Genomic DNA, 57,671 nt, shown 5'->3' on the forward strand with positions numbered 1-57,671 from the left:
TAAAGCTTTATCTACGGTTGTTTCCTTCACTGGTAACACATGTACCAACTGTCTAAAACGACACAGTACTTCCATCGCTTTCGTTGTTCCCATCTGCCTACGCAATAAATAAAATATAGTTGAAAAAGATAACGATGAAATATATAATTTCACTTGCTTTCTATCTCCTAAAGTAAAAAGAATAGCAGCGGAGGTATAAAAAGGTTCACGCTCAGACAATAGATCTATCGCAATGTTCGTATCCAAAAATATATCTTTCATTGATATTTTTTTTCAAGATAATCTGAATAATCCTTTTTATAATCAAAATCTGTAGAAACCTTTATGACTCCACTCAGTTCTTTCACCAATGGAGTCAACTCTATTTGTTTCCCAGTAATTTCATTTGTTGAGACGATAGAATCCAGATATTGTTCTACCATTTTAGAAAGACTAATATTCCGCGACCGCGCATATTCTTTGGCTTTCTCTATTATTGACTCATTGAGTCTTAATGTTAATCTTGTTTCCATAGTCGTTCACTTTTCTGCAAAGATAATCATTCTCAATAAATATCCTATAATAAAGCATTTATATTATCCTCGCACTAATACAAAAGGGAAGAACCTCACGGTCCTTCCCTTTCTTCACTTTGAATCAAATGTTCCCCTTTTATGAGAAACGCATAGCTCGATATAGGGTTTCTTTACCTGACGATAACTTTCGTTGTCGTTGCTTTACCGGCAGCAGCCATACGGACAATGTAGATGCCACTGTTGGCAGGTACCTGTACTGTACTGCTGATGGAGTTGTTATAGATAACTTGTCCGCCGAGGTTAATGATCGATATTTCTACCGGAGCAGCCGGTTCAATAATGATCTGTCCGTTGCGGCTGTAAACCAGACTTTCGGAAAGGATCTTCTCGATAGCTGTCGCAAAGTCCACATTCACCTGACACATGGCAGTGAAACCACCGTCCACAGTTGTTGCGATGATTGTAGCCTGTCCGTATTTCACTGCTTTCACAGTTCCGTCGGCATCCACCGTCGCAACCTCAGGATTCGTACTGGTCCACTTCACATCTTTCTTAGTTGCACCGGTCGGAGTAACAGTAGCCACTAACTTTTCAGAAGTCAGGCGCGGCAACATAAGCGTTGTCTTGTTAAGGGAGATACCGGTAACGGCAGTTCCTTCGCCCGCGGTGCCACCGCCTTCGCTGCCGGATTTGAAGGTGATTGTCATAGTGAAGTCTTTGCTTGGAGTTTTAACTGTCCAATACAATGACTTACCTTGTGAATCTTTATTATCACTGATACCACTCAAACCATCTCCCGCAATTTCATCGATCACACCACTCTTAGAAGTAATTGTCAACTGCATACCGGCCGGGATCAGATCTCCTTCCTTAACCTCGGCACCGTCTGATTTGGTAATCGATACGCTACCGCCATTCACGATTTTCACACCCATCTTATACATCTGGACATCCGACAAGCTGACATATACTTTCTGATTATTTAAACCAGAAGTATAATTGTTATCGTGCGGAGTAAAAGTTATCTCATACTCTTTTGCTGCATTTACCTGCTCATCTTCACTCCATGCAAACGAACCGGCAACGCGCATTCCATTCATTTCAACATAACCGCCATTCAAGCCAATAACAGAAAGAAGCGTGCCTTTCAGTACCGGACTGGCAGTCGGTAAAACGATTGTTGTATTCGCACCTCCAGCCTCGATTTTTGCCGGATTAATCTTTAAAGTTCCTACTTTTGTTGCAGCTAATGCCTTATGTCCTTCTGTTTCTGCACAAGCGGCATAAACATCATATGTGCCGACATTTATCGGTTCGACGATGGCACCTTCTTTCTTATAAGTAAACTGCCATTCATTTGTTCCAACAACATCTGACAAGCCGCTGAAATCAGATCTGACATCGATCATTTGGGATGTATATGATTTCTCTATCAGTTCTTGTTTCTCTGTTACAGCAACGTCGTCTTTCTCAACAAAAGCATTTTCAGCATTTATGGTTAAACCATCTACAACTGTGAATGAATGATTAGTATCCAATGTCACGCCGGAAATTTTGCTCCAATCTACAGAATACCCTTCATCCGCTTTCAACGTAAGCGTAATAGTCTGGCCTACATAGATAAGATCTGCACTTATATCGGCATTTCCATTTTTGAAACCGACTGTTCCATGAGTTCCACTTGCACTGATTGTTGCTTTTGTTGCACTCTCCTTAGCTTTTTCTGTCTCAAATACTTTAGTTTCAATTTTAGATAAATTATCATCCTTCGGAGTGAAAGTAGCATCAACAAAAGTAGGCCCACCGGCTTTCGTCTTCCTTGCAGATTTCATTCCTTTTTCAAAATCCCAACTTCCTGCTACTGTCGTACAATTTGTAAGATCAGACTGATCTTTTGCCGGAATATCCAAAATACCCGGTTTAGCCTGTTCTATCTTCAGTGTCCGGTTAGCCTCAAACTTCTGATATACGGCATCAGCCGGACGGGTAATTTTTACTGTATAAGTCTCAGCATTTAACGGGACATCGACCGTTTCACCTTTTGAGTTCGTATAAGAGAATTCGAAGCCTGCCAGTTTGTTGGCCGTTTCTACCACATACGGTTGTGCGTTACCGTTGTATGTTACAATCGTCTCTTCCGGATTCAGGATCGAGAGTGGCGACAGCGTTCTTACATCGGCAGAGATATTGACAAGACCTTCTATTGTAATGTCGCTATTGTTTTCCACAGGTTTGTTGTTAACCAGGATTGCTGCCAATCTATACTTATCCGCATCATTTACCGTAGCCGATATATTCAACGTTTTTCCATATTCATATTTCTGAGTAGAAACACCTGAGAATTTAACCCGACCGAGGTCGTCAACTGTCACCTGATACTCTTCGAGTTCAAATTCAGCAGAAATGCTTAGATCTTCATTATCTACAGTAACTAAATTATCTTTGATATCCTTACCATCAACTCGTAAGGATTTCAACCGATACCCTTTGTTCGGCACAGCGATCACATTCAGAACCGTTCCTTCATTATATGAAGCGTTAGGACTAACGGTATTTTCTCCGTTCTTTAAAACAATAGCACCATTACTGGCTGGAGCGACATTAACCATAAACTTGTTAGCCGGTTTATCCTGGAAAGTTGCCGTAATCTCATAACTGCCGCCAGATGCTCCTCCTACGGTAAAACTGGTTGCTTCCGTCGCTGGAGCATCGTTAGCCTTACTGGCAGGTGCTGTATATGTATATCCGACTTTCACCACTTCCTGGTCTTTGCCGTTTTTTACTCCCGGTTTAGCGTTAATCGTCAGGATGCTTCCGACTTCAACAGCTGTGCCTCCTGCAGTCAAACTTAATTGCTTCGTACCATTCCATACTTCAACGGCTCCACCATCAACGTTAGCCAATTTAACTGTACGTGTCGCCTTTTCAAATGTTGCAGAAATGACGGCATCACCTGTCGGCGTAAATGTTCCTTCTACAGTAATTTCTGCTCCATCCGAACCTCCTGAAATAGTAGGAGAAGCAGGGCTCGTCCATGCTTTAAATTTATAACCGGCATTCGGCGTAGCCTTTACTTTCATCTCTTTAAAAGTAGTGTATGAACTTTCATTCTTCGCAATATACCGATTGTCCACCGTCGCGCTATCAATAACGACAGTACCACCGGTTGTTTGCTTGACAGTGATTGTGGCAACTTTACGGACGTTGATACCAATATCGGCTGTAGTTGTATTATAGAATGCAGCTGAATCCGGGGTAAAGATCGCTTTATACGTATTACTACCTGATTCACCGGCTTTCACCAATGTGTTCGGATCCATCCATGCCCAAGTACCCTTGATAGCAGTCGAGCCGGATGTTACAGTGCCACCCGTAATGGAAGCCGAAGCCAAAGTTTGGCCTTCTATCAAACATCCGGGCAAGATTGTCCAGAGGCTGTTAATGTTTTTTTGTTGTTGACAGTCATGGTGATCACTTTGTCTACACCCTTCTTTGTTGCTGTTTCTGGAATTTTCACCGGGATGTAGAAAATACCGGCTTTCTTTCTGGCAGCATCATCAGCTTTAGATTCTGCATTACAAGCAGCATTTGTATAGTAGCTCAAAGGATTAACAGAGCTACCGTCGGCTGTCACAGTGATTGTTGCCGCATTATCACTTACAGTTTGCTCCGTACCAGAAATCTCCAATTTAACTTCCGGTTTCTCGACCCATTTAATCACGATATCGGTCTTTTCTGTCAAACCTCCCGATGGAGTGGTATATGTATAAGAGTTGACATCTTCATAAGGATCATTAAACTTCTCATTCATATTCGTAACCTTTGTTCCGTTCACCGTAAAGCTTTCCAGCATATACTGTCTGTTTGCTTTCAAGCGGAAAGAAGGTGTTGCTCCATAAGTCAGCTTCAATGAATTAGTGCCGGAGAGGATAAGACTGTCTTTATCTATTTCAATAGTCTTCTTTACGAATACCGAGTCGAGTCCTCCCCCATTATTTGTCACATTCAGCGTCACCGAGAATGTCGGGACGTCGGGCGCAGCTTTTGTATCTATATTTTGTGCGTATATCGTCGGGGCCACTGCAAGGAGGGCGAGGGATATAACGGATTTTATATTTTTCATATTTACTATCGTTTTAATTGTTACTTAACTATTACTTTCTGTCTGTTTACAGCGTAGATACCGGCAGGAACAGCGATCTGTGCGCCATCGTTTACGCGGGCATTGTAGTGAACACGTCCCAACATATCGACAACGATAACCTGCGTAGGTTCGGCCGTATGGATCGTGATCGTTCCATGTCCTGTTTCCACAAAGTAACCTTCCACCGGAACAATTTCATTGCCAGTCGGCGTATCACCAATGCGCAACGAACGCAGTGTGCTTGTCGTTGCCTCATCAGCCAGTACAAAGCTCTGGAATGCCTTAATTGTCGGATTAACCATACGATCAAACGTCTTTCCATCGTCACTCAGGACATAAGCTGTCTGTGTCAGCGTCATATCGGACAGGTTGGGATTAGAGATGATCTGGAAGTTAACACCATCTACCTTTGTTGTTACAACCGGAGCATTCGGTTCAGCCTTTGCAGACAAAGAGATCAAGCCGTTGTTATCTGCTTTGGAAGTAACAAGAATCGTACTGTCCTGATCTGCGGCAATGATACAAGATGCGGCAGGAGCAGCATTAGCATCCGTCACAGTAAAGGTCGGAGCCTTATCTGCAATTCCGGCAGTCCAAAGCCCGTCATTGGTAAAAGCAACAGTCTTGACATCTTCACCTTTCAGATTCTTCACCGCGTTAATTGCAAACGGAAACCCGAATGCCTTCCAAGTCTTTTCCACACCATAAGCCAACTGAACAGCTTTTGCAGTCACAGCCGCATTAGCAATCAGTTGTGCACCTTCTGCCATAAAGACTGTATCTAAAGGCATAGCCACATTAATTGTCAGGATTGCACCGGCGGCGATCTCAACGGAACGGTTGGCGTTGTTAGCATCGTTCCAGGTTACGTCGGTTGAAACTTTTATGCGGTTATTGCCGGCTGCGACGGTTGAGAATACAGGTAAACCATCACCAGATTGCTTCAGATAGAAAACGACTTTGTCCGATACCTTATCTGCAAATGCTTTGGCGGCTTTTTCACCTGTAACCAAGTAAGCGTCTTTGCAAACAATAGTAATGCTGTCAGGAACATTATATCCTGTTGGCATTGCATCTTGTGCATTTAAAGATGTCAATGCTTTAGCGGCAGTCAGTTCGGTTGTGATGACATCGCCTCGATAAGCCACGACTTTTTTTACAGAGCCATTTAAATAAACTAAAGCATTTGGCAATGTCTTACTTGCACTACGAAGCGTATCACCATTCTGAATCAAGATGCTTTTTGAACCGTCTGCATTCAAGAATTTAGTGTTTGAATCTATCGACACTTTGTTTCTGTTATAATCGATATATCCGTCAGCTTTTGAATCCAACACATTTTCATAAGAAACAAAAATAGGAGTCGTCGCTTCTGCCATATTCTGAAGGGTACAATTTTTTAATGAAACGGAGCAATCGGCACTTGGCTTCATACAAGGACGCTGAGTCCCCCCCGTTCCACCACCCATCTGAAACACGATAGGGGGTATAAATCCATAATCTTTCGTATTATCTGTAATCTTACTTGTGACAACACAATTATCCATTTCAACAACAGAACGTTCCGTAGCCTCAAAAACAATCACCCCAAAGCCATTAGAACTACCTTCTTTTCCAACGCCCGTAAAAGAAGAATTAGTTGCTTTCAAAGTCATTTCATCAGCACCTTTTTCACTATACCAAGCTCCCTGCATATAGAAAGCAGCCCATCCATAAATTTCTGAATCATTGATTACGAAATGTTGTTTGGGAGATTTAATCCATATGGCATAATGATAATTATCACCAACCGACAATTTAGATCCATTGATTGTATAAGTTGAATTATCAGCTCCCTGAGTTAAAATACATCTAATCGAATTCAAAGTATTTACATGATCATCAGATGCTATTTTAGAATCAGTCATTGAGAAGTTACAAAAACCACCATCATTAAACAAGCCGATCTGACTATTTTTAGTCAATGAAATATTCGTTTTTTGTAACTCGATAGTCGAAGTCGTAACTTCTTTTTTCAAAGTTATGGCAGCTCTTCTATCATTTGTTCCCGGAGCGACCGGAATAATATCAAGGCCTGTCAACGACAAATTTATTTTAGGCTTTGTGATATCGATCATCGAAGTTATGATCGCAGTTGTTGCACTGCTGGCCTCTGTCAAAGTCAGGTTCGTTAAGGCAATATCCGCTGTATCACTCGGAGCAATTGTCCAATGTCCCTCTACAACACACTTTGCCTTATCATTTCCAACAATCGCAAACGACTTATCCAGCGTTATATCTTTTGTCAGCGTCTGTTCGCCAGTAGCTGTCCAGACAATACCATCCACCGTTGCACCACCATATGTAAACAAGGAGTCCAGTTCGGAGACATCAGTCATATTAGCCAGTTTCTTACCGGCAAGTGCGGTTTCATTCAGTTCGTTTGTCCAAGTCAAAACTGCATTTGCAACCTTGAAACCGGAACTTAGTTTTGCCATCTGCCAAGTAGTTTCCCAATCTTGACTATTCGGAGTTTCAATGCTTACAAAAGAGAGACGCTGTTTAATGCTTCTTACTAATACAGGATAAACACTCTCTGTTTTATAAGTGTCCGGATTTTCCTTTGGATTATAAGCGATCTTTACAGATTCTTCCAATTGGCTATTACCTTTTAGCGTAAAATGAGGATTAGCATATCCTCCCCCCCGACTGCGATCTACCGTCATACGGACAGCATGTCCATTACCTTTCGTATGTAAATCTGTAGCAACGACTTTTGTTGCATTAACATTCAATCCTCCACCGGCATTGTTAAATAGATTCACGTTCGTGATATAAATAGTTGAGTCCCTATTTTCTGTTGTTCCTGTAATCAAGTCCAAAGCCGTTGCATTCACCCCGTCTATAGTCAGATTCTGAACAGTTGAACCGGCTGAGTTTCCGTCAAACTTCAGTAAATAATAAGACTCACCTTCTTTAGCATTGAAACTTCCTGTAATTGTATGACCGTTACCTTCTATCACTACCGGTTGCCTTACGTTAATGATACCATGAAATGCGCCAATAGAACTTTGAGCTATAACCAAATCATTAATATCCAAGTCTTTTTCGATAGAGATAGTCTTTACTAAGCCTTCTGAATGAGCAGTAGCATCGTTAACCATACCGGCCAAAAGATTCTGAAATTCAATTGCCGAATTTACCTTTACCGTTTTTGTTTCAGAATCATATTTGCTTGTCCAGGCTGTTTTCTTCCAAACATATTTACTATCTTCTATTTTATAAAAATAATGATAGCCTTTCCAGCCTTCAACTTTAAACCAATCTTCTTTTTCTTTATAATCAGCCCATACCTGGAGCGGATCATTCAACTGGCTTGTTTTATCCAATGTAAAAACCGGAGTAGTGTTATCTTTTTTATTTTCCAAATTGACACTACCCCATATATGGTTCCCAACGACCAATCCGGTTGCATTTACATTTGATGAATTGTTAACCAATCCAATGCCGCCGTTACCCAATAGCTTTACATTCTCCAATGTTACCAAAACCTCTGTACTGCTGCCTCGTTGATATACCGTTAAATCGTTATATCCTTTTCCATCAGCAGGCGTGGCATCTTTACGATCATTCTTTAATGTCAGATCCTTTAATTTTACAGTACCGGATGTTCCGTCAACAACCATAATGTTCTGTAATGCAGTACCGGAAATAGTGAAGCCTTTTCCGTCAAGCGTTAAAGATTTACTGATTGTAATAGCCGATCCGCTTTCTGCGTTTGCATCCGTAATATCACCGGTTAAAGTAATCGTTGTGCCAGCTTGGGCGTTTTCAATGGCTGCCTTTAATGTTGTCAGAGAATTGATCCCCTCCGCATGTAGCCAACCGACACTTGTCGTCAACCCTATACTGACGGCAAGCAAAAAGTGTAATTTTCGCTTCATAAGCTTAGTTTTTAATGTGAGTAATTAATTTGAAATAAGTTCTTAATAATTATTAGTTGGTATAATGGGATGTGTCAAAACTCCTATTTATAGCGTCTGTGTCCTGGCGGTCCCGGATCAAGTCCGGGATGACTGCACCAGTCATTTCATCCTAATCGCTGTAAATCAGTTTAGTATAAGATTGCGGGGCAAGCCCGCAATGACACGCTAAAGCGTTAAAACTTACTTTTGACACATCCCCCAAGTGTCGAAGCAGGAGCCGGCACTCATGTCGAAACAGAGGCCGACTCCTATATCGAAGCAGAGGTCGATAGGAAAAAGCTAAGGGTTAGTGCTTATAATTCCTTCGATCCCTCTACCTCTTTTTCAAATGTCAACAAAATCATCTTTTCTGTTACCATAATATTTTAAATTTAAGTTGCCCGTTGGTGAGGCGGGAACTACCAATACAATTTTTACCCTTATTTATGATATAAGGGTAAAGACAAAATTCCAGACAGTTTTTTGAGCTTACGCGAAAAGGGGAAATCCCCTAAACATACAGAATTGTTCTGTTTTTGAAGTGATATTTTAAAGGTAGGGAAACTTTTATTTTATATCGTTAATCAAGCTTCGTTAAAAGCAATACAGTTCCGGTCCATCCTATACCCTTATCTCGATATATCTTCTCCAGACAGGTTATAAAACAGATATTGACTGAATTTTTATCAATAGCCTTTGATTATTTTTCCAAATTGTGAGATTTTCCCTTGTTTTTCATCTTTTTTATTACAACCTTTGCAACGTAGTTCTTGAATTAAGGGGCGTGGCGAATATATAAATAGTTGTAACAGAGTGAACAAACAGCCATTTCTCCTTATATCATAAATAAGGGCACTTTCTCTTTCCTTATCAATTTTTCTACTTTATTAATTACTAAATCATTGGCATTTCCTATCTCGCGGGTGTCGAGCCGTGCCAGATAGTGGTGAGTCATTTTCTCCGATGTATGTCCCAGGGCCTGGCTGATCACATTTATGGCTATATGTTGGCGATAGGCTTCCGAAGCCCAAGTGTGGCGAAACACATAACTTGTCATCGAGACAGGTAAATGCAGCCGCTCGCCAATCTCTTTCAGCCGGCGGTTATGCACGGCAAGTATGGCTTTATACTGCTCGTGGCTGGTATTCTCCGACAACAGGGGAAACAGATAAGGGGAAGCCGGGTCAGCGTAGCGGTCGATCAAAAACTTCATGCCGGGACTGATCCGGATCTGAATCAGTGTTCCCGTTTTCTGGCGATGATAGGTCAGTATCCGACCGCCTTCGCGGATATTATCTTTTGTCAGATGTACCAGATCCACAAAAGGCATCCCGCAAGCCATAAAGCAAAACAAGGCAAGCCCCGCCGCCTGCGCCTGGTCCGGATGGTCTTTATAATTCAGACGGGCTATCTCCTCCATCACATTCACCGTCACTGCACGTTTCGCCGTCTCTTCACGTTTCAACCGTATCCCTTCAAACGGGTGTATCTTCGGCCTGTAGCGCATTTCCCGGCAAATCTTGTTATACATCGCCCGGAAGCAGCTGATATAACTGTTCACCGTATTTACGCACAGCCTTTCATTTCTCAGGGACGACATAAAATCTATCACCTGCGGGGGCCTCAAATCTTTATATGAGAACACTTCCTTCCCGCAAAAGCGGAAGAAGCGGTTCCGTACCGCCCGGTATAAGTCGGCGGTACTCTCCGCACCGGCTTCCCTTTTCTTCCTTTCCTGCTTTCGCATCGATTCATAAAAATCTTTCTTTTCCATAAGCTATTCACCTCTGTTTTAAAAAGGTAAATATACAACAGAAGATCGGAAAGAATAGTTATCCCCCTCCCCCTTAACCACCGGCTGATCATCGGGAATTCTGATTTTGACAGAATTGAACTATCCCGTTCCCGCGCTCCGACGCGGGATCGCAAAGGAATAGGTTTTATCCTAAACTGGTAAATGATGATTTATGGGTCTGTAGAGATGCATGCCTGTACATCTCTACTCGTGCCGCAGGCTATTTTGCGATCCCGCGTCGGAGCGCGGGAACGAGGTAGTTCACTTTTTCTTAAATACGAATTTCTATTTCTTAAATATGATCCCTTATAATTTTCAACTTTCACCTCTTAACTTTCAACTGTCCCGGGGGGCTTATTGTATAAAACGCATTTTTCAGGTAAAAAAAAGGCCTGAAAGCAAACAAATGTTAATCCGCTTTTTTGACCTCAAAAAAGGACTTTGTACTCTTTTCCGGGAGTCTTTAAGCAGGGAAGTCAACCTTTATTTCATTTTCGAGGTACTTTATCGCCATGAAGACGGTCGCCGTACCCTATGAAGACGGTCGCCATTCCAATGAAGACGGTCGCGAGGGCGATGAAGACGGTCGTCGTGGCGACAAGCTCCCGAAATTTTCCTTGCATATTTGAGACGCAGTCCGCCTTTGTTTTGCTACAGGCGATTCTCCGGGAGTTAAGGTTTATCACTTTGCCGGTGTTTCCGTCTTCCGGCAATCAAAAAGAATGCTTTTCGGAACGGGCTGCGCACCTCAATTCACCTATTGTCAGACAGGAAGGGATAAACATGGAAAAAAGTCAAACCAAAATCGATCAAGATTTCGGACGAAATAGAAAAACCGCCAAAAAGAGGGTTATTGTAAATTCCGTGTTAGAAACATTGCAATATCCTGTAATAAATACTATATTTGTCTACCAAGAATACGTGCGACACAATCTCCTTCAATAATCAGTAATATAGGTAATAATACCTGTAATTTATCTACAAAGCAAGAGAATGCTTCGGTGTACATTTGCAATGTAGAAAACAGGATATCATTTTAAAGAATATCCGGAATAAATAAATTAATAATGAGTAATTGAATAATGGAACAGATTAAAAACAGGGAATACGGAGGTGAACGCCCCCTATTCGCCACCCATGATCTTCAACTGGAAAATGTAATAATCCATACGGGGGAATCCGCATTAAAGGAATGTAGTAATATCATCGCTGTAAACTGCCGTTTTGAAGGGAAATATCCTTTTTGGCACAATGACGGATTTGTCATCAAGAACTGCCTCTTTACGGAAGGCGCACGCGCCGCACTCTGGTATTCCCGAAACCTGCAAATGACAAATACGATAGTGGAAGCTCCGAAAATGTTTCGCGAGATGGACGGGATAAAGTTGGAAAACGTACAAATCCCCAATGCACTGGAAACTTTTTGGCACTGCCGTAACGTCGAACTGAAGAATGTGCAGATCGACAAAGCGGATTATCTGTTTATGCACGGCGAAAATATCCGTATCAAGAACTATTCCCAGAACGGGAACTATTCCTTCCAGTATTGTAAGAACGTAGAAATCCGGAACGCGGTCATCAACTCGAAAGATGCATTTTGGAACACAGAGAATGTGACGGTGTATGACTCCGAACTGAACGGTGAATATCTGGGGTGGCATTCGCACAACCTGCGCCTGGTTAATTGCAAGATTTCCGGCACGCAATCACTCTGTTATGCACATAATCTGATTATGGAAAACTGCACAATGGCGGACGATGCCGACCTGTGTTTTGAATACAGCAGCGTGCAAGCAACCATAAACGGCCCCGTGCATAGTGTGAAAAATCCAAGTAGCGGCAGCATTACAGCCGAAAGTTATGGTGAAATCATCATCGACGAGAATATTAAAGCACCCGGAAACTGCGAATTGAAATTGTGGGATAATTAATACATTCGACAAATGAAATATAATTTTGACGAGATAATTCCCCGTCGCGGGACGAACTCTTATAAATGGGATATGGCAGAGGATCAAGATATCCTGCCAATGTGGGTGGCCGATATGGATTTCCGTACGGCTCCCGCTGTAATCGAAGCATTACGAAAACGGGTGGAACATGGTATTTTCGGGTACACGAAAGTTCCTCCCGCCTATTATGATGCAATCGGAAACTGGTTCAGACGGAGGCACGGCTGGAAAATAGAGAAAGAATGGATCATCTATACGACAGGTGTCGTCCCGGCCCTTTCGGCTGTTATCAAAGCACTGACAGTTCCCGGCGACCGGATATTAGTGCAGACACCGGTCTATAATTGCTTCTTCTCCTCCATCCGAAATAACGGATGCGAAATAATCACCAATCCGCTTATCTATGAGAATGAGACCTACAGGATCGATTTCGAGGACCTGGAGAGGAAAGCGGCTGATCCGAAAGTAAAACTGCTCCTGTTGTGCAACCCGCATAATCCGGCAGGAAGAGTCTGGACACGGCAGGAGTTGACGCACATCGGAGAAATCTGCCTCCGTCATCATGTGTGGGTCGTAGCAGATGAAATCCATTGCGAATTGGTCTTTCCCGGACATACATACACTCCTTTTGCTTCGATCTCGGAAGAATTCCTGATGCATTCCGTCACTTGCACTTCGCCGAGCAAAGCGTTCAACCTGGCTGGATTGCAGATTGCCAATATCTTTTCTGCCGATGCGGACGTACGTGCCAAGATAGACAAGGCGATCAACATCAACGAAGTTTGCGACGTAAATCCGTTCGGTGTCGAAGCGCTGATGGCCGCCTACAACGAAGGCGGAGAATGGCTGGAAGAGTTGAAACGCTACCTTCTCGACAATTATGATTACCTGAAAATGTATTTCAAAGCGCATCTTCCGCAATATCCCGTGACGGCGTTGGAAGGCACCTATTTAGTATGGGTCAATTGCTCGGTTCTGAAACAATCCTCCCAAGATATCGCACACGCATTGCTCGATAAAGAAAAGCTATGGGTGAACGAAGGCAGCCTATACGGCGAAGCGGGCGAGAATTTCATCCGCATCAATATCGCCTGCCCCCGTAAAACCCTGGCCGACGGATTGGAAAGGCTGAAACTTGCATTAACAATATGAAGGTTCACACATGGAGCGGCTGGCAGTCCGGGCAGAAATAAACCGTGCCTCCTAAATAAGCCTCTTTGGATATGATTCCGCCGCAACATGGGCAGGGGGACGTATATGTATTCTTGGACAGGACAGACCGGTAGCGGCCTCTGTTCCCCAAGAAGTCAGTCTCCGTATCGCGTCCTCCCCCGTCGGTCATCGCCTGCAAGGTGTTTTTGAGGGAATGGAAAAGTGCTGCTTTATCCGTATCGGACAGGGAATGGATCTTACGCTTCGGATGCAGTTTCGCATTAAAGAGAATATCTTGCAAGACGCCATTTCCAAGTCCGGGAATCCGCTGTTCCGTCGCCAAGAATGCTTTTACGGATATGTTCTTCTGCTCGGCAGCCAGCTTCCCTTCGAAAAAGGATTCGTCAAACTGTTCACTCAAGGGAGAAACGCTTTCAAGGCTCAGCGTATGGTATTTATTGTCTAACGTATGGCGGAAAACAGAAATACTTCCGTACATACTTGTCGTAAAGCTCACGTATGACTCATCATCGAACGTAATCATCAATTGGTACTTCGACGGTACCGGATCGCCCGGACGCCCGTAGCGCATATTGATCCCGTCTGAAATACAGAGAAAGACATCTTCGTCCATACAAACGTCGACAAAAATACCCTTTCCTACGGCAGATATAACTGTCCTTCCAACTAAAGAATCACGGAGTTCCTCCGGAGTTCCACTGAAAAAAGTAAACTTGTGCAAATGGGTGGCACCATACACATTTGTTATACAGCGCCCGGCAAGAGTCTGTTCCACTTGGCGGCCAATCGTAATAGCTTCGGGTAATTCAATCATATTAATAATATATTTGCGATTACTACATACAGTCAGACAAATATAATGAAACAAAATCAAGCATATTTTATTATCCCAGGAAAAAATTCTATTTTTGTCTACGTTTAGTAATTTATACACCAATGAAGGTCAAACTTAGTATTATACTATCGCTTTTAATCACCCTGCTTTGCGCCAACCAGTTACAAGCTCAGGAGAAGGCTTTCCCGAAAAAAGGGGAAGGCATCGCTCTTTTCCTGAAACGCCACAACCGCACCGGCGCAGACTATCAGAAGCAATTCATCGAGCTAAATAAAAGCAAATTAGGAAAAGGCAATACCCTGCGGATGGGAGTCAAATATACGCTTCCGCCTTTACAAGGTAAGGAAGCCGCCGTCGCTGCAGCCAAACGGGCAAACTACGAACCGTTGTTCGGCAAGGAGCTTGCTTCCTACAAGGTAACCTCGTCCGAACTGAAAGGCGCCTGCTTCTATTTAGTCAGCGGGCATGGAGGGCCCGACCCCGGCGCAATCGGACGGATCGGTTCCGTCGAGCTGCACGAAGACGAATATGCCTACGACATTGTCCTGCGCCTGGCGCGCAATCTGATGATGAAAGGCGCCAAAGTGCACATCATCATACAGGATGCCAAAGACGGAATCAGGAACGACAAATACCTGAGCAACAGCAAACGGGAAACCTGTATGGGAAGCCCGATCCCCTTCAACCAGGTACGCCGCCTGCAACAGCGGTGCGATAAGATAAACGCACTGTTCAAACAGGATAAATATGCTTACAAGCGGGCAATCTTCGTACACGTGGACAGCCGTAACAAAGGACATCAGACGGACGTGTTCTTCTATCACCAGGATAAAAACTCCGAAAGCAAGAACCTGGCAAAGACCATGCGGTCGACTTTCACGCATAAATACAACAAGCACCAGCCGGGACGCGGGTTTACCGGGACAGTGGACGGTCGCAACCTGTATGTCTTGCGCCACACGACACCGGCTTCCGTCTTTGTCGAATTGGGTAACATCCAGAACAGTTTCGACCAGCAACGGATCATCCTGAGCGACAATCGCCAGGCATTAGCAAACTGGTTATGCGAAGGCTTTGTTACCGATTATAACCGTTATAAGAAAAAAACACGGTAAAAAGTAACACCCGTTCGTTAAAAAGACTACATTTGCAATTGAAACTAAATAAGAACATCGTTTTAAACATACCATGAGTAATCCTTATATATCCCCGTTCGCTAAACCCGTATATGTAATGCTGAAGCCCGTCGGATCGGTTTGTAACCTGGCGTGTGAATACTGCTATTACCTCGAGAAAGGAAAACTTTACCCCGAGGTGAAAAATCATATCATGAGCGAACAGCTGCTGGAGAAATTCATCAAGGACTATTTAGAATGCCAGACGATGCCGCAGGTTCTTTTTACCTGGCATGGCGGCGAAACGTTGATGCGCCCTATCGGTTTCTACAAGAAAGCGCTGGAGCTGCAACGCAAATACGGGCGCGGACGCCAAATAGACAACTGCATCCAGACAAACGGGACACTGTTGAACGACGACTGGTGCCGTTTCTTCAAAGAGAATAATTTCCTTGTTGGCGTTTCGATAGACGGCCCGCAGGAATTTCACGACGAATACCGCAGGAATAAGCAGGGGCTTCCCTCCTTCTACAAGGTGATGAAGGGAATCGAACTGCTGAAAAAGCATGGTGTGGAATATAACGCGATGGCGGTCGTAAACGATTATAATGTGGATTACCCACTGGACTTCTACAACTTTTTCAAGGAAATAGACTGCCATTACATCCAGTTCGCCCCTATCGTGGAGCGTCTCGGGTTCCATCAGGACGGGACGTTACTGACTTCACCGGAGCAGCAAGACGCCAACATCAAACTGGCGCCCTTTACGGTAGACGCCGGGAAATGGGGTGATTTCCTTTGCGCGATCTTCGATGAATGGCTGAAAGAAGATGTCGGCAACTATTACATCCAGCTTTTCGACTCTACATTAGCAAACTGGGTGGGCGAACAGCCGGGCGTTTGTACGCTGGCACGCACCTGTGGACATGCCGGAGTGATGGAGTTCAACGGCGATGTATATGCCTGCGACCATTTTGTATTTCCCGAATATAAGTTAGGTAATATCTATACCCAGACGCTTACCGAAATGATGTACAGCCAGCACCAACTGAAGTTTGGTGCGGATAAATACGAAAAGCTCCCTACGCAGTGTAAGGAGTGCGAATACTTGTTCGCCTGTAACGGCGAATGCCCCAAGAACCGTTTCCTTCACACGGCAAACGGCGAACCCGGACTGAACTATCTTTGTAAAGGATATAAGAAATTCTTCAAACATGCGGCTCCTTATATGGACTTCATGAAAAAAGAACTGTTGGCACAACGCCCGCCTGCCAACGTGATGCAATGGGCAAAAGACAATAAACTATAATCGAATATATGAAATACAACAGACGTGATTTTATTAAAACAGGAGGTATGGTTATGCTCGGATCATTAGCGGTTCCCTCTTTCTTGGGAAGTTGTGCCGGTAATGAAGCAGACAAGGCTACCGGTATCTCATTCGCTCAGAACCATTTTGGTGTAAGTGAAAGCGACATGAAAAAAGTGCTGGCAGCAGCACTCGAAAAAGGCGGTGATTATGCCGACTTGTTCTTTGAACATTCTTACCGGAATAACATCGGATTGCAGGACGGGGCGGTAAACCGCGCTTCTTCCAATATCGACTTCGGTATGGGTGTACGTGTATTGGCCGGCGATCAGACCGGTTATGCCTATGTAGAAAACGTAACGCTCGACGAGATGCTGAAAGCAGCCCGGACGGCTGCCCGCATCGCAACAGGTTCGGCCGGCAAAGCTCCGGTAAACCTGACAGAGGAACCGATCATTAATAATTATTACGGCATACAGACTCCTTGGGATGAGATTGCCGTAAACACAAAGACTCCTTACCTGCAGAAGCTGAACGACCAGATTTTTGCACTCGACAAACGGGTGCATAAAGTAATGGCTTCATTAGGTGACACGACTTCACATATCCTGTTCTGCAACTCGGAGGGACAGACGTACTATGATTACCGTCCGATGGTAACATTGAGTGCGGTCTGCATCATGGAAGACAATGGCAAAATAGAAAACTCGTATGCTTCCCGCGCTTTCCGTATGGGAGCCGAGTTCCTGACGGACGATATCATCAGCGAAGTGGCAAAAGAAGCGGTGGAAAAGACTTCTATCCTCTTCCAGGCGATCAAGCCTAAAGGGGGTGAAATGCCTGTCGTAATGGGTGCCGGCGGTTCCGGTATCCTGCTCCACGAAGCAATCGGCCATGCTTTCGAGGCTGACTTCAACCGCAAGAATACTTCTATCTTCTCCGACCAGCTGAACAAGAAGGTCTGCAACGAGCATATCAACGTAGTGGACGACGGAACGATCCCCTTCAACCGTGGTTCTGTCAATATCGACGACGAAGGTATTCCCGGCCAGAAGACATATATCGTCAAAGAAGGTATCCTGACCAGCTATATGCACGACCGTATCAGTGCCAAACATTACGGTATCCCGTCAACGGGTAACGGCCGCCGCAAATCATTCCGCCAGATGCCGATCCCGCGTATGCGTGCTACTTATATGGAAGCTGGAAACGTAACGGAAGAAGAGATGATCTCGACAGTGAAGAAAGGTATTTATGCTTCCAGCTTCACCAACGGACAGGTACAGATCGGTGCGGGCGACTTCACGTTCTTCGTGAAAGACGGCTACCTGATCGAGAACGGCAAGCTGACACAGCCGATCAAGGATATCAACATCATCGGTAACGGTCCGCGTGCGCTGGCCGACATAACGATGGTCGGAAACAATTATAAGATGGATAACGGCACCTGGACATGCGGTAAGGACGGACAGTCCTGCCCGGTTACCTGCGGTATGCCGTCTGCTTTGGTTAGTAAACTCACAGTGGGAGGAGAAAGCTGATTTCATAATTCTTAATTCATAATTAGAATAGCATGATAACGAACGAAAATAAAAAACTGGCTCAATGGGCGATGGAGTTTGCCCTGAAAAACGGTTGCCAGGCCTCACGCGTGAGTATCTATAACGGCTCAAGCAGTTCTTTCGAAATACGCGACATGAAAATGGATCGTTTGCAGCAGGCATCGGAAAACAGTCTGGTGATCCACCTGTATGTGGACGGACGTTTCGGTTCTTTCTCCACAAACCGGCTGGATAAAAAGGAACTGGAAGGTTTTATCCGCAATGGCATCGATTCGACCCGGTTCTTAGCGGAAGACAAAGCCCGCACATTGCCCGATGCTTCTCTTTATTATAAAGGCGGTGGCGCAGACCTGCAACTGATGGATCCGAAATTCGATTCGATACAGCCGGACGACAAAGTGGCACTCGCCATGAATGTCTGCAACGAAATGATGGGCAAAGACAACCGCATCATCTCCGCCAACTCATCCTACAGCGACGAGAAAGACTTCAAATATATGGTTGCCAGCAATGGCTTCGAAGGAGAAGCCTCCGGTTCTTCTTTCAGCCTGGTAGCCAGCGTAAGCATCAAGGGCGAAGGCGATGCCCGCCCGGAATCGTACTGGTTCGATTCTTCCCTTTATTACGACGCATTGATAAAAGAGGGATTGGGAGTAAAAGCCCTGGAACGGGTCCTACGTAAATTGGGACAGAAAAAAGTGGCTTCCGGCAAGTATCAGATGGTGGTAGACAATATGAACTCCGCCCGCCTGATCTCTCCGGTAATCGACGCTTTATACGGTTCTTCCATTCAGCAGAAAAACTCTTTCCTTCTGGATAAGATCGATCAGAAAGTATTGGGCGACAAGTTAACGATTATCGATGAGCCGCATATGGTAGGTGCATCCGGCGCCCGTTACTTCGACGGCGAAGGTGTAGCGACTAAACGTATGCCGGTATTTGAAAACGGTGTCCTGAAAACATACTATATCGATACCTATTCTGCCAATAAAATGGGCATGAAACAGACAATCGCCTCTCCTTCCATTCTGACGATGCAGATGGGCAATAAAGATACGGAAGGTTTGATCGCCTCTGTCGATAAAGGTATCTTAGTAACCGGCTTCAATGGCGGTAACAGCAATAGTACGACCGGTGACTTCTCTTATGGCGTGGAAGGCTTCCTGATCGAAAAAGGGAAACTGACACAACCGATCTCTGAAATGAATGCGACCGGCAACATGATTTCCCTGTGGAGCAACCTTGCCGAAATCGGAAACGACCCGCGTACCTATTCCAGTTGGCGCGTTCCTTCGTTAATATTCGACGGGGTGGATTTCAGCGGACTATAATGAATGAAAACGAAGAGGATGTGTCAAAAGTCCTAATTATAGCGTCTGTGTCTTGGCGGGCTTGACCCGCCATCCCATCCTAATCCATTGTAAATCAATTTAGGATAAGATTGCGGGGCAAGCCCGCAATGACACGCTAAAGCGTTAGAACTTACTTTTGACACATCCTCCTTTCGTTTTTATACCAACAGATAAACCGATATAAAGTGACAGACGCTTCCCCCGAGCACAAAGAGATGCCAGGCCGGATGCATATATTTGTATTTATCCAAGAAAAAGCACAGACTGCCGGCTGTATAGAAAAGACCGCCGCCGATCAGCCAATACAACACATCCATCGAATCCGTTTCACGAAGAACATGAAGCAAAGGCTTAAAGGCGATAACGACCACCCAGCCCATTGCCAGATAGCAAACCGTTTTCAGATGGTCTTTCTTTCTCATCCTGCGAAAACTGAGCCAGACACCAACCGCAGCGGCAATCCATACAATTGCGAACAGTGTCCATCCCCAATAACCTTCCTGCCGGAGAGCAACCAGGGTAAACGGCGTATATGTTCCTGCAATATGCAAATAGATGGCACTATGATCGAACCGGCGCAATAGTCTTTTCTGCCGCGCATTCGTCGAAGCATGGTAGAAAGTTGAAGTCACGTATGAAAGCGTCATGCAAACAGAGTAAACGGCAAAACTGCCGACCGCCCAGGGATTACTGCTACGGATAGCCGCAGTCATTAAAACAATGATTGCGGCTATGCCAAAGAGCATCCCGGCACCGTGTGTCAACACATTGGCGACTTCCTCGCCGTGAGTTTGTCTTTGTCGGGCAACCATCCGGTTAGAGCTGTTCAGCTTTGAAACCAGCTTCTTTTACGGTTGCGATCACGGTTGCAGGCGCAATATCCGTTTTTACTTCCAAGACCTTGTTTGGATCGGCCAGATTGATCGACCAGTCGTCCGAAGACATTATCGTATTAAGCTTTGCACCTATTGCAGATACACATCCACCACATTTGGCATTTGTTTTAAATTTCATTGTTGCCATAATCACGCTAATTTTAAATTATTATTTCATGAATTTTAATCGTAAACTATTCAATACTACCGATACGGAACTGAATGCCATCGCCGCACTCGCCAACATCGGATTTAACAACAGTCCGTTTACCGGGAACAGGACGCCTGCCGCCAACGGAATGCCTATTACATTATATATAAAAGCCCAGAACAGGTTCTGATAGATCAGCCGGACCGTCTGCTTCGACAGGCGGATAGCCTCGGGAAGCAACAACAGATCGGACGTAATGAGCGTAACCATTGCCACATCCATGGCAATATCCGTCCCTTTCCCCATCGCTATGCTGACATCCGCACGGGCAAGCGCCTGCGAGTCGTTAATACCGTCGCCGACCATTGCCACCTTCTTTCCCTGCTGCTGGAGGGAAACGATATACGCTTCCTTATCGTTGGGCATCACTTCTGCCTTGTAATAATCGATTCCTAATGTAGCCGCTACCCGCTCAGCCGTCCGTACACCGTCGCCCGTCAAAAGATGGACTTCTATCCCCTGCTTTTTAAGCTCCTTAACAGCGGCAGCTGATGTGGGCTTGATGCGATCCGAGATAGCCAGGATAGCCAACAGTGTGGCATCCTGCCCGTAAAAGACAACGCTTTGCCCCTCTTCCTGCCACTTTTCGATCTGCTTCCGTACCTTTTCGGGAACATTTGCCTGGAATATCTCTAACAATCCCTGACTACCGACCCAATACGTGACACCCTCCACCCGGATGCGGACACCTCGACCTGTCAGGCTTTCAAAGTTATCCGTATCGCATACCTTTGCACCGGAATCATCTAACCAGCGGATAATGGCGGAAGCCAAAGGATGTTCGGATTTCTGTTCCGCCGTATATAAGATATCCAGATAACGGGTGTTATCCTCTGAAATCCAGTAGGAATCCGTAACAACAGGAATGCCTTCCGTCAATGTCCCGGTCTTATCCATCACAACCGTATCGATCTTACATAAATTCTCCAGTGCAAAAGCATCCTTTATCAGGATATGACGTTCCGCCCCTTTTCCCATTCCGACCATCAAGCTGTCGGAGTAGCTAACCCCAAGGCACACGGGCAGGCGATTACCAAGACCGATACAGCCGATAGCAGTGCATACGAAAAGTATCCTTCACCACCGATAACCAGCCAACAGACAAATGTAATCAGCGATAACAAAACGACGACAGGTACAAATATACCGCTTATTTTATCAACAATACGCTGGACCGGTGCTTTACTCCCCTGTGCAGCCTGTACCATCTGTACGATCTGCGCCAGGACAGTTGTGTTACCGACGCCTGTTGCTTCCATTGTAAAGGCACCTTTTTGGTTGATTGTTCCCGCCAGGACACGGTCGCCTGCCGCTTTCTCCACCGAGATCGGTTCACCGCTCAACATACTTTCATCCACGGATGAATTTCCCTGCAACAGAGTCCCGTCCACCGGAATCTTTTCCCCTGGACGTACACTCACGACATTTCCCACCTGAAGCGTAGAGATCGGCACTTCTTCCTCTTTCCCATCCGTAACCAGCCGGGCAGTCTTAGGCTGCAACCCCATCAACCCTTTTATAGCCGAAGAAGTACTGTTCTTGGCCCGCTCTTCCATCAATTTTCCCAACAATACAAAGGCTATGATCACTCCGGATGCTTCATAATAGACATGAGGCTCCAAACCTTTATCCAGCCAAAAACCGGGACACAATGTATTGAAAAGACTGAACAGGAAAGCGATCGAAGTACTGAGCGCCACCAATGTATCCATATTGGCCTTTCCCTTTAACGCATGCCGCACGCCGCTCACATAGAACGAACGGCCGAAAAAGACCATGATAGCCAATGCCAACGCCATCATAATCCAGTTTCCGAACGGCATATGCATGAATACCATCCTAACAGGGCTAAAGGAATGGATAACACCCATGCCCCTATCGTATTCCGTTTCAAGACCCTGTAATGCTCGCGGGCCATCTCTTCCTGCATGGCCACGGGGTCTTCCGCCTCGACGATCAAATCATATCCGGCAGCCTGTACGGCGGCTTGCATGGCTTGCAAAGTAATAACAGCAGGATGGTAGGTAACCGTCAACGTATTAGCTGCAAAATTCACGGCCGCCTTCTCTACGCCCGGTAAAGCCTGCACCGTGCTCTCCACATTACCTGCACAAACGGCACAACTCATTTCAAGGACGGGCAATATCTTAGTTTCTATTTCTCTCATATCGCATTTAGATGTCAAAATTGTTTCCAATAGTATAACAAAGATACGGTTTATTCGGTTATCCCGGAATTAAAAAAAGATTCTGTGAATTTAATAGAATTATTTGCAGAAAGGGGCTATTATTTAACATTCGAATATGCGACCTTTGTCCAATAATCAAACGAATGAACGAATTAAAATTTAAGACGTATGATACTTGATTCATTGAACAACACAGAAAAAATCGAATGCCTGCATCCTCTATTCAAAAAAGCATTCGATTATGTAAAATCCACCGACTTCTCTAAAATGGAAGATGGGAAATATGAACTGGATGGTTCCCGTTTATACGTAAGCATCGCCAGTATCTTCGGCAAAGAGAAACAAGATGCCGCTATCGAAACGCATAAAAAATACATTGACATCCAGATGCCTTTGTTAGGCGTTGAAAAAATCGGTTGGAAACCCGGATGCGAGTTACAGGAAGAATCTGCTCCATACAATGAACAGAAAGACATTACATTTTATGTCGACCGCCCGACTGCCTACACAAAAATCTACCCGGGACAGTTTGCCATCTATTTCCCGGAAGACGGCCATGCACCCGGTATCGGCCAGGGGAACATCCGTAAAGTAATCGTGAAGGTACAAGTAGAAGAATAAAAACATATATGCTTCGTTTTTAAGACGCCCCTGTTTTGAAAACGAAGCATATATGTTTTATGTCGAAAACAGAGTCACCAAGCCTAACACCAGACTGAAAAAGCCATAAATTCCTCCAAAACAGTACAGAATACACATTTTCCGCAAATTTGCGACTTAATATTCTTTGATTTTCAAAAGTTTTATCTAATTTTGCAAAGACTTGTTCGCGTAGACACTATTATTCCAATGAAATTATAAACGACTAACCCTATCCTAAAACTTTTAGGTTAGGGATTTTTATTTATGAATATCTGTGTCCAGACATGAAAAGTCAGTCAATTTGTAACAGAGTTGCAGGGAAATGTTAAATAGCCAAAGATGAAGTCGATTCTAATTGTTGATGATAAACCGGAGATAGCAAAGATCATTATGATCTACTTATCCAGTTCGTATCAGGTAGTGTACATGGAGAATCCGGTAAAGGCCATATCGTGGATGAACGAAGGTAATATCCCGGACGGTATTATATCTGATCTGAACATGCCGGAAATGAGTGGTGAAGAATTTGTCTGTTATTTGAAAGGGAATGACCTTTTCAATCATATTCCTATTCTGGTCCTATCAAGCGAAGAAGGCAGTGCGACAAGAATACGTTTATTAGAACACGGAGCTGAAGATTTCATCGTAAAACCATTCAATCCTGAAGAATTAAGAATAAGGGTAAAAAGAATTGTAAAATAATAGATATGGAATATATCTTTTTGGGAAATCACTCTTCATTACCGCAACGGTTGGAGAGAGCCTTAAATCAAAGTGTATTGGAATGCCTGACCTTGGCAAATATTTGTCAGGTAATGGAGCATCTTAACTCTTCCAGTATTTGTGTATTCTTGGAAAAAAATGATGTTCATGCAGATCAGGATACAATTCGGAAATTACGCCAACTTTATTCAAATGCATATATTATTTTGTTCGGCCGTTCATTGAGCAAAGAAGACAAAATTGCATATATAAAGGCCGGAGTCAACTGTGTCATAACGGAAGAGATTACCAAGGAAGACTTACTCCGTTTACTTGCCATAGCCGAAGATTTCTCGAATAAAAAAGCCATAAACGAAAAACCGAATGAAGTTATTGGCGGATTATCATTTTTCCGCCTCCCCCTTTGGAAACGGGCTTTCGATATTGTTGCATCATTAGGAGCGATAATATGCCTGTCTCCTGTTTTCATCCTAACCGCTATTGCGATAGAACTGGAAAGCAAGGGGTCGATCGTTTACAAATCAAAACGTGTCGGCAGTAATTACAAAATATTCGATTTTTATAAATTCCGCTCCATGTATCCTGATGCAGATAAAAGGCTGGCTGAATACAGGACGCAAAACCAATATGTCATGGAAGCCGAAGAGCTTAACTCTTCGGCTCCTGCAGCACTGCAGGTAGCTACGGTAAATGGCCAAATGCCAAGCGCTGTTTTGTTTTCTGATAACTTTAGCACAAATGAGCAAGATTATCTGAAAAATAAATCGACAGAACGGGCCAATACTTTCTTTAAAATGGAAAACGATCCGCGCATTACCCGCGTAGGTCAATTTATCCGCAAATACAGTATCGACGAACTCCCGCAACTATTCAACATACTAAAAGGCGATATGTCTGTTGTTGGTAACCGTCCTCTGCCCATCTACGAAGCGGAGCAACTTACTTCTGACAGTTACATAGAACGTTTTATGGCCCCTTCAGGGTTAACTGGCCTTTGGCAGGTGGAAAAGCGGGGAAGCTCCGGCAAATTGTCACCTGAAGAGCGCAAACAACTGGATATTAAATATGCCCGTACATTTTCTTTCGCGCTGGATATGAAAATCATCTTACGCACTTTTACTGCTTTTATCTAGGAGGAGAATGTTTAAACCCGAAGGAGAAACACCATGAAAACAACATTTATATTATTATTGATATTCAGCTCCATACATTGCATAGCACAAAAAAAGAAAAGCTATACAGACAATGCTACTGTCGTGGAAGTCAGTGCCAATTCCGAGTCCGATTCCATACAGGCAATGTTGGATGATTACGAGCGCATTCAATTGCCTCCCCTATCCGTATTCCTTCAATCCGTCTACGAGCATCCATCTGTAAAGATCTATGAAGCAAGGCGGGACGAAGCAAATGCAGAACGGGAAATCACGCATCGCGAATGGCTCAATTATTTGAGATTGCAAGGAACATATCAATACGGACGAAATAACCTCTATTCGACTTCTATCACAGAGGGAACCCCTGTAGACCCTATAATCAGTAACGTAGGAAACAATCAGAATTTATATAATGTTGGGGTGTCTGTCAGTATCCCAATAGGGGATTTGACAAGTAGGAAACAAAAAAACAGAGTAAAGAAAGCACAATATATTCAGCTGCAATCTGAATATGAAATGTCGGTAGAAGAACGGAAATTAATGATTTTACAAGCTTATAACAACGTGCTCCAGCAATTAGCAACGTTAAAAGCAAAATCTGATGCAGCCGCTTTATACAATGCCCAAATGAAAATATCAGAACAAGATTTCATTAATGGGAAAATCGACATTACATCACTTTCCCTTGAAAGAGGCCGCCGTTCAAGTGCTGTAATCACCTATCAGGAAGGCCGTGCCGCTCTACATAATGCCGTTACATTGCTCGAGATGCTTACGAACGTAAAGATTATCAACAGAAGCAACCAGGAAGAATAATGAATATAACATTATATATAATACGTTTTCTTTACCGGATTCGATATCAACTGATATTTGGCTCTGTCATCGTTACGGGGTTAGTCATTTATTTTTCCCGCTTTATACCTAAAACATATACCGTAAAAACAACAATCTATACAGGCATTGTCACAGATACAGGCTTAAATAGTGATCAACAGCCAGCGAATTGGAAATCGGTAGAAAATATGTTTGATAATCTGGTTAAACTAACTAAAGAAAAAGGCATACAGAAAATTATTGCAATTAAATTGCTCGCTATAAATCTTGTTCATGGAGATCCTGATGCAGATAATCTTTACATAAGAGCTAAAAATTATAAGGATCTGATAAAAATTATTCCGGAAGATTTATTACAACTGGTCGACAAAACCTCTGAGAAAAAAACAATAGACAATTTCATAAAATACATGAAAAATGATCCGGAAAATTTCTTGTATGAATTACTAAATAACAACGGACCGTTTTATAGCTATAACAGCCTGTCCACTATTGCCGCAAAAAGACTGGATAATAGCGACCTCATAGAAATCTCTTATCAGACTGCGGATCCGGGTATTACCTTAAATACAGTCAAATTAATCTATGAAGAATTGCGCGCTGCCTATGAAGACATACGCTATAAAGCAACCAATGATATTGTTGCTTATTATGAAAAAGAGCTTAAAAGGCTACAGACAAAACTATCAGGTTTGGAAGACAAATTAGTTAACTACAATGTAGAAAACAGCGTCATTAACTATCCGGAACAAACAAAAGCTATAGCTAATTCTTATTCTGAATTTGAGAACCGCTACGAAGCTACCCGAAGAGCTTATGAAAGTGCAAATAGAGTCATTCAAGATATGGAACAATATATGAATACCCGGACAAAACTGGTGAAAGCCAATGACGATTTTATCCGTGCTTTAAATGAAATATCTTCCGTTAATGGGAAAATAACTGAAATCGAAACTTTTAACTCGGAAGAGATGCAAGCTAAAAATACTGAATTACAAGAATATAAGACACAATTAAAGAATGCCGAGCAAAAGATATCCTCTTTAACGACAATGATAAACAGCTACAAAGAAAGTAAAGAAGGAATCGCGATTGATGGACTTGTTGATGAATGGTTAAAGCAAACCATTGTGAAGACAAAAGCGGAGGCAGAGTTGAATGTCTTAGATCAAAGAAGAAAAGTTTACAATGAACAATACAAGCTTTATTCTCCCATCGGAACACAAATTGACAGGCAACAGCGCGAAATTAAAGTATTAGAACAATCCTACTTGCAAATGTTGCATGCGCTGAATATGGCTAAAATGAAACAAAAAGACATACAGCTCACATCTGCAACACTAAGATTGATCTCCGAGCCGACATTTCCCATCCTCAGTGACAAAAGCAAACGCTCGTTGCTGGTCATAGCAGCTTTTATGGGGAGTATACTTTTCATTATCGGATTCAATTTATTAATCGAATTACTGGATCGTACGTTACGGGATGCAGACCGTGCAAAACGTCTTACCGGACTTCCGGTTCTGGCTGCATTTACCGGACACATAAATTTGAAATACCGAGGGTTTACGAAAGCATCAAACAGGGTTGTTGCAGCCTATTGTTGTAATCAATTAAATGTATTCTTACAGCTTGGACAGACATCAATCATTAATTTGATCAGTTTTGGAGAACAAGAAGGAAAAGGTTTTATCGCTTCCTATTTGCAGGAATATTGGGAAGATCTGGGATTCAATGTCAAAATCATAACCTATGGTAAAGACTATAATTCCCAATCGATGGTATATGCTCTGGCCCACAGTATTTTTAATATATACGAACCACCATACGGACAAGACAATCCGGATATCCTGATAGTCAAATATCCTCCATTGAGGGAATACCCGATATCTACAGACTTATTACAGGAAGCGCAGGTCAATCTGTTAGTTGCAGATGCTTGCCGGGTATGGTCAACCAGCGATACCCAACTTCTGGAGCATTTTAGAAAACAGGTAAAAGAGAAACCTCTTTATTTACTGTTGAATCGTACTGAACGGGAATTTGTGGAAGATTTTACCGGTCAGCTTCCTCCCTACTCCGGACTGAAAAATCTGATATTCCGGCTAAATCAATTTGGTATTACAGCTAATAAGGCATAATAAATGTATGGGATAAAAGAAGATACTAAATCTTTCAGCCCCTATCTGTTACTGGCAATAGGACTGATACTGTTAGCCTACTCATTGCTACAGCAAGTATGGTTGATGGCAGCAGCTGTTGTGATTATGCCCTTTCTTGCATTTTATCTTGTTACTGTGCTTAATAAGCCCTACTGGGGATTTATAACCTTGTTCACTCTGAACTACTTTTTCATCGGAGTTCTGCGTTATGTAAGCATCCAAAACAGCAGTGTTCTGATGGATAGCTTTATTGTCTTTCTATTAGTCTGCATATTTCTTTATTCCTTATGCGGAGGAAAAATACCTTGGCAAAGAGCTAATAATAAATTGTTGTACATATCACTGGTATGGATGATCTATGTATTTTTTGAATTATTCAATCCATCTGCGGTTACAGAAGCCTGGATATTCACCCGCAGTTCTTTTTATAACTTCACACTATTAGTAGTATTAACTTCTTTGCTATTAGGAAGAGTCGAAGATATTAAAAAAATACTTTTCCTTTTATCCATCTTCACGCTGATAGCGATCAGTAAAGCATTTATGCAACGTTATATGGGATTTGATGCTGGAGAAAGTGCTTGGTTGATAAGAACAGAAAGCTATAAAACACATCTTTTGTCAAGCGGTATCCGTTACTTTTCCATTTTCTCGGACGCCGGAAATTTCGGGTCGAATATGGGAATGGCTGCTGTTGTGTATATGATTCTCTCTTTTTACATCTCGCGAAAGGGACTCCGGTATTATTACAGATTCGTGTCTATACTTGCTGCATATGGGTTAATGATGTCTGGTACACGTGGTGCCATGATTGTTCCTCTTGGCGGATTAGCCATGTTTATTATTCTTAATAAAAATATCCGTTACATTGTAGGCGGGGCAATCTGTCTACTGTTTATTTATGTCTTCTTTGCCCAAACATACATTTTGGATTCAAACCGGCAGATACATCGTATGCGTACAGCTTTTCATCCGGAATTAGATGCATCTTACCTGGTCAGAAAAGCGAATCAGAAACGACTGGCCGAATATATGGTTCATAAACCATTTGGAGAAGGTGTTGGTCTGGCAGGTGTAGAAGGGCGCCGCTTTTCTCGCCGTTTTACAACCGAAATACCGACAGACTCACACTTCGTCAATATTTGGGTACAGTTTGGCATTGTCGGATTATGCCTGCATATCGCCATCCTACTCTTCATCATTTCATATAGCGCCTATCTGATTATGTTCCGTATTCGGAATAAAGAGTTAAAAGGTATGCTGATGGCCATGAATTGTGGGTTGTGGGGGATCATGCTCAGCGCATACGGCAATAACTTTTTCTGGCAATACCCGACTGGATATATCGTGTATATATTCCAAACATTTCTGGTTTTAGGCGAATCGTATGACAAAGAATTAACAACAGAACAAATGAAATTAGAATCAATATAGAACACATTAGATATGGATTACGAATATGAAATAAACAAATGGTGGGTTTCCAACGGAGAGATGCTAATAGAATATGCAGATGCAATCATATTTCTTTTGTTTCTAATAGCAGTATTGTATATTTTCATTTTTTCATTGGCATCATTGAAAAAGATGAAAAATAAATACCCTCCTGCCCGAAAAAAATACCGTTTCGTCGTTCTTTTCCCCGCTTATCAAGAAGATGCGGTTATCATTAATTCTGTCTGTTCATTTATGGAGCAGGATTATCCGTCTTATATGTATGAACTGATCGTTATAGCCGATAAGATGCAGGAAAGGACGATGCAAACACTAAAAGCACTGCCATCTATTACAGTATTAGAAGTACAATACGCTCAAAGTACAAAGACAAATGCACTTCGCCTTGCCATGGATTACCTGAGTACAAAAGAAGAAAAGTGCGATATGGTTGTAATCATGGATGCAGATAATATAGTAAACTCCTCTTTCCTGAATAAATTGAATGATGCCTATTACTCCGGGTGCCTGGCCATCCAGACACACCGGGTGGCAAAAAACAGGAATACAAATACAGCTGTTTTGGATGCAGTCAGTGAAGAAATCAATAATTCTATTTTCCGTTCGGGACATACCCGCCTGGGATTCTCTTCGGCATTGATAGGCTCCGGTATGGCGTTCGATTATGACTGGCTTAGGCAATATATCTATAAAGCAGCTCATGTCGGGGTGGACAAGCAACTGGAAGCGATGTTGCTTTCGCAAAATATATATATTGAATTTTTGGAAGATGTATATACTTACGATGAAAAAATTCAAAAGAAGGGGCAGTTTTATGAGCAGCGACGCAGATGGATTGCGACACAATTTACAAATTTGTTCTCCGGCCTGTGGAAACTACCCAGAGCTTTCTTCTCGGGTAATTGGGATTATTGCGATAAACTTTTACAATGGATGATGCCTCCGCGAGTTATCCTATTGGGCTTTCTGATAATATTTTCATTTATAACAACCTGGTACGATTGGACTTTATCCTTTAAATGGTGGGGAATCACATTTGTTCTGATTTTTTCTTTTTTCATGGCAATCCCGGATTATCTTGTGGACAAAAGATTTCGGAAAGCTATTTTCAGCTTACCGATCCTATTCCTGTTGATGTTCTTCAATCTTTTCCGGTTGAGAGGAGCTAACAAAGAATTTATTCATACGGCACATAGTGATCATTCATCCGATACAAATTAAAATAAAACCCGACAAAATGAAAATCGCCATAGAAGCACAACGTATTTTCCGTCCGAATAAGCATGGAATGGATTTTGTAGTTCTTGAAACCGTACGCGAATTGCAGAGGATAGATAAAGAAAATGAATATTTCATCTTTGTAAGCCCGGGACCGGACCATTGCCTGAGAGAAACGGATAATGTACATATCATCGAGGTACAATGCCCAACCTATCCACTTTGGGAGCAATGGGCATTGCCACGTGCCGTAAACAAAATCAAGCCTGATTTGCTTCATTGCACAAGTAATACAGCGCCTTTACGTACCAAGTACCTTTGGTTCTGACTCTCCATGACATTATTTTCCTGGAAAACAGGCAGAATAGTAGCAAATCGTTGTATCAAAATATGGGATGGCATTATAGACGCTTGGTTGTACCGCGCATTTTGCCTAAGTGTCGGAAAATCATCACCGTCTCCCATTTCGAATGTAACCGGATACGGGAAACGCTTCATTTGCCGGAAAATAAGATCATGGCTATCTATAATGGTTTTAGCAATCATTTTCATCCGTTGGATAATATAAAATCAGTCACGCAAAAATATATCTCAACAACCGGTTATCTGTTTTTCCTGGGAAATACGGACCCGAAGAAAAATACACCTCGTACGTTAAAAGCCTATCATTTGTACCTGCAACACTCCCAAGAGAAACGTCCTCTGTTGATCGCAGACCTAAAACCGGAATATGTAGATGAAATTTTGAAAGAGACTGGCATGGAAAATATTCGTCCTTATCTCCATCTGCCGGGTTATATTCCGAATACAGATTTGCCCTTCCTTTACAATGGAGCTTTTGCTTTCCTTTACACCTCTTTACGGGAAAGTTTCGGTATTCCTTTACTGGAAGCCATGGCTTGCGGAACCCCGGTTATAACATCCAATACATCATCCATGCCGGAAGTCGGGGGTGAAGGCGCTATCCTGACAGGTCCGACAGACGAGCAATCAATAGCGAATCAACTCCTTTTACTGGAACGAGATAAGGGGTTTTATCAAAAACAATCAGCTTACGGACTCGCACGTTCCAAACATTTTTCATGGGAACATACAGCCCACGAACTATTAAAATTATATCAATCGATTATCAAATCTAAATAAAGACATCATGGAAAACCGCGACTTCATCATTACCAGTTTACAACCTTGGGATATCGAAATAGGCAGTACGATCAAAAATACAGTATTAGAGATATCGAAAAAGAATCGGGTTTTGTATCTCAATACCCCGATGGATTATTCCACCCGATTCCGAGGTAACAAAAATAAAGCTTGGATTCGCAGGATGGATGTGATAAAAAAACAGGTCTCTCCTATTCGTCAACCTAACGAAAATATGTGGATTGCGGATTGTCCGTTTTGCATATTGCCGGTCGGGAAATTACCGACAAGTTTTTTATTTGATTGGGTGAATAAACTAAATAACCAAAAGATTGCAAACTATATCCACCAAATTGCAATGCAGTTAGGTTTTAATAATTATATCCATCTGATAGATACGGATATCTTTCGCAGTCAGTATTTAAAGGAGTATCTAAAACCGTCTCTCTCTATCTATTACTGCAGAGATTTTGTTATAGGCGAGTCCTATTGGAAAAAGAACGGAACAAGGCTTGAACCGCTATTGGCAGCCAAGTCCGATATCGTATTGGCAAACTCTACACATTTTGCCGAGCGTTTCCGGAAATATAATCGTCATACTTATCCCATCGAAACCGGAGTCAATCTGTCTCTGTACGACGGTAGAAAGAGCTGGCCTGTACCAGAAGATATGAAACCAGTTCCACACCCTGTAATCGGCTATGTGGGAACCGTTAACAGCACCCGCCTGGATAGCGATTTACTTCTGCGAATTGCAAAAAAACGTCCTACATACAGCTTTGTTTTTACAGGTCCGGAAGACGAAGTATTCAGCAAACATCCGATACACCAGCTTTCCAATGTCTATTTTTTAGGGAAAAAACCGGTCGAAACATTACCTGCCTATATCAGCAGTTACGATGTCTGTATCAATCCGCAAATGGTCAACGATATTACAAATGGGAATTATCCTTTAAAAATAGACGAATACCTGGCAATGGGGAAACCAACAGTAGCTACCAGTACTCATACCATGCAGGACATTTTTGCGGCGCATACATATCTTCCGGCAAATGAAGACGAATATCTCCAAGCCTTAGATAATGCGTTGAAAGAAACAAATAATCCCATGCGGAAAGAAGAACGCATCTGTTTTGCAGAAACACATAGTTGGGGACATAGTGTCCGAAAAATATACAACATTATCGATCAGTTTCAAAAAGAGGAATCATGAATTATAGAACCATATCCGACCTGAATCAGGTCATATTAAAACGTTTGCATATCATTCCCAGAGATATAGACCTGATTGTCGGTATTCCCCGTAGCGGAATGTTTCCGGCTAACCTTCTGGCTCTTTATCTAAACAGACCAGTGACAGACCTTGGCTCATTCATCAACGGGCATATCTATAAAACTGGAGAAAGGGGCCAGTTCTTCGATACCCGGCAATACAAAAAGGTATTGATTGTTGATGATAGCATTTCATCCGGTTCGGCTATGCAAAAATGCAAAGAGCAAGTCAAACATCTGGAGAATGATTTTAATATCCAATATTGTGTTGTGTATGCGATTCCCGGCACTGAAAATAAGGTCGATTATGCCCTGGATATAGTTCCTCTTCCTCGGTATTTCCAATGGAATATTTTAAATCATACCGTCTTGGAGAAAGCCTGCATGGATATAGACGGTGTCTTATGTGTGGATCCTACGCCAGAACAGAATGACGATGGGGAGCGGTATAAAGATTTCGTTCTACATGCACAGCCACTATTCATTCCAGGCTCCAGAATCGGAACACTGGTAACTTCCCGTTTGGAAAAATATAGGCAGAGACAGAAACCTGGTTAGAAGCCAATAAGGTTAAATACAACAAGCTGGTTATGTTAGACTTGCCAAATAAAGAAGCGCGTCAAAAAGCTAATTGCCATGCCTCTCATAAAGCAAACGAATATAAGCTCAATCAATATAAACTGTTTATAGAAAGCTCTTTATCACAAGCTCTTGAAATAAATAGAAGTACAGGGAAACCCGTTTTATGTACAGAAAACTTCGAGATGATATTCAACTCACAGTCTACGCTATACAATATAAAAAACGGCCAGTCCTTGCCTTTTATCCGGAAAGGGTTATTAAAATTAAGAAGCTTGATAAAGAAAATATAATTCAATAAAACTTCATATGATAAAACAAAAATCCTACCACATAGAAACGTTACGTGGGATTGCTATTTTACTCGTTGTGTTGGGCCATGTCATCGGTTCGACGTCGGAAGGAGGAATGAAAGTTGCCAACGATTCTTTCTTCAGATATATATATGATCTTTTTGTCAATATCCGGATGCCTCTGTTCACGGTCATCTCAGGATGGGTATATGCTTTGCACTCTGTAAAATCAGATAATATCTCTATTTTTATGCGGAAAAAGGTTAGGCGTCTATTATTTCCCATGATATTTGTTGGCTCCTTATACTTCCTGCTCCAATATCTCATACCCGGGACAAATAATAAAATGGTATTATCCGATATCTGGAAAATTTATGTTTTTCCTTATAGTATATACTGGTATTTACCCGCTCTTTTTCTTGTTTTTGTCGGTGTTGCGATCTGTGATATAAAAAAGTATTTGAATACGATCTCCGGATGGTGCCTTCTTATGCTTGTTGCATGTATATCGTGTTATTCAGAGCTAACAAGTATAATCCCCAAAGCTATCCCCAATTATTTTGCATTTAAAAATGCTTTTTACTTATCACCTTTTTTTCTCACCGGTGTAGGTATTGTCAGGTTTAAAGAAAAGCTATCAAGCCCTGTGATGATTAAAATATATTTAGCAGGTCTCATTATAGGAATCTGTTTACAACAGGTTAATTATTTTTATCCGCAGTTGACAGGATTCTATTCAAAATATCACTTATCTATAATTATAGGCATTCTTTCTTCCGCTTACCTCGTTAATCTGAAGTTAAACAATCGCTTTTTTATCTGGTTGGCTCAGTATGCCTATACAATCTACCTATATCATGGTTTTGGGACCTCCGGAGGACGAATTGTCCTTTCACGATTAGGCATACAAAACGAAATTCTTATATTTTTCTTTGCAGGATGTATCGCAACCTTCTGCCCTATTTTAGTTGAAAAAGTTTGCAAAAACTGGAAGATTTCAAGTATGCTGTTTTTAGGGACTGTACCTCGCAAATAGAAAAAAATTATTATGATGTCTCTCAATAAGCTTTCAATAATCAAATTAACTTTCTTACACGAACAAACAAATTTCTGATACCTTCTGAAAAACAATACAGAGTACTTCCGAAAAGTAAAAGAAATAATGCGGAACTGTAAATTGCAAATAATAGCCAGTTCATATAACCGGTATAAGGATTGACTATCGGGCAGAGACGTAACAAGAAGTCCGATGCATACCAGCAAACCGCCAATATTCCCAGATACTTAAAGATTTGTTTCCAATATTCAAAAACAGGCAAATGAAACCCTTCCTTATATAAGAAATAAGATTTCCAGATACAAACAATCGTTAAGGAACTAACAGTATCCCCCAATAGGACACCTGGTAATCCCCAAAAATAACCACCAATTAATGCAACAACTATTGTTATTATCAATATAGCAATAGCCGCCCATACATCTTGGAAAAGCCCATATCCCTGAATAAATTGGTCGTTAACACCCCGAAATTGATAAATAAAGAAATTACTCAGAATAATGATTAAAGTAATTCTATCCAATATATACTCATCTCCAAGCCAAACCCCCACGAATGGATTCACCAAATGATAAAGGGCAAATGTAAGAAAACCTGCAATCAAAAAGCGTAATGAATTGAGTTCCCAATATACTTGTAAGATTTTATCCTTATCGCCCTCAGCTATCAAATTTCCAATTCCTGCCCTCACACTTCCCAGTGTGCTATTTACTAATAGGTTAATCTTTGAAATAATCAGCATATAATTACCATAATATGCAACAATCTTCAGGGATGCAAAAGCGTAAACCAATAGAGGTAACAATTGACTACAACCAGCTCCGGCTAACAAATGGATAAACATTTGACGGGCTTTTGCAATAATAATTCTATTTTCCGAATATTTACGTTTTCCTTCTGTCAGACTTGTATCCAACCAAGGGTATATTTTTTTAATTTTATAATTTAATATACAGGAATAAAGAATACTAAAAATAAGCTCTATGGCAATCCATACATAATAATTCCCCCAGTAATAGGCAAGTGCTATCTGAAACAGGGTTTTAACCAGATTTACTGATTGGAAATAAGCAACGATCACATAATTACGTTGGTCGGCACTTAATAAAGTTTGCTTGTAATTGACAAAATACCCAAGCAAAGAGGAAGCAAGAAAACCGAAAAAGGCAAAATAAATAACCCCCAATTCAAATACCGTCTTCTTAAATATCAAAGGCAAAAAACAAGATAATACAACCCCTACACCTAAAATCAAAAGCCCTACATATCGATAAATATAACCAAGTACAGATATTATCTCACGAATCTTATCTTCATCCTTTTCGAAAATCGGCTTGTATAAGACAAAACCAATAGACAAGCCTATACCTAACTCTGCCAAATTAAGAAAGCCAAGCAAATTCAATAGAGTTCCTGTCAACCCGACAAAATCATCTCCCAGACATCCCAGAAAGATTTTCCTTGAAAAAAAAGAGATTACTAATGCTATGAAATAAAACAAAACATTGACACGAGCGTTCAATATACTTTTTCTGACACGATATTGAGGCATATTATTTCTCCTTATTCCTTTCCTGTCCATTGTCTTAACTTAATGGGCAGAATCAATAATTTATATGATACGAATACAAATGATTTAAAATACCAATACCCCAACTGTTTCGGTAATAGCTGATGGATATTTCGAACACATAATTTTATACCCGGCTTAAAAAGAAAAACCGCTTTGAGTGGAGAGATATATGTATGTAACCTGATAGACAGATAACTTGTATAATGGAGAGAACGATCTTTCGAATAGTAGATAATCCTATCAAAATACTTTGCTTTCAAAGTCTCAAAAGTTATATAAACACCAGCATTTTCTCTTAATTCCGGCGACCGGCTTATGTATTCAAACAAATATTCAATAATCCGTACGCGAGACTCCAGGTTTTTAACAGAAGGCCGGCCTGTGATAGAATTAGGTTGCAAATAATAAAAATACGTTTTCTCCTTCACTACGTAAGCATTGCAAGCTTTACAAGCAACCATAAAAGACCACAAATCGTCTTCGTGCAAAAGTCCTTCTTTAAAAAACAAATGTTCTTTTATAAGAAAAGAACGGTTGATCAATTTATTACAGGCCATAACAGTCCATTGAGCTTTTGAAAATGTAGATAAAACAGCCTTATTATCAATCAACATACCCGTATTCAATAATAAAGAGGGTATTTTTCTGAATGCTCCCGCTATTTCAAAGTCACCAATTACAAAATCAACCTTATATTGGATTGCTGCATCCGCCAGCAACTCTATACTATTTTCAGGCAAATAGTCATCACTGTCCAGAAAATAAAGATAATCGCCCGTAGCTTGTCGGATACCGGTATTACGGGCTGCCGAAAGGCCTCTGTTTTCTTCATGTTTCAGGATTGTAACAATGTTATGTCGAGGGGAAGTTTCCAACACTCTCCTGACAATATCCATCGAATCATCAGGAGTACAATCGTCAACCAAAATAACCTCAAGGTCTTTCCATGTCTGATCGAGAACAGACCGTAAACAGCGCTCGATATATTTAGACACATTGTAAATGGGAATGATAATAGAAACTTCCATATTTGTAATTCAAATAAGTTTAAAAAGATTTATTCCCCTCTCTCACAAACCTCTCCCACCAAACAGACAATGCCAGTAAATTGAAATACTGTATGGCCCTGTTCTGTTTGTACCAAAACCAATTGCCGGCTTCATGCGATTCTTTATCGTACTCTGCTATAAACTTTTCCACGTAGTCCCTGTTCAGAAAGTCGGAAACAACAGACGAACTAAGGATATAGTCGGCAATACGCGCACGTTGTTTGTCATTCTGGAAAAAGATGGGCATGGGAGCAAATCCTCCCTGCTTTTTCTTTGCGGTGATCGCATCCGGAAGCATCGGTTTATAGTGGTATTTCAACAAATACTTGGCCGTTGTTTCTCCTTTTGCTATTCGGAACGGACTATCTCCCTTACATTTATAGCAAACAGGAAGCCGCATCAGAAACCTATATAAATCCAGGTCCATATAAGGAAAAACAAGATGATTGTCGAACATATCGGCTATCTTAGATGCCTTAAACAAAATAACCTGGTTAATGATCTTCTCTAAATCACTCTTATATGCATGTTGCGTATACAGATGCTCGAAACTTCGCGTATCGGGATGCAACAACGGAGAATGTCGAAAAGAAGAAGGATCTTTCAGCAACTTTTTCTGTTGAAACGCCGGAAAACCAAACAAATCCCCATCCAAAATATGCAATACCTTATCCAGATGAAAACGCAGCCGATAGAAGCTTGTATCTTTATCGAAGGCAGGCCGGCTCAATATCGTATATAAAAGATTCATTACAGGCTTCATGCCATAGCGGGATATCAGATAATGCAAGGCTACCTCGCGTCCGGATGTCCCAAAATATTGATCGCTTCCATCGCCTCCGAGTATCACATCCGGCTTATCATTTCCTATCAGACGCATGACAACATAATTTACCATCAATCCGCCTTCCACAAAAGGATCACCCAATTGTTCGACCAAACCGGGCAGAGCCTCTATCTCACTCCCGTCTATCTCATATTCGGTATGAATAGTCCGGAATGTTTCAGACATACATCGCGCTAAAGGCAACTCTGTCCAGTTATCCCCCCTAAACCCTATTGAGTAAGAACGAATATCTCCATTATACAAAGAACGTAAAGCAGCCAGATTACACCCGGAATCATAGCCTCCACTTAGAAGAATACCTACATTCGTACTTTTCCCGATACGTTTCCTTATCGCACCGGCATGTAGGGCTGCATATTCGTCGGCATACTCATCCAACGTTTTTTCTTTCAATGGAACCGGGGTTATAGTATCAGTTGGGAACAAATAATCGGACTCAATCCGCCCATCCTTATAGATTAGGACTTCGCCGGCGCCTAATTTTTGCACTCCCGAAAAGGCCGAAGAAGGTGTTGCGATATAGCCGATAGATAAGAAGGAACTCAATGCCTGATAATTTGGAGTCGCATCAAATCCTTTTGTCAATTTCAGCAGAGCAAGGGAAGAGGCAAAATATGTATTCGTATAATACACCTGATCGGACAGGCCATGCCGGTCCCGAACGACCAACACAGAATCCGGTGTTCCCAGGATACAGGTAAAAGCGCCATCCAAACCGGCAAACCCCTGGATTCCTTTTTGAGCATATACAGAAAAAAACGTTTCTGCATCATCAATCAGACCGTATCCTAATTCTTCCTTATTATATAGTTCCCCGAAAAACCAAAGCTGCGTATCATTCCGCTGGTAACACCGGCAAGTTCCTTTATGAACAATGCCTCCCTCCTGCTTAGCTTGTGGTATTTCCGGGAGTTCACCTTTTCTATTCCAACATCCGACAAACATATCTATTTCTTTCTTATTATTTCACCCCATGTTCCGTATGGATAAACTTCTTGTTAGCTCCCCTCAGGCGGAAAAGATTCAGAAACATGCTGAAAAAAGTTTCCGGCAATTTCACAACGGCTATGAACAATTGTCTTGTATATAAACGTTTAGGGACGGCCAAGAGTAAAGAGACGATCAGTATACAGAATAATATCCACCACTTCAAAGAGATCGGCCAGGATATACAAGTAATAACCAATGCTATAATAAACGTCTCACCCAACAGAAGCAACCGCGGAATACTCATTTGCTGGAACATCTTATCACAAAAATCCCAATTCTTATCTAATATGGCTTGCGGCATATCGCCGATAAACTCTTTCAGATAATGGATCTGCGCCGAAAGCCAACGTCTTCTTTGGCGGGCAAAATCCCGACGGTTTTGTATCTTTTCATCCAGGACATACGCATCCGGTAAATAATCGATACGCTTGCCCGCCTTAAACAAAGTGAGTTCCAAAGCACGGTCAAAGCCTCCAATTGCATGGATGCCAGCCAACTCCTTTTTTATCAATTCGAAATCGAGGCCATGCCGGAACCGATCAGAGCGGCCGACAAGCCATATTCACATGTCCTTGCCGGAAAATGCTATTATTGATTTCTTCGCTTGCAGCATCCAGATAGGCCAGACTCGTATTCTTATTTTTAGCTGTCCGGTGCGTCTGATAACCAACGATATTATCGATAAAGGGGGCGGCATTAATCTGGTTGAGATAGTCAGGACCTATTGTATTATCGGCGTCCAGAATCAGTGCGATGTCGTAATCAGCCAAATGGCTCATCGCTAAATTCAACGCTTTCGCCTTCGTGCTATTCTCGAAACGGACAATCTCCAGGATAACAGGCATTGCTGCCAATCGTCCGTTCGTCTCTGCTCCCATCTGATCGGAGATAACAACGATATCGTACCGGTCACGCGGATAGTCCTGCTGCAAACAAGATTCTACGCATTCCATAATCACCAGGTCTTCCTTATAAGCCGGTATCAATATGGCTATGCGACGGAAAGCAGCGGAGTCCTTCCCTCTTTTCTTGTTCTTATGCATAGAAGCTATACTAAAAACGAACAAATAAAGTATATTAATGGAGAAGCTCAAAAACAGGACGATCTCCAAGACCTTTAGCGCTATCATATCCTCAATTTTTACAAACTCTGAAAATACCGGATTGTTCTCTTAAGCCCTTCTTCAAGAGGGACGGAAGGATACCAGCCACCGAGCTTCTCCCGGGCAAGCGTGATGTCCGGTTTCCGCTGTTTCGGATCATCGGAGGGCAACGGGCGGAATACGATTTCAGAACGGGAGCCGGTAAGACGAATGATATGTTCAGCCAATTCCACCATCGTAAATTCACCAGGATTACCGAGGTTAACCGGACCTGTAAAACTGTCTTCCGTCGCCATCATGCGGACCATTCCTTCGACCAGGTCATCCACATACTGAAAACTGCGGGTCTGGCGTCCATCGCCGTAAACTGTAATATTTTCATTCCGAAGAGCCTGAATAATAAAGTTTGAGACAACCCGTCCGTCGTGGACCGTCATATTGGGACCATACGTATTGAATATGCGGATAATTTTGATTTTTAGCTTATTCTGCCGGTGGTAGTCCATGAAGAGTGTTTCCGCAGCCCGCTTCCCTTCATCATAACAACTGCGGATACCGATTGTGTTCACATTTCCCCAATAAGATTCCGGCTGGGGATGAATGAACGGGTCTCCATAGACTTCACTTGTCGAAGCTTGCAGAATCCGGGCATCATGAGCCTGTGCCAGCTCCAGCATATTAATAGCTCCTAAGATAGAAGTTTTAATCGTTTTAATAGGATCATACTGGTAATGGATCGGCGAAGCCGGACATGCCAGATTGTAAATTTCATCAATAGCCGATGTTGTTTTATATGGAATGGTCACATCATGTTCTACCGACTGAAAGTTCGGATACACAAGCAATTCGCGCATAAGACTTTCAGAACCCGTAAAATAATTATCCAAACAGATTACCCGATTTCCTTCCCCTAATAACCGTTTACACAGATGAGAACCGATAAACCCCGCTCCACCGGTCACCAAAATAGACTTCATGTTTTTTTACCCTTAGATTCGTTGATTAATATTATTCTTTTTAACAGTTGACAAATGTAATGATTTGTTTTGGACAAAATCATGAAAGTCTTGATTATTATGCATTATTTGAAATAATAATATTGTTTCCATGCTGAAGGATGAAAAAATAATTATATTTGCGTCGCTTGGCATAATATTAAGTTACGCAAAAACAATATGGAACAAATGCACACTCTCTTTATTATCCTCTTTTGGTTAGGATTGGCTGTTGTCTTTTACACATATATAGGGTATGGAATCCTGTTATATCTATTGGTACGCATCAAAGAGTTGTTCAAAAAAAGAGAGGCTTTGCACCTGCCCGAACCGCTTCCGGAAGTTACTCTTTTCATAGCTGCTTATAATGAAGAAGATATTATAGCGACAAAAATGGAAAACTGCCGGAACCTATCCTATCCTGACGGCAAACTACGGATTGTATGGGTAACAGACGGATCAAACGACCACACAAATGAGCGATTAGCAGCATATGAAGACGTCACAGTCCTGTTTAATCCGGAAAGGAAAGGCAAAACAGCAGCCTTAAACCGGGGTATGCAGTACATTTCTACTCCTTACGTCATTTTCACCGATGCCAATACAATGCTGAATACGGATGCCATAAAAGAGATTGTCCGTTGTTTCAGCGATCCCAAAGTAGGCTGTGTAGCCGGTGAAAAAAGAGTCGACACACAATCAGCCCGGGGAGCTACTGCCGGTGAAGGAATTTACTGGAAATACGAATCGGCCTTAAAAAACCTGGATGACCGCCTTTATTCGGCTGTCGGTGCTGCCGGAGAATTATTTGCCATACAGACCGGGCTGTTCGAGCAGATGCCTTCGGACACTTTGCTCGACGATTTTATCCTTTCACTCCGTATTGCCGCCAAAGGATATAAAATTGCCTACTGTAAAGAAGCCTATGCCACAGAAACGGCTTCACTGAATATGAAAGAAGAAGAAAAAAGGAAAATACGAATAGCTGCGGGCGGCCTGCAATCTGTCTGGCGGCTTAAAGGACTGCTCAATATTTTCCGTTACGGTACGCTCAGTTTCCAATATGTCAGCCATCGCGTGTTGCGCTGGACACTGACTCCGCTAATGCTTTTTCTTTTATTGCCCGTAAACGCAGTATTGGCCATTTCCGGAAATTCCTTTTATGCCGGATTACTGTTCCTGCAACTACTTTTTTATATCGCTGCCTACGCCGGCTACCGGATGGAACAACGAAACCTGCGGAACAAACTGTTATTCGTCCCTTACTACTTCGTCTTTATGAATATAAATGTAATCAGGGGATTCTTTTACCTGATCCGAAATAAGGGAAACGGGGTATGGAGCAAGGCAAAGAGAAGTCCGTCTTCCTGACTTGTCAAGATCGTCTGCGAAATGGTATTGCAGTACTTCATGGGGTTATAGTCTCGTAAAGGAATGAATAACCCGGCAGATAGAATGAACGACGCGGAATGTGTGCCCCCTCCATACCTACCCGCTATTCATGTCACAGCCGTAAAACAAAAGAAATCCAACTGTAACATAGAAGGAAGACAGTTGTGACATGCAAAGAAGACAACCGTAACATGCAATAGAGGACCGGTGGTTATCCGTTATTGATTCATTATTTGACAGATGCAATGAACCAACTATCTAAACGGAAAATGAAGGGAGACAGTCAGTTGTACCTTTCTGAAAAGACTCAGAGAATATTTTAGGCTGGAAGTTTTGAATAACCAGAGTTCTTAATGAACTCCGGTTATTAATGGAAGCAAAGATAAAATATTTATAAATACAACTCTTTGTTTTCCCTTTATTTTTAAGGTGTACGCAAAAAAACTTTTCTTCCTTTTCACATAAAGAAAAAGAAAAAGTCCTTTTTTGAGTATTTCAAACCAAAATACCAAGTCAAAATTATACCCAATAATATTTATTGATTCTTGTTGTATAGTAAATATTCCCGTACAAGACGGTTCAGCAGCCTTATTTTTTATAATTATTTCAAAGTTACCGGAGTTCATTAAGAACTCTATAAAACATCAATTATGGTTATATCCAATCCTAAAATGCACTGTATCAACGACACGCTTACCCATCTGATGCTAACCGAGCGTAATGACGATTACGCTTTCAACAGCATATGTGTCGCAACCAAGGAGGGACTCTACTCTGCTTCTACCGTAGAATTTGGTTTTACAACAACATAACTTTATCCAATCACATACACGCCGTTACACATTAATCAATAACAACAATAAGAGATGATTATTCTTTCTAAAAACATGAAAAAGTATAGGGTATTTCTTTTTCTGATTTTCTTGCTCCAGGCAATATCCTTCGATGGTTCAGCCTCCACCAGGCAGGATATGGGTCCGAAACGGCTGGAAGTAACCCACGAATACGACAAAAGTTACCTGCAAATCAAAGCACACCCCTTCGAAATAGCAGGCATCTGTTTCACAGCCTTCCTGTTCATCTTCTTCCTGACCAAAAAACGCAAGCATAAAAAAGAACTCGACAGGGTACATACCGAACTTACCATCGCCCTCGATGCCGTCTATATGGCCGTATGGCGGTACGATGTCAAAAAAGAGGTTTTCACGGCAGTGCACCGTGTCGGCATCCCGACTACCGGTATGACCAAAGCTGAATTAGGCTCCAAAATACATCCGGAAGATATGCAGAAATACGAAAATTACCTTCATGCCTTAACATCCGGAGAGGAAGAAATAAAAAACGAAGTATTCCATCTCAACCTCGACAACGGAAACGTCTGGACCGACGTCTACGCAACCGGATTAAAAGACAAAAGCGGGAAAGTGAGTCATATCATCGGCACCGAGCGGAATGTTTCCGCGGAAATGAAGCAAAAGAACATATACGACAAAAACAAGCAGATGCTCGAATTTGTCCTCAAAGCGGTCCACATTACGCCTTGGGAATATGACGTAGAGTCGCAGACGGTTAATATCAGCGACAACTTCCTCCAGCAATCCAATCTCTCCCAAAACTCCGTCGCGCTGGACGAGATCCTCAAATATATGTATCCTTCCGACGCCCAACTCCTGATCCAAGGGCTGAGTAACCTGATTGAAGAGACATGCAGCCTGATGGTCATTCAGATACAGAGCAAGGAGCCGGGAATGGAAGACTACCAGTGGTTTGAGATGCAAGCCGTCGCTTATCAACGTTATGAAGACGGGCGGGTACGCAGTATTATCGGTTTGAAACATGATATCACCGATCTGAAACATACCGAGGAACTGGTTCGCCTGCGTGAAAAAGCCGAAGAATCCAACCGCCTCAAAAGCACTTTCCTCGCCAATATGAGCCATGACATACGGACACCGCTCAACGCCATTGTAGGTTTCTCGACGCTTATGGCCGAAACGGACGACAAAGAAGAAAGGCAAGAGTTTGCCCAAATCATCGAGGCAAACAACGACATGCTTCTTCATCTGATTAACGATATCCTGGATATGTCGAAGATAGAAGCCGGACAGATGGAATTCATTTATTCGGAGGTGAATTTGAATGACTTGATTCAAAACTTAGGATATACTTTCCGGTTCAAAATAAAGAAAGAGGTCTATATGTCCCTGGATATACCATCGGAACCTTACATATTGTACACTGAAAAGAATCGTTTGACACAAGTCTTATCCAACTTTATCAGCAATGCCTGCAAATACACATTCGAAGGATCCATAACAGTCGGTTACGAAATCGAAGGCAAACAGATTTATTTCTATGTAAGGGATACCGGAAAAGGAATTGAGAAAGAGAACCTGCCCCACGTCTTCGAGCGCTTTGCCAAATTCGACACTTTTGTAAAAGGAACCGGACTGGGGCTTTCGATCTGCGAACTGATCATACAGACATTAGGAGGTGAGATTGGTGTGGAGTCGGAAGTTGGGAAAGGCTCTACGTTTTGGTTTACATTACCGATTTCTGAAAGAGTCGAGAGTTGACAGACGTCAACTCTCAACAATATTCTATGAGTGCATCACCAACAAAGGCGTGTCGGTATGGAATAGCATCTTACGGGCAATCGAAGGATTGAACATACGGGCCAGGATATTCCTGCGGTACGTGCTCAGCGCTATCACATCGATATCTTTGTCGCGCACGAATTTCTCAATCGCCAATAACAGATCGCCATCGTCCAAAACCGTATGGGTGATATGAGCATCCGGATATTGCTTTTTGAAGTATTCATTGACACCGGTCAGACGGATTTCATTCCATTCATCCTTGCTGGTCGAGATATTGAACAAATGGATATGCACATCATACGGTTTGATGATTTCCATAAATTCGTCAAAAGCGACCAGGTCACGCTGGTTGAAAGAGGTCGCAAAAGCGATGTTTTTAGCCTCACTCAAATCTTCAAACGGGACATTTTCCGGAATAGCCAAAACCGGAACTTTGTTTACTTCAATCACTTCACCGGTAACACTACCGATCAGATCCATGTCTTTCTGGCTCTTTCCGCGAGTACCCATTACAATCAATGTCGGATGATATTCTTTGCAATATGCAATAATCTCTTCCTCCGGTAACCCTTCACGAAGTACATAATTGTATTTCACTTTGGGAAGTTCGCCCGACTGGATTTTACGGTTGATCATCGTACAGATATTTTCCATATCGATATTGACACGTTTCAAGACATTCTGTGTCGTCTCTTCCTCGTTCACCTGGTAAGCCAGCGTATCGCCCATCGGAATAGCGGACGGGAAATACGGGCTGAAATAAGCATGCATGATCATCACTTCTGCTCCGATCTTATGGGCATAATTAATACCTAAATCACATGCTTTTATCGAATAATCGGAAAAATCTATCGGTATCAATATTTTCTTTTCCTGATGGCCGTTTTTTTCCTCTTGTTCGGTGTCCTCGCTAAACCACTTGCTATCTTCAATGATACGCAAGGCATGAGGCAGATCGCTTTCTTTAATCCGCACACGTACACCGGCCGAAACAACCGGTTGGATCTGGTTTACATTATGTATGTAGACTTCAATCCCCTCTGTTTCAAGCATCGTTTTGAGAATTTGGGCTTTCTCGAACGTGTGAATTGCTAACGTTACTAATTTATCTTCCATACTCGTGTGTTTTTATAGATTAAACAATCGGAATTCGCTAAAAGTTGAATAAAAAAAATCCCACAGCAGCATCGTTTAGATTCAGCTATGGGATTCTTCTGTAACAATGAATTTCTTTACGCTTGCTGTGCTTCCGACACTTCGTCTTTTTCTGCGAGTATCTGCAAAGCACGTTCAAATATTGTGGTGTCGTCTAATACAACCAAACCTCCGTCAGGCCCTGGTTCAATATGTATTCCACAACTCTTGCCATCTTTAAAATTATGCCCACCGAAATAATTACGAACAGTTTCAACAGTGATACCCAGTTCATCAGCAATCCGGTGGGTACTTCCGTCAGGCAGGCTGTCTTTCAGTCTGCGGAGTTCATTAAATGTAATAGTCTTTGTCATGGCTTCCTTATTTTGAAGGTTAATACTTTGTTTAATTTGATGCCACTAACTTAATCATTATAAATTACAGCAACAAATTATTCATCAAAAATTAATATGCTTTACGACATGTATTATTTTTGAAGGCAAGCGGCCAATGGCTCATTAAAAATGAGAATGACAAGAATCGTCAGATATATGGCATAGACAATGAGACGGATACGTTGTTTTGAATATAACGGCTCATCTTGTTTTACCTCTGCCGGCACTAATTTTGAACGGCTAAGAGAATAAAGCCAATACACTAAATAACCGAAGAATACTCCCACAATAGCTCCCGGCACAATATCCGAAATAAAATGGACTCCCAAGTAAACCCGCGTGTAGGCAGTCAAAAACGCCCAGAAAAAGAGGGTCCAGCCGAATAACTTATCCCGCATAATTAACGTCATAAGCGTTGCAAAACCAAATGCATTCGCCGCATGGCTGGAGATGAAACCATAGAGCCCTCCCCGATATCCGAAAACGGTTTTTACCAGATACATAAAATCAGGATGATGTGTCGGCCGAAAGCGGGTGAAAACAGGCTTGCAGAGGTGGGAAGCAAATTGATCGCATAAGGTTATAACCAGCGCAATTGCCAATAAAATAAGTAGAGATTCGCGCCAGTTCTTTTTATAAATCAAGACCAGAAGAATAAAAAAGGCTAACGGCAGCCAAACTGCCCTCCCTGTAAAGATCCACATAAAACGATCCAGGAAAGCAGAGTCGCTGCCGTTGAGAGCTAAGAACGCATCGCGCTCATAAATCAATATTTTTTCAACCATAGTAGGATTAAGTTTCGATGCCGGATATTAAATGATTTCAATGTCTTTACTCGGCATCCATCCTACATTTCCATCTTCCATTGCTATTTCACTCCAATCTCCCAGTTTACTTTTAATGGAGACTTTAGTTCCTTCATGCAAAATAAAAAGATCTGTTCCGCTTGCATCCGGAGAGCTCTTTACCGTAACAGTCGGAGCAAATACAATTGCACTTTTCCGGTTCACCAGTTCACTCTTCTGATTGCTGGCAAAGATATTGGAAAAGATAACCAAAACCAGCAATACCAATCCAAGATAGAAGCCGATCTTCTTCAGATGAATCCACTTAGAGAAGAAGAACAATATCAAACAGCCGATAAACAGAATAAAGCAGACGATACCCATCTGAGCCCATGAATCGGCAGCACCCATATTCTGCACTTTATCAAACCAACGATGAAGAAAGAAGTCGCCAACCGGTTCGATCTTATCTACCGATTTCTGGCGCGCCAGTTGCAGATTGAAGCGGATATCTCCATCTCCCGGATCCAACAGCAAAGCCCGCTCATAATTCAGAATGGCCGGGGCAATCTTATTTTCCTTATAATAGGCATTTCCCAAATTATAATAGATTTCAGCCGATTCGCCATTACTCTTCAGAAGCCCTTCATATAGTTCGATAGCCTTGCCATAATCTTCTTTCGTATAGGCAGCTTCCGCCTCTTTGATCGTTGCCTCCTGGGCGAATGCACCAAAAGCGACAAACTGGACCAAAAGGAAGAATACGATCTTTTTCATATTTATATTCATCTTCATCGCATTACTTTTTAATTGTATTTTCCATCTTACCAATGGCATCTACTGTCTGTTCATATAACTTATCCATAGCATCCGAAGCCTGTGCCGGTGCATAACGGGCAAATTCGCACGTATTCAGGATATCCATAAACTCATGGATCAGCGGCTCGTCAACACCATATTTAGTCAATTCAGCCTCTACATTATCCTTAGTCAGGCTTGCCTGCGGAATACTCAGTTTATCACTCAAATATCCCCACAATGCACGAAGCACTTCGTCGTAGAATTCTTCTTTCTTGTTTTCCTTAAGCAGTTTACCAGCATTTTTCAGACGTCTGGTTGCCATCTTGTTCGCTTTCTTCGTACGGACTAATGCTAAGTTCGAGTTTTCTTTCACCTGCTTGCGGTAGATAAAGAAGAAGACAATAAACAAGATTGCCGGGATCAGATAACACATGTAATACATGAATGAACCGAAGAACAATTCATTATTCGGAACGAAATGGATGTCATTCACCTTCAGGTAACGGATATCCTTACCCAGATACTTCACACTTTCCTTATTGCTGAAGTTGGAAATAACGGGAGACGTTCCTCCACCTGCACCCTGCTCTACATGCAGCTTATAGGGCTCGGAAGTTATAGTCTTATAAGAATTGGTCTTTGTATCAAAATAAGAGAATGCGATAGCCGGAATCTCGAAATCACCTGCATAACGCGGGATTGCCATATATTCGATAGTCTTCGTACCGGAAGAACCAGCTGCAGTTGTCTTAATATCCACATCTACTTTCGGATCATAAACTTCGAAGTCATTTGGGAAAACAACTTCCGGATTCTTTACCAGCTTAATGTTTCCATTACCGGAAATCTTCACTTTGACAGTAACAGCTTCATTTGTTTTTACATTATTGGAGTTAATGCTCGAAGTCATAGTAAAGTTGCCGACTGCACCGGAGAATGAAGCAGGTTTACCGGAAGGCAAGGGCTTCACATCGATTGTTACAGAAGGAGTAGTAAGCTCTTTCTTTACATCAATGTAAGAAGATGAACCGCCAAAGAAGTCATCAAAGACACTACTTCTCTGTCTGGGAGGACCCGGTACACGTAACACAAGGTCCAGCTTTCCGGAAGGTATCGTAATCTTTCCGGAACGTTGCGGGTATAATACGGTTTGTCTAATAACTACCGCATTATAATTCTTGCCTTTATAGTTTTCCATTACAGGCTGCTTATTATCCGGTAATTCGATTTCCTGAGCTAAAAAACCATCAAACTCCGGAAATTTAGGCTGATTAATAGATGCAATATCTTTTCTGAAATAAAGCTTGAATGTAACCAGAATACCTTCCTGTTCATAAACGTTTCTCTTAGAGACATCAATTGTCAAAAAGGCATCATCCTTACTGATACCTGTACCGGTTGAGCCTTCTTTTGCCGCTTCGTCCGCTTTATCAGGGGGAAGCACTTTTATAGCTAACGCATTGGACGTGTAGTTGGCGCCTTTTACCTTGATCGTAGCCGGTGCAATGTTGAAAGTACCTTCTTTCTTTGGCTGGAGAATATAAGTAAACGTCAAAGACGTCTCCGTAGTCATTTTTCCATTGACGATCTGGGTACTCATACTGGTCGAAGTAGACGGCCCTATCAACACATCGAAATCTGGTATCTCCGGCACACGCAAATCTTTACCCTCTGCATTTACCGTGTACGATAATCTGAAAGTCTCTCCCATAACGACAGCTTCCGGAGCAGAAGCCTTGAACGTCACATCAGCCGCTCTGACCACCACTCCGAAAGTTGCAAAGAGAACAAATAAGAAAACTAATTTCCTCATTCTTTAATTCTTATTTTTTTAATTCTTACTTCTTTATTTTCCGATTACCACTCTTTATCCGTCCGACGGCGTTGCTGTTGTTGAGCTTGCGCCTTCTTCACCTTTTCCTGAGTGTCTTTTTCATCCTGCAGGAAAGCATCCAACATCTGTTGAGCATTGTCTTTACTCATCTGCTCATTCTGCTGTTGCTGTTCTTGTGTCTTATCCTGCTTCTTATCATCTTGTTGTTGCTGCTGATCTTGATTCTGCTGCTGTTGATCTTGTTTATCCTGATCTTCCTTCTTGTCTTCGTTCTGATCCTGATTTTGATCTTCATTCTGCTGATTCTGCTGATCTTGCAACAATTTTTGTGCCAAAGCTAAATTATAACGTGTTTCGTCATCTTTCGGATTCAAACGCAGGGATTGTTTGTAAGCTTCTACACTTTTGGCATATTCTTTATTTTGCATGCCAATATTTCCGACATTATGAAAGATTTCCGCTAAACGGGCTTTTCCTTCCGGAGTCTCTACCATCTTCTCAGCCTGACCGGCTATCAATTGGTATTGTTCTGCCGCTTCCGGGAACTTTTTCTGTTTGTAAAGGGCATTTCCCAGGTTATATGTTCCTTCGGATGAGCGTGGGTTTACTTCCAGACTTTTCCGGTAAGCGATTTCCGCTTCGGTAAACTTTTCATTCTGGTAAAGGTTATTCCCTTCGCGGATGTTCTTACGTTCAGCCTTCTGGGCGAAAACAGAGCCTGAACAGAACAATAATATCAAAGAGAATAATTTTACTTTTCTGAATATACGGTTCTTCCGGTCTAATGTCATGAAATCTACCAAAAGCAGAATCAATGCAATCCAGGCAAATGTCTGGAAACGTTCATCATATTCCGAATAAACTTTACTGTCCAGTTCTGATTTATTCATCTTTTCAATCTCCTTTTGAAGCGCACGGAGCGCAGAATTAGTATTGTCGGCACGAACATACGTTCCATGACCTGCAGCTGCAATCTCCTGGCACATTTCTTCGTTCAGTTTTGTAATAACGACATTTCCTTCCTTATCTTTCATGTAATTATTACTTCCGCCTATAGGAATCGGAGTACCTTTCGGATCACCCATACCGACAATATTCACATGAATACCTTTATCTGCAGCAGCGGCAGCGGCTTTCACCGCATCGTCTTCATGGTTCTCACCATCCGTAATCAGGATAATGGCCTTATCCGACGTTTCGCTCGGTGTAAAAGAACGGACTGCCAAGTTGATAGCAGCACCGATAGCCGTACCTTGCGTTGAAACCATCGAAGGGTTGATAGACGAAAGGAACATCTTGGCCGAAACATAATCGGAAGTGATGGGAAGCTGCGTAAACGCATCCCCTGCAAAAACAATCAGTCCGACTTTATCATTCGAGAAACCGTCTGTCAACTTGGATAGCATCTGCTTGGCCTTATCCAAACGGTTAGGCGATACGTCTTCTGCCAACATCGAATTGGAGACGTCCAGACAAACCATAATCTCCACGCCCTGGCGTTTTACTGTTTCCAGTTTAGAACCGAACTGTGGCCCGGCAATGACAATGATAACCATCGCAATGGCTCCGAACAACAGCCAAAACTTCAGATGCTGACGCTTTGGAGAAACCTCCGGCATCAACTCTGCCAACAATTCGGGATTACCATATTTCTTGATTGCCTTTTTCTTCAGAATAATTGCATACACATAGAATGCAATCAGTACAGGAAGCAAAAAGAGCAAGTATAAAAAGTCCGGATGTGCAAAACGAAACATAAGCCTTTTTTATTTACGGTATATTTCTTAACAATGTATTTCTCAATAATATCTCAACCAGCAACAGTGAGAAAAGCAGGAGCGCCCAATTCTTGTACTCTTCCTGTTTTTTACTATATTCCTGCACGCTGATCTTTGTCTTCTCCATCTTATCGATTTCCGAATAGATCTCCTTCAGGCTGGCATTATCCGTCGCACGGAAATATTGTCCACCGGTTGTAGCGGCAATCTGCTTCAAAGTCGGTTCGTCTATCTCAACGTCGACATCCACATACTTAACACCGAATGCTGTCTGCCACGGATAAGGAGCTTTTCCTTGCGTACCGACACCGATTGTATAAACACGGACACCGAATGTCTTGGCTATTTCTGCTGCCGTTACCGGAGCGATCTCACCTTGATTATTCACACCGTCCGTCAACAGGATGATGACTTTTGATTTAGCCTGGCTGTCCTTAATACGGCTGACCGCATTTGCCAACCCTAAACCGATTGCGGTCCCATCTTGAATAATACCAGGCTGGACATCTTTAAACAGATTCAATAATACGGTATGGTCCGTCGTCAGCGGGCATTGCGTAAAACTTTCTGCTGCGAATACGACTAAACCGATATTATCGTTCGGGCGGCCATTGATAAAGGATGCGGCCACGTCTTTGGATGCTTCCAGACGGTCCGGCTTCAGGTCCTGTGCCCTCATACTGCCCGAAATATCCATTGCCAACATAATATCAATACCCTCTGTTGAAGAGTTCTGCCAGCTATTCGTAGACTGCGGACGTGCCAGTATCACAATCAGGACAGCTATTGCCGCCATCCGTAACACGAACGGGACATGCCGGAGCCAGACTTTCCAAGTGCTTGCTCCCGGCGCATCGAAGACTTCCGTAGACGACACCTGCAAACTTGCCTGGTTTTTGCTCAGTTTGTAGATATACCATCCGATCATCGGGATCAGCAATAATAACAAATACAGATATGTAGGATTTGCAAATACCATCTTATTCTTTACTTATATTTGAATCATTCTTTTCTACAGGCTTTCCTTCGCCTTCCGCGTTCTCTCCTTCACCGGGTGCGGGAATCTCCTCTATCTTCGTCTGATTAATGAACAGATAAGCATTCATCAAACTCAAATCGTTTTCATCCGGCAGCGGATTCATCTTTGCAAATTTCACAAAATCAGACAACTGCATAATCTGCTTCAAGCTTTCATATACAGAGTTAGCCTCATGCTGTTTACGGATGATATCGAGTATCTCGCCGGAAGTCATTTCCATTGCATTGATACCGAAACGATCCACGATATAACGACGCAACGTATCCGTAATCAATGTATAATACTCTTTGCTACGACCCTGCTGCCAAAGTTTCTGCTGCTTGATCTCATCAAGTTCCTTTATGGCCTGTTCATGAGGCGGAAGCTTCGGTTCCGGCTTCTTGAACGGAATAATCGGCTTCTTGTTACGAATACGCTGTATGATATAGCCGATCACGCAGATCAGGAACAATGTCAGCAATATGCCGAATATCCAGGGATAATAATCAGCCAGCACAAAAGGCGGTTTCCAGACCTCTTTGATATCGTAAAACTCTTCCGGCTTGTCGGTATTGACAGGAATAGTCGAAACCTTCAACGCAACTTGGTTGGAATAAACAGTATCGGCGCCATCGATCACCATAAACGGAGGCAACAGATAGAGGGAAGAATCAAAAGAGGTAACCAGCAAATCCTGCTCGATCAATAAACGATCGTTATCGATCAAGGTTGAATCCGCTTTTGAGACACCTAACACCTCTACCCCGGCCATCAATGTATCTTGCGGAATAACCAGCTGAACGGCCTTATCTTTGTCTGCTGTTACCGTTAGATGTAAAACAGTCTGTTCACCGATCAGTATGGCGGCAGAGTCGACTTTCACGTCTACCAGTGTCTGCTGTGCATACGCCTTCCCTCCGGACAAAAACGTACCGAATAGGGATAGTAACAGAATGCTTTTCTTTATTAATTTCATTTGCTTGCTTTAATTACGTTTATCAAAAAGAGCAATTAATGCTTTCACATAATCATCTTCGGTACGGATAGAGACTGAATCGACCCGGCACTTCTTGAACGAATCGCTCATCGCGGCCTGCCGGCGGTCCCACCATTCTTTGTAGGCCGTACGCACATGGGCGGAAGAGCTGTCTATCCAGCGCTCCCGTCCGGTTTCGGCATCCTTGATCTTCATCAGACCGACAGAAGGAAGTTCCGTCTCGCGGCGATCGTACACCTGAATGGCAACGACATCATGCTTACGGTTGGCGATCGTCAACGCATCCTTGAACCCGTCCTTATCGATAAAGTCGGAAATCAGGAAAGCCGTACATCGTTTCTTGATCGCGTTAGTCAGATATTTAAGTGCCTGTGCAATATTGGTCTGCTTCTCTTCCGGCTGGAAGTCAATCAGTTCGCGAATGATATACAAGATATGTTTCTTTCCCTTCTGGGGAGGAATAAACTTTTCTATCTTGTCGGAAAAGAACACCACGCCAATCTTATCGTTGTTCTGAATAGCCGAGAAGGCAAGCGTAGCGGCAATCTCCGTAATGATCTCTTTCTTCATTACATTCACGGAACCAAAATCCCTACTTCCCGATACGTCAATCAGCAACATCACCGTCAGTTCGCGCTCTTCTTCGAACACCTTCACGTATGGGCGAACATAACGTGCCGTCACGTTCCAGTCGATATCGCGGATATCGTCTCCGTATTGGTACTCGCGCACTTCACTGAACGCCATACCGCGTCCTTTGAACGCCGAATGGTATTGTCCGGCAAAAATATTGCGGGACAGGCCACGAGTCTTTATCTCAATCCGTCGAACTTTCTTTAATAGTTCACTTGTTTCCATCTTGATAATTGAAAATTGATAATTGAAAGTTGAAAATTTCAAATTAACGGAGAATGTAGTTTCAAAGAGTCAGTCCCTTTAATTTTCAATTCTCCATTTTCCATTTTCAATTATTAAGGTACTTCAACCTTGTTCAGAATTTCACTGATCACCTCTTCCGATGTCAGATTGTTTGCTTCTGCCTCGTAGCTCAGGCCGATACGGTGACGCATAACGTCGTGGCATACGGCACGAATATCTTCAGGAATCACGTAGCCTCTGCGTTTGATGAACGCGTATGCACGGGCTGCCAATGCCAAGTTGATAGAAGCACGTGGAGAAGCACCGAACGAGATCATATTAGCCAAGTTTGCCAGACCGTGTTCCTGCGGGAAACGGGTTGCAAAAACGATGTCGACGATATAACGCTCGATCTTCTCATCCAGATAAACTTCGCGGACAACCTTGCGGGCTTCCAGGATTTCCTCTTTGCTCAGGATCGGTTTGATGTCCGGTTTCACTCCTGAGATATTCTGACGGATAATCAGTTTTTCTTCTTCTTTTTTCGGATAGTTGATTATGACCTTCAGCATGAAACGGTCTACCTGTGCTTCTGGCAGCGGATAAGTACCTTCCTGCTCGATCGGGTTCTGTGTAGCCATTACCAGGAACGGTTCCGGCAGCTTGTAAGTATTTTCACTGATTGTTACCTGGCGTTCCTGCATCGCTTCCAAAAGTGCACTCTGGACCTTCGCCGGTGCACGGTTGATTTCATCCGCCAATACAAAATTAGCGAAGACAGGTCCTTGTTTAACCATAAATTCTTCGCTTTTCTGACTATAAATCATAGTACCGATAACGTCGGCCGGCAGCAAGTCCGGCGTGAACTGGATACGGCTGTATTTCGCATCGATCAATGACGCCAGTGTTTTAATGGCCAAAGTCTTTGCCAACCCAGGCACACCTTCCAGCAGGATATGACCATCTGAAAGCAGACCGATCAATAACGATTCCACCAAATGTTTCTGTCCAACAATTACCTGGTCCATACCCATCGTAATCATGTTCACAAACGAACTTTTACTTTCAATCCGCTCGTTCAACTCACGAATGTCTACTGTCTGACTCATAGATTTTCTTCAATTATATTGTTATTATTTTTACTTGCTTTTTTGAGATGCACAAAATTAGAAATGTTAAATTCGTATTCTACACTTTCGCAGTTAAATAATACTAACCTATATGGAAGTATTTTGTTTTATTTTACTTAAAAGGGAGCATTTTTATTACAGTTGGCCACTCAGAATCTCGGTCTGGCGGGCTGCAGCTTTCTCCACGGAAGCACGGTCACGGCGATTAATACCATACAGCTCAGGAGCAGGCACTTCGATAACAGTGCCGATAGGTATATTGTTCGGATCTTTTATAATAGCTTTATTGTGTTCATACAGATATACCCAGAAAATTTTGCTGCCGTAATAATCCAACGAAATAAGAGTCAGGCGGCTACCCGGTTCTATTTTGACACGGGCGATTACTTTTGGAGAAGTGGTTTCCGGCTTTGCTTCGGTCGTTTGAGTTGTGACCTGAGTCGTATCTTGTCGCACAGAATCCACTTGGGCAACCCCCATGCGCTTTTTAACCTCTTCCGGTTTGAGCATCCATGATTTGTCTTCTTTTGAAGAAACGGTATCTTTCTTTAAAACGGAAGTTTCTTTTTCTCCTTCGAAGAAATGGCTGCGGTTCAGATAAAGACACACATTAAAGGCAATCAAAAAGAACACGAATACGCAGATTGCCACATTCCGCTTTGTACGGGACTTACCCGTTCCCGCGCCTGACGCGGGATCGCAAAGTGGCTGGCTGTTATCCGCCTCAACAGGATCAGGAGCTACATTATTATCCGTATTATCAAGAACGATATCGTCTGTTTCCTCGCGATCCCGCATCGAGTGCGGGGATGGGACAGCTGGTTCATCAGGAGAGCTATCAGGCTGCTCGACAAGGGCAGAATCCTCCTGTGTGGCATCTTCTACCT

At 42.5% G+C, this 57,671-nt stretch carries 44 protein-coding genes and 4 pseudogenes (2 of these 48 cut by a window edge); 21 read left to right on the top strand and 27 right to left on the bottom strand.

All coding sequences use genetic code 11. The annotated features are described in order from the left end of the window. The 6 genes from DW083_RS01500 to DW083_RS01525 all read right to left on the bottom strand — a co-directional run. On the bottom strand, positions 1–261 hold the 5' portion of the coding sequence (locus DW083_RS01500) for a PIN domain-containing protein (protein ID WP_122331182.1). The gene continues 150 nt to the left of window position 1, outside the view; only the first 261 of its 411 coding nucleotides appear in the window; its start codon is at positions 259–261; its stop codon lies off the left edge, out of view. Beyond that, positions 258–512 carry a DUF6364 family protein gene (locus DW083_RS01505; RefSeq protein ID WP_122331183.1) on the bottom strand — a complete coding sequence of 85 codons (255 nt, stop codon included), beginning with the start codon at positions 510–512 and terminating at the stop codon, positions 258–260. The genes DW083_RS01500 and DW083_RS01505 overlap by 4 nt, the downstream gene beginning before the upstream one ends. 173 nt (positions 513–685) lie before the next feature. Then, positions 686–3,925: an Ig-like domain-containing protein gene (locus DW083_RS01510; protein ID WP_122331184.1), complete on the bottom strand. Its 3,240-nt coding sequence runs from the start codon at positions 3,923–3,925 to the stop codon at positions 686–688. Further along, positions 3,922–4,638 carry a hypothetical protein gene (locus tag DW083_RS01515; RefSeq protein ID WP_122331185.1) on the bottom strand — a complete coding sequence of 239 codons (717 nt, stop codon included), beginning with the start codon at positions 4,636–4,638 and terminating at the stop codon, positions 3,922–3,924. Before DW083_RS01515 ends, DW083_RS01510 begins: the two co-directional genes overlap by 4 nt. 20 nt (positions 4,639–4,658) lie before the next feature. Continuing rightward, positions 4,659–8,582 carry a DUF6383 domain-containing protein gene (locus tag DW083_RS01520; RefSeq protein WP_147382076.1) on the bottom strand — a complete coding sequence of 1,308 codons (3,924 nt, stop codon included), beginning with the start codon at positions 8,580–8,582 and terminating at the stop codon, positions 4,659–4,661. 856 nt (positions 8,583–9,438) lie between these two features. Continuing rightward, positions 9,439–10,377: a tyrosine-type recombinase/integrase gene (locus DW083_RS01525; RefSeq protein WP_122331187.1), complete on the bottom strand. Its 939-nt coding sequence runs from the start codon at positions 10,375–10,377 to the stop codon at positions 9,439–9,441. Between the two features lie 1,103 nt (positions 10,378–11,480). Between DW083_RS01525 and DW083_RS01535 the strand changes: the two genes are divergently transcribed. Then, positions 11,481–12,329, top strand: coding sequence for a DUF3737 family protein (locus tag DW083_RS01535; RefSeq protein ID WP_122331189.1), 849 nt, complete (start codon positions 11,481–11,483; stop codon positions 12,327–12,329). A 12-nt stretch (positions 12,330–12,341) separates the two neighbouring features. Further along, positions 12,342–13,502: a MalY/PatB family protein gene (locus DW083_RS01540; protein WP_122331190.1), complete on the top strand. Its 1,161-nt coding sequence runs from the start codon at positions 12,342–12,344 to the stop codon at positions 13,500–13,502. Between the two features lie 4 nt (positions 13,503–13,506). Here DW083_RS01540 and DW083_RS01545 read toward each other — a convergent pair whose 3' ends face one another. After that, complete coding sequence (locus DW083_RS01545; protein WP_122331191.1) at positions 13,507–14,337, bottom strand: endonuclease VIII; 831 nt, start codon at positions 14,335–14,337, stop codon at positions 13,507–13,509. A 122-nt stretch (positions 14,338–14,459) separates the two neighbouring features. Here DW083_RS01545 and DW083_RS01550 point away from each other — a divergent pair, with 122 nt between their 5' ends. From DW083_RS01550 to DW083_RS01565, 4 genes are all read left to right on the top strand, one after another. Further along, positions 14,460–15,473 (top strand): N-acetylmuramoyl-L-alanine amidase, encoded by a 1,014-nt coding sequence (locus DW083_RS01550; protein WP_122331192.1) that lies wholly within the window; start codon positions 14,460–14,462, stop codon positions 15,471–15,473. Positions 15,474–15,546: 73 nt separating this feature from the next. Next, positions 15,547–16,782, top strand: a complete 1,236-nt coding sequence (locus tag DW083_RS01555; RefSeq protein ID WP_122331193.1) for an anaerobic sulfatase-maturation protein — start codon at positions 15,547–15,549, stop codon at positions 16,780–16,782. Between the two features lie 8 nt (positions 16,783–16,790). Continuing rightward, positions 16,791–18,323 carry a TldD/PmbA family protein gene (locus tag DW083_RS01560; protein WP_122331194.1) on the top strand — a complete coding sequence of 511 codons (1,533 nt, stop codon included), beginning with the start codon at positions 16,791–16,793 and terminating at the stop codon, positions 18,321–18,323. Positions 18,324–18,355: 32 nt separating this feature from the next. After that, positions 18,356–19,675 carry a TldD/PmbA family protein gene (locus tag DW083_RS01565; RefSeq protein WP_122331195.1) on the top strand — a complete coding sequence of 440 codons (1,320 nt, stop codon included), beginning with the start codon at positions 18,356–18,358 and terminating at the stop codon, positions 19,673–19,675. 179 nt (positions 19,676–19,854) lie between these two features. On the opposite strand, the gene DW083_RS01570 is transcribed toward DW083_RS01565, so the two are convergent. The 3 genes and pseudogenes from DW083_RS01570 to DW083_RS01580 all read right to left on the bottom strand — a co-directional run bounded on the left by DW083_RS01570 (position 19,855) and on the right by DW083_RS01580 (position 22,949). Continuing rightward, on the bottom strand, positions 19,855–20,508 hold the full coding sequence (locus tag DW083_RS01570) for a hemolysin III family protein (RefSeq protein ID WP_122331196.1): 654 nt from the start codon (positions 20,506–20,508) through the stop codon (positions 19,855–19,857). A gap of 4 nt (positions 20,509–20,512) precedes the next feature. Continuing rightward, complete coding sequence (locus DW083_RS01575; RefSeq protein WP_122331197.1) at positions 20,513–20,719, bottom strand: heavy-metal-associated domain-containing protein; 207 nt, start codon at positions 20,717–20,719, stop codon at positions 20,513–20,515. Between the two features lie 21 nt (positions 20,720–20,740). Next, positions 20,741–22,949: pseudogene (locus DW083_RS01580) on the bottom strand (heavy metal translocating P-type ATPase). Between the two features lie 189 nt (positions 22,950–23,138). Between DW083_RS01580 and DW083_RS01585 the strand changes: the two are divergent. The 12 genes and pseudogenes from DW083_RS01585 to DW083_RS01635 all read left to right on the top strand — a co-directional run bounded on the left by DW083_RS01585 (position 23,139) and on the right by DW083_RS01635 (position 35,484). Continuing rightward, positions 23,139–23,591 carry a YhcH/YjgK/YiaL family protein gene (locus tag DW083_RS01585; protein WP_115498955.1) on the top strand — a complete coding sequence of 151 codons (453 nt, stop codon included), beginning with the start codon at positions 23,139–23,141 and terminating at the stop codon, positions 23,589–23,591. Positions 23,592–23,951: 360 nt separating this feature from the next. Continuing rightward, positions 23,952–24,314 (top strand): response regulator transcription factor, encoded by a 363-nt coding sequence (locus DW083_RS01590; protein ID WP_115498954.1) that lies wholly within the window; start codon positions 23,952–23,954, stop codon positions 24,312–24,314. Between the two features lie 5 nt (positions 24,315–24,319). Then, positions 24,320–25,468: a sugar transferase gene (locus tag DW083_RS01595; protein WP_122331198.1), complete on the top strand. Its 1,149-nt coding sequence runs from the start codon at positions 24,320–24,322 to the stop codon at positions 25,466–25,468. A 33-nt stretch (positions 25,469–25,501) separates the two neighbouring features. Further along, positions 25,502–26,305: a TolC family protein gene (locus DW083_RS01600; RefSeq protein WP_115498952.1), complete on the top strand. Its 804-nt coding sequence runs from the start codon at positions 25,502–25,504 to the stop codon at positions 26,303–26,305. Further along, positions 26,305–28,467 carry a hypothetical protein gene (locus DW083_RS01605; RefSeq protein ID WP_122331199.1) on the top strand — a complete coding sequence of 721 codons (2,163 nt, stop codon included), beginning with the start codon at positions 26,305–26,307 and terminating at the stop codon, positions 28,465–28,467. Before DW083_RS01600 ends, DW083_RS01605 begins: the two co-directional genes overlap by 1 nt. Before the next feature lie 3 nt (positions 28,468–28,470). Next, entirely contained in the window at positions 28,471–29,922 is a 1,452-nt protein-coding gene (locus DW083_RS01610; RefSeq protein ID WP_122331200.1) for an O-antigen ligase, read from the top strand. 12 nt (positions 29,923–29,934) lie between these two features. Continuing rightward, positions 29,935–31,164 (top strand): glycosyltransferase family 2 protein, encoded by a 1,230-nt coding sequence (locus tag DW083_RS01615; protein WP_122331201.1) that lies wholly within the window; start codon positions 29,935–29,937, stop codon positions 31,162–31,164. Between the two features lie 16 nt (positions 31,165–31,180). Further along, positions 31,181–32,304 (top strand): annotated as a pseudogene (locus DW083_RS01620) (glycosyltransferase family 4 protein). 130 nt (positions 32,305–32,434) lie between these two features. Next, positions 32,435–33,517, top strand: a complete 1,083-nt coding sequence (locus DW083_RS01625) for a glycosyltransferase (RefSeq protein WP_233551687.1) — start codon at positions 32,435–32,437, stop codon at positions 33,515–33,517. After that, on the top strand, positions 33,514–34,134 hold the full coding sequence (locus tag DW083_RS01630) for a phosphoribosyltransferase (RefSeq protein ID WP_233551688.1): 621 nt from the start codon (positions 33,514–33,516) through the stop codon (positions 34,132–34,134). Before DW083_RS01625 ends, DW083_RS01630 begins: the two co-directional genes overlap by 4 nt. A gap of 32 nt (positions 34,135–34,166) precedes the next feature. After that, the gene (locus DW083_RS22355; RefSeq protein ID WP_233551689.1) at positions 34,167–34,448 is read left to right on the top strand and encodes a hypothetical protein; all 282 of its coding nucleotides are present in this window, start codon (positions 34,167–34,169) and stop codon (positions 34,446–34,448) included. A 16-nt stretch (positions 34,449–34,464) separates the two neighbouring features. Beyond that, positions 34,465–35,484: an acyltransferase family protein gene (locus DW083_RS01635; RefSeq protein WP_122331203.1), complete on the top strand. Its 1,020-nt coding sequence runs from the start codon at positions 34,465–34,467 to the stop codon at positions 35,482–35,484. Between the two features lie 40 nt (positions 35,485–35,524). Here DW083_RS01635 and DW083_RS01640 read toward each other — a convergent pair whose 3' ends face one another. The 5 genes and pseudogenes from DW083_RS01640 to DW083_RS01660 form a co-directional block, all read right to left on the bottom strand. Then, positions 35,525–37,057 carry a lipopolysaccharide biosynthesis protein gene (locus tag DW083_RS01640; protein WP_122331204.1) on the bottom strand — a complete coding sequence of 511 codons (1,533 nt, stop codon included), beginning with the start codon at positions 37,055–37,057 and terminating at the stop codon, positions 35,525–35,527. Between the two features lie 11 nt (positions 37,058–37,068). Beyond that, complete coding sequence (locus tag DW083_RS01645; protein WP_122331205.1) at positions 37,069–38,106, bottom strand: glycosyltransferase family 2 protein; 1,038 nt, start codon at positions 38,104–38,106, stop codon at positions 37,069–37,071. 19 nt (positions 38,107–38,125) lie between these two features. Next, complete coding sequence (locus DW083_RS01650; protein ID WP_122331206.1) at positions 38,126–39,919, bottom strand: asparagine synthetase B; 1,794 nt, start codon at positions 39,917–39,919, stop codon at positions 38,126–38,128. Positions 39,920–39,935: 16 nt separating this feature from the next. Next, positions 39,936–41,094 (bottom strand): annotated as a pseudogene (locus DW083_RS01655) (glycosyltransferase family 2 protein). Positions 41,095–41,105: 11 nt separating this feature from the next. Further along, positions 41,106–42,044, bottom strand: a complete 939-nt coding sequence (locus tag DW083_RS01660) for a UDP-glucuronic acid decarboxylase family protein (protein ID WP_115498940.1) — start codon at positions 42,042–42,044, stop codon at positions 41,106–41,108. 207 nt (positions 42,045–42,251) lie between these two features. Between DW083_RS01660 and DW083_RS01665 the strand changes: the two genes are divergently transcribed. From DW083_RS01665 to DW083_RS22360, 3 genes are all read left to right on the top strand, one after another. Further along, positions 42,252–43,433, top strand: a complete 1,182-nt coding sequence (locus tag DW083_RS01665; protein ID WP_370038576.1) for a glycosyltransferase family 2 protein — start codon at positions 42,252–42,254, stop codon at positions 43,431–43,433. A gap of 671 nt (positions 43,434–44,104) precedes the next feature. Continuing rightward, positions 44,105–44,266 (top strand): hypothetical protein, encoded by a 162-nt coding sequence (locus tag DW083_RS22060; RefSeq protein WP_158543385.1) that lies wholly within the window; start codon positions 44,105–44,107, stop codon positions 44,264–44,266. Positions 44,267–44,341: 75 nt separating this feature from the next. Then, on the top strand, positions 44,342–46,030 hold the full coding sequence (locus DW083_RS22360) for a PAS domain-containing sensor histidine kinase (RefSeq protein WP_233551690.1): 1,689 nt from the start codon (positions 44,342–44,344) through the stop codon (positions 46,028–46,030). Positions 46,031–46,054: 24 nt separating this feature from the next. Here DW083_RS22360 and DW083_RS01680 read toward each other — a convergent pair whose 3' ends face one another. The 12 genes and pseudogenes from DW083_RS01680 to DW083_RS01730 all read right to left on the bottom strand — a co-directional run. Next, on the bottom strand, positions 46,055–47,170 hold the full coding sequence (locus tag DW083_RS01680) for a universal stress protein (protein WP_115500301.1): 1,116 nt from the start codon (positions 47,168–47,170) through the stop codon (positions 46,055–46,057). 116 nt (positions 47,171–47,286) lie between these two features. Continuing rightward, the gene (locus DW083_RS01685; protein ID WP_115500302.1) at positions 47,287–47,562 is read right to left on the bottom strand and encodes a DNA-binding protein; all 276 of its coding nucleotides are present in this window, start codon (positions 47,560–47,562) and stop codon (positions 47,287–47,289) included. 113 nt (positions 47,563–47,675) lie between these two features. Beyond that, complete coding sequence (locus DW083_RS01690; protein WP_115500303.1) at positions 47,676–48,368, bottom strand: phosphatase PAP2 family protein; 693 nt, start codon at positions 48,366–48,368, stop codon at positions 47,676–47,678. 27 nt (positions 48,369–48,395) lie between these two features. Continuing rightward, positions 48,396–49,163: a tetratricopeptide repeat protein gene (locus DW083_RS01695; RefSeq protein WP_122331209.1), complete on the bottom strand. Its 768-nt coding sequence runs from the start codon at positions 49,161–49,163 to the stop codon at positions 48,396–48,398. 4 nt (positions 49,164–49,167) lie between these two features. Further along, positions 49,168–50,982 carry a BatD family protein gene (locus tag DW083_RS01700; RefSeq protein ID WP_122331210.1) on the bottom strand — a complete coding sequence of 605 codons (1,815 nt, stop codon included), beginning with the start codon at positions 50,980–50,982 and terminating at the stop codon, positions 49,168–49,170. Between the two features lie 44 nt (positions 50,983–51,026). Next, a complete protein-coding gene (locus tag DW083_RS22365) occupies positions 51,027–51,743 on the bottom strand; it encodes a tetratricopeptide repeat protein (protein WP_233547803.1) in 717 nt (238 codons plus the stop codon). Next, positions 51,744–52,760: pseudogene (locus tag DW083_RS22370) on the bottom strand (VWA domain-containing protein); the annotation flags it as partial. Between the two features lie 13 nt (positions 52,761–52,773). Then, a complete protein-coding gene (locus DW083_RS01710) occupies positions 52,774–53,760 on the bottom strand; it encodes a VWA domain-containing protein (protein ID WP_115500307.1) in 987 nt (328 codons plus the stop codon). A gap of 1 nt (position 53,761) precedes the next feature. Beyond that, entirely contained in the window at positions 53,762–54,775 is a 1,014-nt protein-coding gene (locus DW083_RS01715; RefSeq protein WP_115500308.1) for a hypothetical protein, read from the bottom strand. A gap of 9 nt (positions 54,776–54,784) precedes the next feature. Beyond that, positions 54,785–55,654 (bottom strand): DUF58 domain-containing protein, encoded by an 870-nt coding sequence (locus DW083_RS01720; RefSeq protein WP_115500342.1) that lies wholly within the window; start codon positions 55,652–55,654, stop codon positions 54,785–54,787. A 113-nt stretch (positions 55,655–55,767) separates the two neighbouring features. Next, the gene (locus tag DW083_RS01725; RefSeq protein WP_122331212.1) at positions 55,768–56,763 is read right to left on the bottom strand and encodes a MoxR family ATPase; all 996 of its coding nucleotides are present in this window, start codon (positions 56,761–56,763) and stop codon (positions 55,768–55,770) included. 156 nt (positions 56,764–56,919) lie between these two features. Beyond that, positions 56,920–57,671, bottom strand: partial view of an HU family DNA-binding protein gene (locus tag DW083_RS01730; RefSeq protein WP_122331213.1) — the 3' portion only. It continues 427 nt past the right edge of the window; the window shows 752 of its 1,179 coding nt (coding positions 428–1,179); its start codon lies beyond the right edge, outside the window — the gene reads right to left on this strand; it ends in the stop codon at positions 56,920–56,922.

The sequence above is a fragment of the Parabacteroides sp. AF48-14 genome (assembly GCF_003477465.1).
GTDB classification, from domain to species: Bacteria; Bacteroidota; Bacteroidia; order Bacteroidales; family Tannerellaceae; genus Parabacteroides; species Parabacteroides acidifaciens.

What these genes read in the sequence shown, in the direction of transcription:
- DW083_RS01505 (WP_122331183.1), bottom strand. Translation starts at nt 512, where the DNA reads ATGGAAACAAGATTAACATTAAGACTCAATGAGTCAATAATAGAGAAA.
- DW083_RS01515 (WP_122331185.1), bottom strand. Translation starts at nt 4,638, where the DNA reads ATGAAAAATATAAAATCCGTTATATCCCTCGCCCTCCTTGCAGTGGCC.
- DW083_RS01520 (WP_147382076.1), bottom strand. Translation starts at nt 8,582, where the DNA reads ATGAAGCGAAAATTACACTTTTTGCTTGCCGTCAGTATAGGGTTGACG.
- DW083_RS01525 (WP_122331187.1), bottom strand. Translation starts at nt 10,377, where the DNA reads ATGGAAAAGAAAGATTTTTATGAATCGATGCGAAAGCAGGAAAGGAAG.
- DW083_RS01535 (WP_122331189.1), top strand. Translation starts at nt 11,481, where the DNA reads ATGGAACAGATTAAAAACAGGGAATACGGAGGTGAACGCCCCCTATTC.
- DW083_RS01540 (WP_122331190.1), top strand. Translation starts at nt 12,342, where the DNA reads ATGAAATATAATTTTGACGAGATAATTCCCCGTCGCGGGACGAACTCT.
- DW083_RS01545 (WP_122331191.1), bottom strand. Translation starts at nt 14,337, where the DNA reads ATGATTGAATTACCCGAAGCTATTACGATTGGCCGCCAAGTGGAACAG.
- DW083_RS01550 (WP_122331192.1), top strand. Translation starts at nt 14,460, where the DNA reads ATGAAGGTCAAACTTAGTATTATACTATCGCTTTTAATCACCCTGCTT.
- DW083_RS01555 (WP_122331193.1), top strand. Translation starts at nt 15,547, where the DNA reads ATGAGTAATCCTTATATATCCCCGTTCGCTAAACCCGTATATGTAATG.
- DW083_RS01560 (WP_122331194.1), top strand. Translation starts at nt 16,791, where the DNA reads ATGAAATACAACAGACGTGATTTTATTAAAACAGGAGGTATGGTTATG.
- DW083_RS01565 (WP_122331195.1), top strand. Translation starts at nt 18,356, where the DNA reads ATGATAACGAACGAAAATAAAAAACTGGCTCAATGGGCGATGGAGTTT.
- DW083_RS01570 (WP_122331196.1), bottom strand. Translation starts at nt 20,508, where the DNA reads ATGGTTGCCCGACAAAGACAAACTCACGGCGAGGAAGTCGCCAATGTG.
- DW083_RS01575 (WP_122331197.1), bottom strand. Translation starts at nt 20,719, where the DNA reads ATGGCAACAATGAAATTTAAAACAAATGCCAAATGTGGTGGATGTGTA.
- DW083_RS01585 (WP_115498955.1), top strand. Translation starts at nt 23,139, where the DNA reads ATGATACTTGATTCATTGAACAACACAGAAAAAATCGAATGCCTGCAT.
- DW083_RS01590 (WP_115498954.1), top strand. Translation starts at nt 23,952, where the DNA reads ATGAAGTCGATTCTAATTGTTGATGATAAACCGGAGATAGCAAAGATC.
- DW083_RS01595 (WP_122331198.1), top strand. Translation starts at nt 24,320, where the DNA reads ATGGAATATATCTTTTTGGGAAATCACTCTTCATTACCGCAACGGTTG.
- DW083_RS01600 (WP_115498952.1), top strand. Translation starts at nt 25,502, where the DNA reads ATGAAAACAACATTTATATTATTATTGATATTCAGCTCCATACATTGC.
- DW083_RS01605 (WP_122331199.1), top strand. Translation starts at nt 26,305, where the DNA reads ATGAATATAACATTATATATAATACGTTTTCTTTACCGGATTCGATAT.
- DW083_RS01610 (WP_122331200.1), top strand. Translation starts at nt 28,471, where the DNA reads ATGTATGGGATAAAAGAAGATACTAAATCTTTCAGCCCCTATCTGTTA.
- DW083_RS01615 (WP_122331201.1), top strand. Translation starts at nt 29,935, where the DNA reads ATGGATTACGAATATGAAATAAACAAATGGTGGGTTTCCAACGGAGAG.
- DW083_RS01625 (WP_233551687.1), top strand. Translation starts at nt 32,435, where the DNA reads ATGGATTATTCCACCCGATTCCGAGGTAACAAAAATAAAGCTTGGATT.
- DW083_RS01630 (WP_233551688.1), top strand. Translation starts at nt 33,514, where the DNA reads ATGAATTATAGAACCATATCCGACCTGAATCAGGTCATATTAAAACGT.
- DW083_RS22355 (WP_233551689.1), top strand. Translation starts at nt 34,167, where the DNA reads ATGTTAGACTTGCCAAATAAAGAAGCGCGTCAAAAAGCTAATTGCCAT.
- DW083_RS01635 (WP_122331203.1), top strand. Translation starts at nt 34,465, where the DNA reads ATGATAAAACAAAAATCCTACCACATAGAAACGTTACGTGGGATTGCT.
- DW083_RS01640 (WP_122331204.1), bottom strand. Translation starts at nt 37,057, where the DNA reads ATGCCTCAATATCGTGTCAGAAAAAGTATATTGAACGCTCGTGTCAAT.
- DW083_RS01645 (WP_122331205.1), bottom strand. Translation starts at nt 38,106, where the DNA reads ATGGAAGTTTCTATTATCATTCCCATTTACAATGTGTCTAAATATATC.
- DW083_RS01650 (WP_122331206.1), bottom strand. Translation starts at nt 39,919, where the DNA reads ATGTTTGTCGGATGTTGGAATAGAAAAGGTGAACTCCCGGAAATACCA.
- DW083_RS01660 (WP_115498940.1), bottom strand. Translation starts at nt 42,044, where the DNA reads ATGAAGTCTATTTTGGTGACCGGTGGAGCGGGGTTTATCGGTTCTCAT.
- DW083_RS01665 (WP_370038576.1), top strand. Translation starts at nt 42,252, where the DNA reads ATGCACACTCTCTTTATTATCCTCTTTTGGTTAGGATTGGCTGTTGTC.
- DW083_RS22060 (WP_158543385.1), top strand. Translation starts at nt 44,105, where the DNA reads ATGGTTATATCCAATCCTAAAATGCACTGTATCAACGACACGCTTACC.
- DW083_RS22360 (WP_233551690.1), top strand. Translation starts at nt 44,342, where the DNA reads ATGAAAAAGTATAGGGTATTTCTTTTTCTGATTTTCTTGCTCCAGGCA.
- DW083_RS01680 (WP_115500301.1), bottom strand. Translation starts at nt 47,170, where the DNA reads ATGGAAGATAAATTAGTAACGTTAGCAATTCACACGTTCGAGAAAGCC.
- DW083_RS01685 (WP_115500302.1), bottom strand. Translation starts at nt 47,562, where the DNA reads ATGACAAAGACTATTACATTTAATGAACTCCGCAGACTGAAAGACAGC.
- DW083_RS01690 (WP_115500303.1), bottom strand. Translation starts at nt 48,368, where the DNA reads ATGGTTGAAAAAATATTGATTTATGAGCGCGATGCGTTCTTAGCTCTC.
- DW083_RS01695 (WP_122331209.1), bottom strand. Translation starts at nt 49,163, where the DNA reads ATGAAGATGAATATAAATATGAAAAAGATCGTATTCTTCCTTTTGGTC.
- DW083_RS01700 (WP_122331210.1), bottom strand. Translation starts at nt 50,982, where the DNA reads ATGAGGAAATTAGTTTTCTTATTTGTTCTCTTTGCAACTTTCGGAGTG.
- DW083_RS01710 (WP_115500307.1), bottom strand. Translation starts at nt 53,760, where the DNA reads ATGGTATTTGCAAATCCTACATATCTGTATTTGTTATTATTGCTGATC.
- DW083_RS01715 (WP_115500308.1), bottom strand. Translation starts at nt 54,775, where the DNA reads ATGAAATTAATAAAGAAAAGCATTCTGTTACTATCCCTATTCGGTACG.
- DW083_RS01720 (WP_115500342.1), bottom strand. Translation starts at nt 55,654, where the DNA reads ATGGAAACAAGTGAACTATTAAAGAAAGTTCGACGGATTGAGATAAAG.
- DW083_RS01725 (WP_122331212.1), bottom strand. Translation starts at nt 56,763, where the DNA reads ATGAGTCAGACAGTAGACATTCGTGAGTTGAACGAGCGGATTGAAAGT.